The organism is Flavobacterium segetis (genome assembly GCF_900129575.1).
Lineage (GTDB): Bacteria > Bacteroidota > Bacteroidia > Flavobacteriales > Flavobacteriaceae > Flavobacterium > Flavobacterium segetis.
In genome coordinates this window covers 1-57,671 of sequence record NZ_FQWE01000001.1, presented here as the reverse complement: position 1 = coordinate 57,671, position 57,671 = coordinate 1, and the positions used below count along the sequence as shown (strand labels likewise).

52 protein-coding genes, 3 tRNA genes and 1 other RNA gene (1 of these 56 running past the window's edge) are annotated in these 57,671 nt (G+C 32.3%); 17 read left to right on the top strand and 39 right to left on the bottom strand.

Translation table 11 applies throughout. The features are described from left to right. Positions 1-888 carry the end of a PAS domain S-box protein gene (locus tag BUA99_RS14895; protein ID WP_072986695.1) on the top strand. The gene continues 5,151 nt to the left of window position 1, outside the view, so only the last 888 of its 6,039 coding nucleotides appear in the window; its start codon lies off the left edge, out of view; the stop codon is at positions 886-888. Between the two features lie 116 nt (positions 889-1,004). Here the strand turns inward: BUA99_RS14895 and BUA99_RS00265 are convergent, their stop codons facing one another. Next, entirely contained in the window at positions 1,005-2,207 is a 1,203-nt protein-coding gene (locus tag BUA99_RS00265) for an aminotransferase class I/II-fold pyridoxal phosphate-dependent enzyme (protein ID WP_072986693.1), read from the bottom strand. 277 nt (positions 2,208-2,484) lie between these two features. Here BUA99_RS00265 and BUA99_RS00260 point away from each other — a divergent pair, with 277 nt between their 5' ends. After that, positions 2,485-2,943, top strand: a complete 459-nt coding sequence (locus BUA99_RS00260; protein ID WP_072986690.1) for an Lrp/AsnC family transcriptional regulator — start codon at positions 2,485-2,487, stop codon at positions 2,941-2,943. Between the two features lie 153 nt (positions 2,944-3,096). Next, complete coding sequence (gene lpdA / locus BUA99_RS00255; RefSeq protein ID WP_072986687.1) at positions 3,097-4,500, top strand: dihydrolipoyl dehydrogenase; 1,404 nt, start codon at positions 3,097-3,099, stop codon at positions 4,498-4,500. 108 nt (positions 4,501-4,608) lie between these two features. On the opposite strand, the gene fumC is transcribed toward lpdA, so the two are convergent. Continuing rightward, positions 4,609-6,006 carry a class II fumarate hydratase gene (gene fumC, locus BUA99_RS00250; protein ID WP_072986684.1) on the bottom strand — a complete coding sequence of 466 codons (1,398 nt, stop codon included), beginning with the start codon at positions 6,004-6,006 and terminating at the stop codon, positions 4,609-4,611. A gap of 240 nt (positions 6,007-6,246) precedes the next feature. Between fumC and BUA99_RS14890 the strand changes: the two genes are divergently transcribed. Next, a complete protein-coding gene (locus BUA99_RS14890) occupies positions 6,247-6,420 on the top strand; it encodes a hypothetical protein (RefSeq protein WP_143151695.1) in 174 nt (57 codons plus the stop codon). Between the two features lie 118 nt (positions 6,421-6,538). Here BUA99_RS14890 and BUA99_RS00245 read toward each other — a convergent pair whose 3' ends face one another. Further along, positions 6,539-8,980 (bottom strand): TonB-dependent receptor, encoded by a 2,442-nt coding sequence (locus BUA99_RS00245; protein ID WP_317045022.1) that lies wholly within the window; start codon positions 8,978-8,980, stop codon positions 6,539-6,541. A 107-nt stretch (positions 8,981-9,087) separates the two neighbouring features. Next, a complete protein-coding gene (locus BUA99_RS00240) occupies positions 9,088-9,432 on the bottom strand; it encodes an ArsC/Spx/MgsR family protein (protein ID WP_072986678.1) in 345 nt (114 codons plus the stop codon). 98 nt (positions 9,433-9,530) lie between these two features. Between BUA99_RS00240 and BUA99_RS00235 the strand changes: the two genes are divergently transcribed. Together BUA99_RS00235 and BUA99_RS00230 are read left to right on the top strand one after the other, a co-directional pair. Further along, positions 9,531-10,451, top strand: a complete 921-nt coding sequence (locus tag BUA99_RS00235) for a CPBP family intramembrane glutamic endopeptidase (protein WP_072986675.1) — start codon at positions 9,531-9,533, stop codon at positions 10,449-10,451. Positions 10,452-10,469: 18 nt separating this feature from the next. Next, positions 10,470-11,522: an AMP-binding protein gene (locus BUA99_RS00230; RefSeq protein ID WP_072986673.1), complete on the top strand. Its 1,053-nt coding sequence runs from the start codon at positions 10,470-10,472 to the stop codon at positions 11,520-11,522. A 35-nt stretch (positions 11,523-11,557) separates the two neighbouring features. Here the strand turns inward: BUA99_RS00230 and trxA are convergent, their stop codons facing one another. The 6 genes from trxA to BUA99_RS00200 all read right to left on the bottom strand — a co-directional run bounded on the left by trxA (position 11,558) and on the right by BUA99_RS00200 (position 16,086). Next, positions 11,558-11,857, bottom strand: a complete 300-nt coding sequence (gene trxA, locus BUA99_RS00225) for a thioredoxin (RefSeq protein WP_072986670.1) — start codon at positions 11,855-11,857, stop codon at positions 11,558-11,560. After that, positions 11,854-12,057, bottom strand: coding sequence for a hypothetical protein (locus BUA99_RS00220; protein WP_072986668.1), 204 nt, complete (start codon positions 12,055-12,057; stop codon positions 11,854-11,856). The genes trxA and BUA99_RS00220 overlap by 4 nt, the downstream gene beginning before the upstream one ends. Before the next feature lie 55 nt (positions 12,058-12,112). Continuing rightward, positions 12,113-12,691 carry a methyltransferase domain-containing protein gene (locus BUA99_RS00215; RefSeq protein ID WP_072986665.1) on the bottom strand — a complete coding sequence of 193 codons (579 nt, stop codon included), beginning with the start codon at positions 12,689-12,691 and terminating at the stop codon, positions 12,113-12,115. Positions 12,692-12,956: 265 nt separating this feature from the next. After that, positions 12,957-14,372: an MBL fold metallo-hydrolase gene (locus BUA99_RS00210; RefSeq protein WP_072986662.1), complete on the bottom strand. Its 1,416-nt coding sequence runs from the start codon at positions 14,370-14,372 to the stop codon at positions 12,957-12,959. A gap of 240 nt (positions 14,373-14,612) precedes the next feature. Continuing rightward, positions 14,613-15,401, bottom strand: coding sequence for a sulfite exporter TauE/SafE family protein (locus BUA99_RS00205; protein WP_072986660.1), 789 nt, complete (start codon positions 15,399-15,401; stop codon positions 14,613-14,615). Positions 15,402-15,456: 55 nt separating this feature from the next. Continuing rightward, positions 15,457-16,086: a Crp/Fnr family transcriptional regulator gene (locus BUA99_RS00200; RefSeq protein ID WP_072986657.1), complete on the bottom strand. Its 630-nt coding sequence runs from the start codon at positions 16,084-16,086 to the stop codon at positions 15,457-15,459. A gap of 282 nt (positions 16,087-16,368) precedes the next feature. Here BUA99_RS00200 and BUA99_RS00195 point away from each other — a divergent pair, with 282 nt between their 5' ends. After that, on the top strand, positions 16,369-16,680 hold the full coding sequence (locus BUA99_RS00195; protein ID WP_072986654.1) for a rhodanese-like domain-containing protein: 312 nt from the start codon (positions 16,369-16,371) through the stop codon (positions 16,678-16,680). A 54-nt stretch (positions 16,681-16,734) separates the two neighbouring features. Beyond that, positions 16,735-18,315 carry an NADP-dependent glyceraldehyde-3-phosphate dehydrogenase gene (locus BUA99_RS00190; protein WP_072986651.1) on the top strand — a complete coding sequence of 527 codons (1,581 nt, stop codon included), beginning with the start codon at positions 16,735-16,737 and terminating at the stop codon, positions 18,313-18,315. Positions 18,316-18,706: 391 nt separating this feature from the next. Here BUA99_RS00190 and BUA99_RS00185 read toward each other — a convergent pair whose 3' ends face one another. From BUA99_RS00185 to BUA99_RS00120, 15 genes are all read right to left on the bottom strand, one after another. Further along, on the bottom strand, positions 18,707-19,279 hold the full coding sequence (locus tag BUA99_RS00185; protein WP_072986649.1) for a TlpA family protein disulfide reductase: 573 nt from the start codon (positions 19,277-19,279) through the stop codon (positions 18,707-18,709). Between the two features lie 85 nt (positions 19,280-19,364). Beyond that, the gene (locus BUA99_RS00180; RefSeq protein WP_072986647.1) at positions 19,365-19,673 is read right to left on the bottom strand and encodes a DUF202 domain-containing protein; all 309 of its coding nucleotides are present in this window, start codon (positions 19,671-19,673) and stop codon (positions 19,365-19,367) included. A gap of 42 nt (positions 19,674-19,715) precedes the next feature. Next, complete coding sequence (locus tag BUA99_RS00175) at positions 19,716-20,837, bottom strand: ABC transporter permease (protein ID WP_072986644.1); 1,122 nt, start codon at positions 20,835-20,837, stop codon at positions 19,716-19,718. 34 nt (positions 20,838-20,871) lie between these two features. After that, positions 20,872-21,978 (bottom strand): ABC transporter permease, encoded by a 1,107-nt coding sequence (locus tag BUA99_RS00170; protein ID WP_072987675.1) that lies wholly within the window; start codon positions 21,976-21,978, stop codon positions 20,872-20,874. A gap of 292 nt (positions 21,979-22,270) precedes the next feature. After that, positions 22,271-23,005: an ABC transporter ATP-binding protein gene (locus BUA99_RS00165; protein ID WP_072986641.1), complete on the bottom strand. Its 735-nt coding sequence runs from the start codon at positions 23,003-23,005 to the stop codon at positions 22,271-22,273. A gap of 66 nt (positions 23,006-23,071) precedes the next feature. Further along, entirely contained in the window at positions 23,072-23,968 is an 897-nt protein-coding gene (locus BUA99_RS00160; RefSeq protein ID WP_072986639.1) for an ABC transporter ATP-binding protein, read from the bottom strand. Beyond that, complete coding sequence (locus BUA99_RS00155) at positions 23,969-24,334, bottom strand: cupin domain-containing protein (protein WP_234972862.1); 366 nt, start codon at positions 24,332-24,334, stop codon at positions 23,969-23,971. A gap of 33 nt (positions 24,335-24,367) precedes the next feature. After that, a complete protein-coding gene (locus tag BUA99_RS00150; RefSeq protein ID WP_072986633.1) occupies positions 24,368-25,246 on the bottom strand; it encodes an HlyD family secretion protein in 879 nt (292 codons plus the stop codon). A 23-nt stretch (positions 25,247-25,269) separates the two neighbouring features. Continuing rightward, positions 25,270-26,517: a TolC family protein gene (locus tag BUA99_RS00145; RefSeq protein ID WP_072986631.1), complete on the bottom strand. Its 1,248-nt coding sequence runs from the start codon at positions 26,515-26,517 to the stop codon at positions 25,270-25,272. Positions 26,518-26,520: 3 nt separating this feature from the next. Continuing rightward, positions 26,521-27,132, bottom strand: a complete 612-nt coding sequence (locus tag BUA99_RS00140) for a TetR/AcrR family transcriptional regulator (RefSeq protein WP_072986628.1) — start codon at positions 27,130-27,132, stop codon at positions 26,521-26,523. 318 nt (positions 27,133-27,450) lie between these two features. Then, positions 27,451-27,894: a hypothetical protein gene (locus BUA99_RS00135; protein ID WP_072986625.1), complete on the bottom strand. Its 444-nt coding sequence runs from the start codon at positions 27,892-27,894 to the stop codon at positions 27,451-27,453. 215 nt (positions 27,895-28,109) lie between these two features. Next, entirely contained in the window at positions 28,110-29,195 is a 1,086-nt protein-coding gene (gene dnaX, locus BUA99_RS00130; protein ID WP_072986622.1) for a DNA polymerase III subunit gamma/tau, read from the bottom strand. A gap of 256 nt (positions 29,196-29,451) precedes the next feature. Further along, positions 29,452-29,628 carry a hypothetical protein gene (locus BUA99_RS15050; RefSeq protein ID WP_159430918.1) on the bottom strand — a complete coding sequence of 59 codons (177 nt, stop codon included), beginning with the start codon at positions 29,626-29,628 and terminating at the stop codon, positions 29,452-29,454. Then, positions 29,615-30,382: a glycerophosphodiester phosphodiesterase family protein gene (locus BUA99_RS00125; RefSeq protein ID WP_084673439.1), complete on the bottom strand. Its 768-nt coding sequence runs from the start codon at positions 30,380-30,382 to the stop codon at positions 29,615-29,617. Before BUA99_RS00125 ends, BUA99_RS15050 begins: the two co-directional genes overlap by 14 nt. Before the next feature lie 275 nt (positions 30,383-30,657). Next, positions 30,658-30,951 (bottom strand): hypothetical protein, encoded by a 294-nt coding sequence (locus tag BUA99_RS00120; protein ID WP_072986617.1) that lies wholly within the window; start codon positions 30,949-30,951, stop codon positions 30,658-30,660. 119 nt (positions 30,952-31,070) lie between these two features. On the opposite strand from BUA99_RS00120, the gene rnpB reads away from it, so the two are divergent. Further along, an RNA gene (rnpB, locus tag BUA99_RS00115) (RNase P RNA component class A) lies at positions 31,071-31,396 on the top strand. Between the two features lie 296 nt (positions 31,397-31,692). Here rnpB and BUA99_RS00110 read toward each other — a convergent pair. The 4 genes from BUA99_RS00110 to BUA99_RS00095 all read right to left on the bottom strand — a co-directional run bounded on the left by BUA99_RS00110 (position 31,693) and on the right by BUA99_RS00095 (position 37,607). Next, positions 31,693-33,477 carry a chloride channel protein gene (locus tag BUA99_RS00110; protein ID WP_072986615.1) on the bottom strand — a complete coding sequence of 595 codons (1,785 nt, stop codon included), beginning with the start codon at positions 33,475-33,477 and terminating at the stop codon, positions 31,693-31,695. Between the two features lie 166 nt (positions 33,478-33,643). Continuing rightward, positions 33,644-35,329, bottom strand: a complete 1,686-nt coding sequence (gene ggt / locus BUA99_RS00105; protein ID WP_072986613.1) for a gamma-glutamyltransferase — start codon at positions 35,327-35,329, stop codon at positions 33,644-33,646. Between the two features lie 11 nt (positions 35,330-35,340). Next, positions 35,341-37,026: a gamma-glutamyltransferase gene (gene ggt, locus BUA99_RS00100; protein WP_072986610.1), complete on the bottom strand. Its 1,686-nt coding sequence runs from the start codon at positions 37,024-37,026 to the stop codon at positions 35,341-35,343. Then, positions 37,023-37,607, bottom strand: coding sequence for an acyl carrier protein phosphodiesterase (locus tag BUA99_RS00095; protein WP_072986608.1), 585 nt, complete (start codon positions 37,605-37,607; stop codon positions 37,023-37,025). Before BUA99_RS00095 ends, ggt (BUA99_RS00100) begins: the two co-directional genes overlap by 4 nt. A 117-nt stretch (positions 37,608-37,724) precedes the next feature. Here BUA99_RS00095 and glmM point away from each other — a divergent pair, with 117 nt between their 5' ends. After that, positions 37,725-39,113 (top strand): phosphoglucosamine mutase, encoded by a 1,389-nt coding sequence (glmM, locus tag BUA99_RS00090; protein ID WP_072986606.1) that lies wholly within the window; start codon positions 37,725-37,727, stop codon positions 39,111-39,113. A 75-nt stretch (positions 39,114-39,188) separates the two neighbouring features. Here glmM and BUA99_RS00085 read toward each other — a convergent pair whose 3' ends face one another. The 3 genes from BUA99_RS00085 to BUA99_RS00075 all read right to left on the bottom strand — a co-directional run bounded on the left by BUA99_RS00085 (position 39,189) and on the right by BUA99_RS00075 (position 43,201). After that, positions 39,189-41,642: a TonB-dependent receptor plug domain-containing protein gene (locus BUA99_RS00085; protein ID WP_234972861.1), complete on the bottom strand. Its 2,454-nt coding sequence runs from the start codon at positions 41,640-41,642 to the stop codon at positions 39,189-39,191. 70 nt (positions 41,643-41,712) lie between these two features. Then, on the bottom strand, positions 41,713-42,615 hold the full coding sequence (locus BUA99_RS00080; RefSeq protein ID WP_072986601.1) for a FecR family protein: 903 nt from the start codon (positions 42,613-42,615) through the stop codon (positions 41,713-41,715). Positions 42,616-42,676: 61 nt separating this feature from the next. Continuing rightward, positions 42,677-43,201 (bottom strand): RNA polymerase sigma factor, encoded by a 525-nt coding sequence (locus BUA99_RS00075; protein ID WP_072986598.1) that lies wholly within the window; start codon positions 43,199-43,201, stop codon positions 42,677-42,679. Positions 43,202-43,461: 260 nt separating this feature from the next. Between BUA99_RS00075 and BUA99_RS00070 the strand changes: the two genes are divergently transcribed. The 3 genes from BUA99_RS00070 to BUA99_RS00060 all read left to right on the top strand — a co-directional run bounded on the left by BUA99_RS00070 (position 43,462) and on the right by BUA99_RS00060 (position 45,979). After that, positions 43,462-44,505 (top strand): hypothetical protein, encoded by a 1,044-nt coding sequence (locus tag BUA99_RS00070; RefSeq protein WP_072986595.1) that lies wholly within the window; start codon positions 43,462-43,464, stop codon positions 44,503-44,505. An 82-nt stretch (positions 44,506-44,587) separates the two neighbouring features. Further along, a complete protein-coding gene (locus BUA99_RS00065; protein WP_072986592.1) occupies positions 44,588-45,364 on the top strand; it encodes a membrane metalloprotease in 777 nt (258 codons plus the stop codon). A gap of 33 nt (positions 45,365-45,397) precedes the next feature. After that, positions 45,398-45,979: a porin family protein gene (locus BUA99_RS00060; protein WP_072986591.1), complete on the top strand. Its 582-nt coding sequence runs from the start codon at positions 45,398-45,400 to the stop codon at positions 45,977-45,979. Between the two features lie 543 nt (positions 45,980-46,522). Here BUA99_RS00060 and BUA99_RS00055 read toward each other — a convergent pair. Together BUA99_RS00055 and BUA99_RS00050 are read right to left on the bottom strand one after the other, a co-directional pair. Next, entirely contained in the window at positions 46,523-47,410 is an 888-nt protein-coding gene (locus BUA99_RS00055; protein WP_143151694.1) for an IS3 family transposase, read from the bottom strand. Between the two features lie 8 nt (positions 47,411-47,418). Next, a complete protein-coding gene (locus BUA99_RS00050) occupies positions 47,419-47,730 on the bottom strand; it encodes a transposase (protein ID WP_072986588.1) in 312 nt (103 codons plus the stop codon). 150 nt (positions 47,731-47,880) lie between these two features. Between BUA99_RS00050 and BUA99_RS00045 the strand changes: the two genes are divergently transcribed. Continuing rightward, positions 47,881-49,368, top strand: coding sequence for an aminotransferase class V-fold PLP-dependent enzyme (locus tag BUA99_RS00045; RefSeq protein ID WP_072986585.1), 1,488 nt, complete (start codon positions 47,881-47,883; stop codon positions 49,366-49,368). A gap of 291 nt (positions 49,369-49,659) precedes the next feature. Here the strand turns inward: BUA99_RS00045 and BUA99_RS00040 are convergent, their stop codons facing one another. Then, positions 49,660-50,421: a C40 family peptidase gene (locus tag BUA99_RS00040; RefSeq protein ID WP_072986583.1), complete on the bottom strand. Its 762-nt coding sequence runs from the start codon at positions 50,419-50,421 to the stop codon at positions 49,660-49,662. 68 nt (positions 50,422-50,489) lie between these two features. Next, a complete protein-coding gene (locus tag BUA99_RS00035; protein ID WP_072986579.1) occupies positions 50,490-51,668 on the bottom strand; it encodes an acetyl-CoA C-acyltransferase in 1,179 nt (392 codons plus the stop codon). A gap of 228 nt (positions 51,669-51,896) precedes the next feature. Here BUA99_RS00035 and BUA99_RS00030 point away from each other — a divergent pair. The 3 genes from BUA99_RS00030 (at position 51,897) to BUA99_RS00020 (ending at position 52,166) form a co-directional block, all read left to right on the top strand. Next, positions 51,897-51,980 (top strand) — tRNA-Ser (locus BUA99_RS00030). 18 nt (positions 51,981-51,998) lie between these two features. Continuing rightward, positions 51,999-52,073: transfer RNA gene (locus tag BUA99_RS00025), tRNA-Pro, on the top strand. 19 nt (positions 52,074-52,092) lie between these two features. After that, positions 52,093-52,166, top strand: a tRNA-Arg gene (locus BUA99_RS00020). 1,133 nt (positions 52,167-53,299) lie between these two features. On the opposite strand, the gene BUA99_RS00015 is transcribed toward BUA99_RS00020, so the two are convergent. From BUA99_RS00015 to BUA99_RS00005, 3 genes are all read right to left on the bottom strand, one after another. Continuing rightward, the gene (locus BUA99_RS00015; protein ID WP_072987669.1) at positions 53,300-55,237 is read right to left on the bottom strand and encodes an OmpA family protein; all 1,938 of its coding nucleotides are present in this window, start codon (positions 55,235-55,237) and stop codon (positions 53,300-53,302) included. A 10-nt stretch (positions 55,238-55,247) separates the two neighbouring features. Then, positions 55,248-56,165 (bottom strand): PorP/SprF family type IX secretion system membrane protein, encoded by a 918-nt coding sequence (locus BUA99_RS00010; protein ID WP_072986577.1) that lies wholly within the window; start codon positions 56,163-56,165, stop codon positions 55,248-55,250. A gap of 141 nt (positions 56,166-56,306) precedes the next feature. After that, positions 56,307-57,671, bottom strand: a 1,365-nt coding sequence (locus BUA99_RS00005) for a DUF7507 domain-containing protein (RefSeq protein ID WP_143151693.1), incomplete at its 5' end; no start/stop codon positions are given.

Below are 57,671 nucleotides of genomic sequence, written 5' to 3'. Positions count from 1 at the left end.
CTATTTAATTTTCAAGCAGATGAAAAAAATATTAAATTATATTTAAATATTGAGAAATCTATTCCACAATTTATTTTTGCTGATGCTATACGATTGAAACAAATTTTAGTCAATTTGCTGAGCAACGCTATAAAATTTACAAATGTCGGATCAATACATCTTGATGTTTCGAAAGTTTCTTCTGAAGAAAATAATTACTGTTCTATTAAATTTTCTGTTAAGGATACTGGAGTGGGAATTAAGGCGGGTAATAATGTGAAAATATTTAAATCATTCGTTCAGGAGGATAATTCGACAAATCGAAAATTTGGAGGCACAGGATTAGGATTAGCAATATCAAATCAATTACTTGCACTAATGGACAGTGAAGTTCAATTAATAAGTAAATATGGTGAAGGAAGTGATTTCTTTTTTGTCGTTAAATTTAAGACGGGCAAAAGTAAAAAAAATGATGAAATTTCAAAGGAGATTATAGATTCAAAAGGTGGTAATCTAAATACAGAGATATTAAGTAAAAGTAGAATTTTAATTGTTGAAGATAATAAAGTGAATATGTTGCTTGCAAAAACCTTGGTTAAAAGAACTATATCTGATTGCGTTATTTTAGAAGCACGAGATGGAAACGAGGCGATTGAAATTTACAGTAACGAAAAACCAGACTTGATTTTAATGGACATCCAAATGCCAGGTAAAAACGGCTACGAGGCAACTGACGAAATTAGGAAATTGAAAGGTGGCGAAAATATTCCTATTATAGCAATTACGGCAGGAATAATGAACGGAGATAAAGAAAAATGCCTTGAAGCAGGAATGAATGATTATCTACCCAAGCCTATCATTCAGCTCGATTTAGAAAATATACTATTCAAATGGCTAGCTAAAAAGTAAATTTTAGTCTATGTAGTCTAAAAATAATTTATTTTTAAAATTTTAAGAAAAATAGAAGCCTGCAAGATAAATGATCTTGCAGGCTTCTATATAAATGAGATAAATTTTTTATTTATTTATAATATTTGCAATTCTATCATGCACGATTTCATCATTTGATAGGTTCTCTCAATATTGTTATCTAACCCGATAGAAAATCGTATTAAACCGTCAGTTAGTCCCATTTCAATTTGCTCTTCCATCGGGATTTCGCTTGAAGTTGAAGTTCCTGGTGCACTAAATAAAGTCTTATAGAATCCTAAACTTACTGCTAAATATCCTAAGTTTTTAGACTGCATCAATTCCATGAGTGCATTAGCTTTGGCTAAAGTTCCAACATCTAAAGTCATCATTCCTCCAAAACCATATTCTGGATTGATCATAGTTTTATAGATTTTATGGCTTGGATGACTTTTTAAACCTGGATAAACGGTTTTTAATCCATCATTTTCAAAACGTTCAGCAAGATAATTGGCGTTGTAGCTGTGTTGCTTCATTCTAATATGTAGTGTACGAAGGTTTTTCATCACACTTGCTGATCGCATACTGTCCATTGTAGGACCTAGTAACATACTTGCACCACTATTCACATTTTTTAAGTTATCAATAAATTCTTGTGATGCACAAGTTACACCTCCTACAGTGTCACTACTTCCATTGATGTATTTTGTTAAACTGTGAATAACAATATCTGCTCCAAGTTTAGCTGGAGAAACTGAAAGAGGTGAAAATGTATTATCAACTACAAGTGTTAAGTTGTGACGTTTCGCAATTTTAGATAATCCTTCAATATCAGCTACCTCTAGTAATGGGTTACTAACTGTTTCACAGTAAAGAACTTTAGTAGCTGGAGTAATTGCAGCCTCTACAATATCTAGTTTTGTAATATCTATAAATGTCGTTTTAATCCCTAACCTTGGCGCAAAATTCTTCAGGAAAGCATAAGTTCCACCATAAATAGTTCTACTTGAAACTACATGATCTCCGGAACCGCATAATTGTAAAATAGTAGGTGTTATAGCTCCCATTCCTGATGCTGAAACATTAGCTGATTCCGTTCCTTCCATCGCCGCGAGTGCTTTGTCTAAATATAAGTTACTTGGGGAAGAGTGTCGGGAATACAAATAACATCCTTCCATATTTCCTTCAAAAGTGTCAAACATAGTTTTTGCAGAAAGAAACGTATAAGTTGATGAATCAGATATAGAGGGATTTACACCTCCAAATTCACCAAAATATTGTAAATCTTGAATCTTGTCTGCGGGATCAAAGTTTTTCATATCTATTTTTTTGAGAGCTTATTCCTGTCCCCCAAGCTTTGGTTCATTATCCTTTTATTCTCCAAAGTGAATAAAAGGATAATGCTACTATAAGGGCTAGGATTTTAATTTGTTAAAAGTCAATTCAAAATAACAAGATTTAAGATCAATAATCAACACTCAAACAAATTATTAGATTTTAAAACTAGTAATTTACTATTTAAAAGATTTATTTTCTATATTAGCTTGTTAAAAGCAAATTTTATAGATTTTACTATAAGTTAAATATTTTCCCTCTATGATATTAGACTCCACCGACAAAAAACTACTTCTATTACTACAATCAGATGCTAAACAAACTACAAAAGAACTTTCCTTAAAACTTAATCTTTCGGTTACAGCGGTTTATGAACGAATTAAAAAGTTGGAAAGAGAAAACATTATTGAGAAATACGTTGCGATCTTAAATAAAACGAAAATTGATAAAAGTTTTGTGGTATTTTGCCACATCAAGTTAATACAACATACAAAAGAGTTTATAGCAAAATTTGAAAGTCAAGTAATTCAACTAAATGAAGTTTTAGAATGTCATCATGTTAGTGGTGATTATGATTACATCTTAAAAATAATCGTAAAAGATATGGAAGCATATCGTGAATTTCTAGTTACTAAATTAACAACCTTAAACCATATAGGAAGTACACACAGCACATTCATGATTAGTGAAGTAAAAAATACTATCGTCATGGATATATAAATTTTCGTTCGTAATTTTATTAATTTTTGCTACATATTGGATACTAATTACTCAAATTTATTAATAAAAAACCTTGTCAAATAGACCTTAAACAAGACTTAATTCGTTAATTTTGTACAACATTTTATAAAAACATTTTAAATAAAATTTACTATGAATTCATTTGACGTAGTCATTATAGGTTCTGGACCAGGCGGATATGTAGCAGCAATACGTTGTGCACAGTTAGGTTTCAAGACAGCAATTATTGAGAAATATTCTACACTTGGAGGAACTTGCTTGAATGTAGGTTGTATTCCTTCTAAAGCTTTACTTGCTTCTTCTCATCACTACAGCGATATTTCGCATTTCGCTGAACATGGAATTGAGGTTACTGGAGAAGTAAAAGTAAATCTTGAAAAAATGATTGCACGTAAACAGGCAGTTGTTGATCAAACGTGCAGTGGAGTTAAATTTTTAATGGATAAAAATAAAATCACTGTTCTTGAAGGTTTGGGTTCGTTTGTTGATGCTACACATGTGGCTGTTGCCAAAGCTGATGGGACTTCTGAGACAATTGAAGGTAAAAACATAATTATTGCTACAGGTTCTAAACCGTCTAATCTACCTTTTATAAAATTAGATAAAGAGCGAATCATTACCTCTACCGAAGCTTTGAAATTGAAAGAAGTACCTAAACATTTAATCATTATTGGTGGTGGAGTTATAGGAATTGAATTGGGTCAAGTTTATTTACGTTTAGGTGCCCAAGTCTCTGTGGTGGAATATTTAGATAGAATTATTCCTGGAATGGATGCTTCATTGTCGAAGGAATTAACTAAAGTACTGAAGAAACAAGGAATGAAATTCTATGTTTCGCACAAGGTAAAATCAGTAGAAAGAACTGGAGATGGAGTAGTAGTACAAGCTGAAAATGCAAAAGGAGAAACAATCACTTTACAAGGCGATTATTCCTTAGTATCTGTTGGTCGTCGCCCTTACACAGACGGATTAAATGCTGATAAAGCCGGTATTAAAATTACAGACAGAGGAATGGTTGAGGTAAACGATCATTTACAGACAAGTGTGTCTAATATTTATGCAATAGGTGATGTCGTTCGTGGAGCGATGCTAGCGCATAAAGCGGAAGAAGAAGGAACTATGGTTGCTGAAATTTTAGCAGGTCAAAAACCGCATATTGATTATAATTTAATTCCAGGAGTAGTTTACACGTGGCCAGAAGTTGCTGCAGTTGGGCAAACAGAAGAGCAATTAAAAGCTGCAGGTGTTGAATACAAAGCGGGAAGTTTCCCCTTCAAGGCATTAGGACGTGCAAGAGCAGGAGGAGATTTAGACGGATTTGTAAAAATTCTTGCTGATGCAAAAACTGATGAGGTTCTGGGTGTTCACATGATTGGTGCGCGTTGTGCTGATTTAATTGCCGAAGCAGTTACTGCAATGGAATTTAAAGCATCTGCTGAAGATATTTCTAGAATTTCACATGCGCATCCTACTTTTGCAGAAGCGATAAAAGAAGCTGCACTAGCTGCTACAGATAATAGAGCATTACACGTGTAATTAAATAACAATATTTGAATTTTAAATTTCTTATTCAAATTATAAATCCCAAAGTCCACAGTTTTAAAGTGGAATTTGGGATTTTTTAAATTTGGGATTTAGAAAGTTTTATTTTAAACTTCCCACCATATCTTCTGGTTTAACCCACGCATCAAAATCTTCTGAAGTTACATAACCTAAGCGAACGGCTTCTTCTTTTAAAGTTGTTCCGTTTTTGTGTGCCGTTTGAGCAATTTCAGCTGATTTATAATATCCTATTTTAGTATTCAAAGCAGTAACTAACATTAAGGAATTATCAACTAATTCTTTAATTCTTTTGTAGTTTGGTTCAATTCCTTGAGCACAATGTTCGTCAAAAGAAAGACAAGCATCACCTAATAAACGTGCTGATTGCAAAAAGTTGGCAGCCATTAAAGGCTTAAAAACATTTAATTCATAATGACCTTGCATTCCTCCTACAGAAATTGCCACATCATTACCCATAACTTGAGCGCAAACCATCGTTAGTGCTTCGCATTGTGTTGGATTCACTTTTCCTGGCATAATTGAAGAACCTGGCTCATTTTCTGGAATTATAATTTCTCCAATTCCTGAGCGTGGACCTGAAGCTAACATACGAACGTCATTAGCAATTTTATTTAGTGAAACTGCTAATTGTTTTAAAGCACCATGGGATTCTACAATGGCATCATGTGCTGCTAAGGCTTCAAATTTATTTTCAGCAGTTACAAATGGATGTCCTGTAAATTCAGCTATGTATTGAGCCACTTTTACATCGTAACCTTCTGGTGTATTTAGTCCAGTTCCTACAGCTGTTCCACCTAAAGCCACTTCTGATAAGTGGGCTAGCGTATTTTTAACTGCCTTTAATCCATAATTCAATTGTGCAACATATCCCGAAATTTCTTGTCCTAAAGTTAGGGGCGTGGCATCCATTAAATGTGTGCGACCAATTTTAACAACATTATTAAATTCTATTGCTTTAGCATGAAGCGTATCTCTTAATTTTTCAACTCCAGGAATAGTAATTTCAACAATAGCTTTGTAGGCGGCAATATGCATTCCTGTTGGGAATGTATCATTAGAGGATTGTGATTTGTTCACATCATCGTTAGCCTTTATGAACTGTTCGCCTTCGCCAATATTAAATCCTTTTAAAACTTGAGCACGATTAGCAACGACTTCATTTACATTCATATTGCTCTGAGTACCAGAACCTGTTTGCCATATAACCAATGGAAATTCATCATCTAATTTTCCAGCTAGAATTTCATCGCACACAGCCGCAATCGCATCTCTTTTTTCAGCTGGTAAAACTCCCAAATCACAGTTGGCGTAAGCCGCTGCTTTTTTTAGATAAGCAAAACCCTCGATGATTTCTTTTGGCATAGAGGCAGATGCACCTATTTTAAAATTATTACGAGAACGTTCTGTTTGTGCACCCCAATATTTATCTGCTGGAACTTGCACTTCACCCATTGTGTCTTTTTCTATTCTGAATTTCATGTTGTTGTTATTTAAAAATATCTAGTTTAAAAGTATTAGTGTTGCGTTTGACTACCTTTGTCTTTAACCTTGAGATTATTATTAACAATCTCCCCTAAGTTAAAATATATCGTAGTTTTGTGCCCAAATTTACGGATAAATCTTTTTTTATAAAAATTCATTGATAGTTTTTACTACTTTTTATTGGTAAGAAAAGGAATTAAACATACATTTGTATTTACATTCAAAATTCCGGAAAACATGTTTGAATTTTCACAGTATTTAGGCTTTTTACTTTTCTTAACCATTCTTACAATAGGATTCTGGTTAATGTTTTTTCTAGTTGGTTTCGTATCCTATTGGGTTGGTGGAGCATCTTGGGAAGCATACAAAGAGAAAAGAGATAAAAAGAAGCAAGAACAACAATCAGTATAAACTGTTTGTTAAATAAAAAAAGGACTCGTTTTACGAGTCCTTTTTTTATGGAATTGTTTTTTTATCACCAATATTTATTGGTAAAGTGGGACTCTTGATAAAAAGTCCCACTATTGTTTTATCCTTGAAAATCGCCTTCGCGGTCATTTTGATTTTGTCTAGGTCTTTCTTTTTCGTTCTTCGGTTTGTTAAATCTATAAGTAAATGCTAAACTGAATTGTCTTACTCTCCACTGCATTTCACTATATGAATTAACAACACCAGGAAGATAATTTTCCATAATTCTCTTTCGAGAATTGAAAACATCACTAATATTAAATGATAGGGTACCCTTGTCTTTTAATACATCTTTACTAAAAGCTAAGTTAGCGCCAAAAACACCTAAACTTTTACCTTGCGCACTTTTTTGTGGCGCATTATAACTTGCGTTAGTTTGCCAATCAATTTTGTATGGCAATGTAATTTTAGAGGTAATTCTTGATGACCACGATGCGGCAGTGTTATCAAAATTCTGGATTATAACCTTATTTGTAAAATCAGTGTAAGTAAAATTTCCTTGTGTTTCATTTCTAAACACGTTGACATTACCATTTAATTTCCACCATTTATAAGGAGAATAATTCAACGTAAATTCGAATCCAGCTCTGTATTCTGTCGCTAAATTAATAGGTGAACTTATCAAAATTGGAGTGCCGTTTACAAATCCACCTGATTCTCTTCTTGCAAATTGGAAGGAATCATTCGTTTTGTTGACATAAAGCGATGTATTCAAAGTTAATTTACTCCATCTTTTAATGTAACCAAAATCAAGAGCATCTGTAAATGCAGGATCTAAATCTGGGTTCCCAACAAAAATATTGATATTGCTAGATAGATTACTAAACGGATTTAGAAATCTACCTCTAGGTCTTTGGATTCTTCTGCTGTAACTTACTGAAGCACTACTTCTATCCGAAATTTCATACGTAAAAAAAGCACTTGGGAAAAAGTTATTATACTTCTTATTATTAAAATCATTCGTTGCTAATTGATTGATTTCAATATTAGAATCCTCAAAACGCAATCCAAAAAGAACGGAAAATTTGTTTATTTTTTGACCATACTGTGTGTATAAGGCATTTACTTTTTCTTTATAGTCTAGAGTGTTTGTGAAATTTGCATTGGGTACTCCATCATTATCAACTTGAAAATCAGTTAATAATTTAGAAAAATCTCCGCGATATCCTGCTTCAAACTGGCTTCCTTTACCAAATGGTAAAACATAATCCACTTGCAAAAGATTTCTATTTTGAGATTGATCATTTCTGGTATCATCAAATTTTATCAAATTTGTATTTGTAGCTCTATCAGTGATTAGTGCATTATTTTTATCATCACTAGTAGAAAATGAACCATCAAAAGATAATTTGTGGCCATCTCTCTTGAATTTTTTAATGAAATTAGTTGCAAATTCTACATCCTCGCTATTACTATCCTCCGCATTGATTCGGTTACGAGTATAATCGAAATTAAATCCAGAGTCATAATAATCTTGAAAAACTCGATCCTCATTATTTCCGTTATTTTTGCGATAATTAAAAGAGTTAGTCCATGAAGCAGTCTCACTTATGTTAAGTTCAATTCCAAAGTTACCGTTATAACTTTTATTAAAACGATCATTTTCTCTATTTTCATAGATATAATTCTTAGTACTATTATCAGAGTTTAAATATCTTGAATTAGTAAATGATCTTCCCGGATTATTTCGGTTGTTATAACCTTGCGTGCTAAAAAGATTGAACAATTTAGATTTATAATTTATATTACCGCTCAAACCATACGTTTCAGGATAACCCGTTGAAGCAATAAAAGTTCCATTTAATCCCTGATTTTTACCTTTTTTCAATATTATATTCAATAAACCACCCCCGCCTTCTGCGTCATAACGTGCAGATGGATTTGTTATTACTTCTACTTTCTCGATCGCATCAGCAGGAATTAAACGCAAAGCTTCAGCAATATTTATAGCAGTTGTAGGTTTTCCATCTACGAGTATTCTAACATTATCATTTCCTCGTAGACTTACATTTCCTTCAACATCAACTGATACTGAAGGAATATTATCTAATACATCGCTTACAGTCCCGCCTTTTACCATCAGGTCGCTACCTACATTATATACTTTTTTATCTAATTTAATTTCAACGGTAGTTCTTTCAGTGCGAATCACCACTTCATTTAACTGATTGGCATCTTCCTGTAAACTAATCATTCCTAAAGTGGTACTACTTTTAAGATTTTTCTGTTTAATTTCAAATACTTTAAACGAAATAAATTCAATTTTGATATCATAAATGCCTGCACTTACTTCAATGTCAAATTCTCCTTTTGCATTTGTGATTCCACCTGCAACTGGTTTCGGGTTATCAGCAAGTAAGAATGTAACTGTAGCGTATTCTAGTGGTTGTTTAGTTGTTTTTTCAACTACTTTACCCGAAATTTTTATTTTTTTTGCTGGAGTTATCTGCGCAAAGCTAAACAGTGTATTAAAAAAGAGAACAAGAATTAATACAAATTTCATTTTTTTCATTTCTATTATCGTTGGTTAAAAAAAGTTAGACGTCAAAAGTTTATTTTTGTTTAATGGCGTCAGTCACAAATTAATGTTAAATTTATTTTTTGTTGTAATTAGGAAAGGAATTTTTTCAATTCATCACTATTTCTTCCAATTATTGCGAGATTATTTTTAATTACAATTAGTCTTTCAATCAAGATTGGAAATTCAATCATGATCATAATTAATTTATTATTATCATACTCGTTATCTTTAAAATTTTCGATCCAAATTTTTTCTTTTTTGCGAACTAAATCAATGGGATTTATATTCAGTTGTTTAATAACTTGTGACAGTTCATCAAGTGATGGAGGAGTTTTCAGATAGCTAATGACTTGAAATTCTTGATTTGAATTTTCAATTATTGCCAAACAATTTCTAGATTTGCCACATCGCGAATTATGGTATATTTGTATCACAGTTATTACTACAGGGAAAGGTTTTTAAGTGGTCTTCATAATTGGCCACGAAAGTAAGGTTTGTTTATCGAATTATGTATAATATTAGACAAAAATATATGTTTATAGAGCAGGGCATTAAATCAGAGAATAATTTTTCAAAGTATATAGTAGGCTCTATCATGCTTATTCTTGCCTCTTTTGTTGGTCAAATACCTTTTGTTGCGGCAATTAAATTTGATTCAATGTTTAATGGTAGATCTTATCCAACATCTGAGGCTGGTATTATGCAATATTTCGAGTCAAATGTTACTTTAATTTTAATCTTGATCAGTTTTGTTTTTGTGATTCTTGGATTACTATTAGTAGTGCGTAAACTCCACAATCAAACTTTGCATTCGATAACCACTTCTCGCAAAAAAGTAGACTGGAGTCGCATAATTTTTTCTTTTTCAATTTGGAGTTTATTAACTATCGGCACTACATTGATATCATTTTACGACAATCCTGCTCAATATGTTATTAATTTTAAACCAATCCCATTTTTAATTTTGGTTCTAATTGGTATTATACTTATTCCAATACAAACTAGCACCGAAGAATTTATTTTTAGAGGATATTTAATGCAAGGATTTGCAAATCTGGCAAGGAACAAATGGTTTCCTTTACTAATGACATCAATAATTTTTGGTGGACTTCATTATTTTAATCCAGAAGTTACTAAAATTGGTCCTGTAATCATGGTTTATTACGTAGGTACAGGGCTATTTTTAGGAATTGTTACGCTTATGGATGAAGGTATGGAGCTTGCCTTAGGCTTTCACGCTGCTAATAATTTGATAGGCGCCTTATTAATTACCTCGGATTGGTCTGCTTTTCAAACGCATTCCATATTTAAAGATATTTCTGAACCAAGTGCTGGAGCGGATATTATTGTTCCGGTGTTGATTATTTATCCAATACTTTTATTGATCTTTAGTAAAAAATATCAGTGGACAAACTGGAAAGAAAAATTAACAGGCAAAATTGATAAAATATAATTTTAAAATACAAAAATCATGACGAATAACATTACATATAAAAACGTTCATAATTTGTTTCAAATAAATGGTTTTCATTTTAAACGGAATGACTTATGCAGTCTTGCTTACAGCCTAATTAAAGAAGGTGAACCTTACGAGAAAGAAATGGGAGATTTTTTACTAGATTGGTTTGATACCAAATCTTATGTTGAATTAAATACATCAGGAACAACAGGAACTCCAAAATTAATTTATATCGATAAGCAAGCGATGATTAATTCAGCTATTGCCACTGGCGATTTTTTTGAGCTACGTCCAGGAGATAAGGCACTTCACTGTTTACCTATGAATTATATTGCTGGTAAAATGATGCTGGTGAGAGCTTTTATACTGGGGCTAAATATAGACTTTGTGGCTCCCACTTCAACGCCAGTGATAGATAGAAAAACGACTTATGATTTTGCAGCTATGGTGCCGTTACAAGCGCAACATTCATTGAAAAATTTAAATAACGTAAAAAAAATGATCGTGGGTGGTGCGAAAATGAATCATGATTTAGAATTGCAACTAGCGAATTTGAAAACCGATGTTTATGAAACCTATGGAATGACAGAAACGATAACACATATCGCTGCAAAAAAAATAGGCGAAGAGGCGTTTTCACTTTTGCCAAATGTAAAAATTAGCTTAGACGATAGAAATTGTCTTATTATTGAAGCTGTTAATATTTCTAATGAACCTATTGTTACTAATGATTTAGTATCATTAATTGATGAAGATCATTTTATTTACGTTGGTCGAATTGACAATGTAATTAACAGCGGTGGAGTTAAACTTAGTCCAGAAAATATAGAACATAAATTAGCAAAAAAAATAAATGCTAGATTTTTTGTAGCAGGATTGAAAGACGATGATTTAGGAGAAAAATTAATTTTAATAATTGAAGGTGATAAACAAGATCTTGAAGATTCTATTTTTAAAAAATTAGATAAATTCGAGCGGCCAAAAGAAATTTTCTTTGTTAAAAAATTCGTAGAAACGGAAAATGGAAAGATTAAAAGGAAAGAAATCATCGAAGGTTTGTACTAAAAATTATAATATTACAGCAATTAAACTTAAAAATGTTAATTGCTGTTTTCTATAATTACTTTGATGACTTCTTCTTTGCTCAACACCCCAGATTGTCTCCATAATTGTTTTCCATTTTGAAATAAAATCATAGTTGGTACTCCACGTACTTGAAATTTGGAAGCAATTTGTTGGTTTTTATCCACATCAATTTTAATGATAGAAATACGTTCCCCCATACTATCTTTTACCTCTTTTAAAATGGGACCTAACATTTTGCATGGTCCACACCAAGTTGCAAAAAAGTCAATTAAAACAGGTTTGTCAGAATTTATTATTGTGTCAAAATTACTCATCTTTTGCTGTATTTATTATTAGGAACCGCGCAACCATTAGGCCCACAGCCAAAGTTAAAAATTACTTGAATTAGGAAAAAAGAGCCAATTCCAACGAATATCCAGTTTTTAGTCACATAAGCTTGGCTGAATAAAAATAGCGCTATTGCAAGGCGAATAAATCGCATCACATTCCAATTATTTAATAATAGATTTTTCATTTTATTTAATTGTCAGAGGTTAAATTTGCATAGATAAATATGAATCTGCTTTTGATCATGAATTTATTTTTTTCAACTCAATAAGCAACTCGGTATTTGCTCTCGGCGTAACTGAATTTAAGCATGATTCCATCCTTACAATATCAAATTTATATTTGAAAAGCGATTCGTATTCCTTTTGACTTCCACCAAAAGGCGGACCTTTATCAAATTCTCGATCGAATAAAAGTCCAATCAAAAGCCCATTAGTTGTTAGAAGTTCATTCATTTTTTGTGCATAATTTTGGCGTAATGCTGGATTAAGCGCACAAAAAAAAGTTTGTTCAATTATAAAATCATAGGATCCTTGATGTTCAAAAAAATCACCTAAAATAATAGTTATATAGTCATTTTCACTGAATTTTTGTTCTAAACTAGTGACAAGAGTTGTCGAAATATCAATAACAGTAATATTCGTAAAACCTTGTTCAAGTAAATATTCTGCTTCATAAGTGTTACCACAACCAGGAATTAAGATAGCACTGTTTTTATCTTTTATGGAATCAAAGTACAATTTTATGGCAGGAGAAATTACTCCTAAATCCCAACCAGTATTTTTATTTTGATATTGAGTCTCCCAATAATTTGCATCCATTAATTTTTTATTCTGATTAGCTTAATTTACATCGTCTTTCTACACTTTATCTCTTTTCGAAAAGTCTAATTAATGACAAAAAGGAAAGAAAGTAAAAAAACTATCTATTGTTGATAAAAGCGCAATTGCTTCTAAGGTAATGTCAGTTTTAATAGGAACTATATTTGTATATTATTACGCCAAAGGCAATAATGCCGCAAACCCGTTTCTAATGTAATGTTTCGAACTTAAGTTTTTTGTCATGGCAATGATGTCAGATATAAAATTATTTTAAAACTTTGCTTTGGCAAACGAAATCAGTTTTTGGCAAGGATGTTTTCGAAATTGCATTGAAACCACCTTCGATTTCAGTAAAATTTCTAAAACCACGCGCTTCTAATATAGACGCTGCAATCATACTACGATATCCACCAGCACAATGCAGAAAAAAATGTTCTTTTGGATTAACATCTATAATCCATTGATTGATATTGGCTAATGGTTTGCTATAGGAATCTTCGACATGCTCCGCGCTATACTCACTTTCTTTGCGAATGTCAATGATTTTACTCTCTCCAATTTTCACTTGTGTAGCGAACTCTTCAGCCGTGATTCTATGAACAGTATCAGTTTCTTTTCCTAATTTCGACCAAGCTTCAAATCCACCTTCAAGATGTCCAATTAAGTTGTCAAAACCTACTCGACTTAATCTTGTAACGGTCTCCTCTTCTTGACCTATTTCGCAAATTATCAATATAGGCTGATTTACATCAGCAACTAAGGCACCTACCCATGGAGCAAAATCACCATCGATTCCTATATTTATTGATTGAGGAATAAAGCCTTTTGCAAAGTCACCATTTTTTCGAGTATCCAATAATAAAGCTCCGGTGTCTTCGGCTGCAGCTTCAAATGCTGCAGGAGTTAAAGAACGCATTCCTAAATTTAAAACATTTTCAAAGCTGTTATATCCCTTTTTATTCATTGCTACGTTCATCCCAAAGTAAGCGGGTGGTGGTAATAAACCATCAGTTACTTCTGTAATAAATTCAGCTTCAGTCATATCTGCTCTCAGTGCGTAATTTGTAGCTTTCTGTTCACCTAAAGTTGAAACTGTTTCTTTACTCATGTTTTTTCCGCACGCACTGCCCGCCCCGTGAGCTGGATAAACAATTACATCATCTGGCAAAGTCATTATCTTATTTCTAAGTGAGTGAAATAACATAGCTGCTAATTCTTCCTGAGTCATTGAAGCTGATTTTTGAGCTAGATCAGGTCTACCCACATCGCCTATGAATAAAGTATCACCTGAGAAAACAGCATGTTCTTTTCCCTTTTCATCAATAAGTAAATAGGTCGCACTTTCCATTGTATGACCAGGAGTATGTAAAACTTTTATTTTTATGTCCCCAAGCTCAAATATTTGACCATCTGTTGCAGAAATACAATCGAATTCACAAGTCGCATTAGGTCCGTAAATGATGGGAGCACTAGTTTGTTTACTTAAATCTACATGTCCAGATACAAAGTCAGCGTGAAAATGAGTCTCAAAAATATATTTGAGCTTCACGTTATCGCGTTCCAGTCGGTCTAAATAAGGTTGCGTTTCACGAAGTGGATCAATTATCGCTCCCTCACCATTAGATGTTATGTAATAAGCTCCTTGTGCGAGACACCCAGTATATATTTGCTCTATTTGCATGATGTGTTTTTTATTTTGTTTTACAAATTTACCGCTGTTTTTCAGATAATACAGTGATAAAAGTTACATTCTTGTTTTAATTTATGATCAACAAATTTTCAATTAAACGTCAAAGTTAAACTGCTAGGTTGTTTTAAATTATCGGCACTACTTATTTAGAATCTGTTAGCCAGAAATTTTATCGATTAAATTTGTGCCGTTCCAACTTCAAACACTTTAATGAAAAAAGTTTTTAATTGTCTATTTGAAGAAGAATTCTTTAATAATTATATAAATCCCCATCACTAATACAAACCATCCAAACGCAGGTTTTAACTTTGCGCCCTCAATCTTCTTAGACAATCGAGCTCCAATAAACATCCCAACAAGCGCTATAGCGGATATGGTAAAAAGTAGTTTATAATTAATTTCAGATCCATTTATTACATCACCACTAAAACCAATTAATGAATTAATAAAGATAATCAATAATGATGTACCAATAGCCTGTTTCATTGGTAAATTTCCAAAAAATAGCAGCGCTGGTATTATTAAAAATCCGCCACCTGCCCCAAGGAATCCAGTTATAAAACCAACTAAAAGCCCAATAAAAGCTATTCTTATAGTCCCATCCCGGTTCACAAATGCTTTTGTAGGGGACTCACGTATCATAGAAAGGGATGCTGCTATCATTAAAAAAGCAAATACCACCATTATTAGTAAGTTTTTTGAAATCTCAAATTCATTAACGGTTATGATGATTGCTGGAATTTTTGGCATGATAAAGTCTCGCACAAAAAGTAATGAAAGTACCGATGGTACTGCGAAAATGAGAGCCTCTTTTATTTTTAAATTCCCTAATTTGTAGTGGCTGTAACTTCCAAACATTGCTGTTATTCCAACTATAAATAAAGAATAACTTGTGGCTTGTTCAGGATGAATTTTAAAAAGATAAACCAAAATAGGAACAGCAAGAATTGATCCTCCTCCGCCAATTAATCCCAATGAAAGTCCAATAATTATTGAAAGAAAATAGCCTAAATACTCCATTTATTAATTTTTTGAAACAACTTATATTTTAGTATAATCTATAAGCTTTGTTAAACTATTTTATTAACAATTCAATATTGTTTCGATACAAATTCACTAAGCCACGTTGTTCCATTTTTTTTAGTAATCGGGAGATTACTTCTCTTGACGTGTTTAATTCTGTTGCTATTTCTTGATGTGATAATTTCAATTCATTACAGCGACAAACCTCAGCGTGACGCTTTAGATAAAACTCAAGGCGCTCATCCATTGCTCGGAAAGCTATGCTATCAATTACTTCGAGCACTTCTTCAAAACGACTACGATAGGTGTCAATTACAAATTCATACCAGCTTCGATGTTGCATCATCCATTTATCCATAAGTGGTAGAGGTACCATCACAAGTTCTACATCTTCAACTACTTTTGCCATAATTTGACTTTTTTCATTTTTCGTAGCGCAAATCATAGATATAGCGCAGGCTTGACCGGGCTGTAGGTAATACATAAAAAACTCACCACCATTTTCATCCTGTCTGTAGATTTTAATTTTACCGCTAATTACTAAAACAGTGTTTTTTATGTATTGCCCCGTTCTAATAATTACGGTATCAGCATCAAAGGAATTGATTGTGGCATTAGATTCTATTTCTTGTATTAATTCAGAGGAAAACGTAGGAAATATTTTTTTTATTGGATCAAGCATTTTTGAATTTATCTTTGGTATTTACTGTAAATATAGTATAAATAAACCTTTTAAACGTGAAGTTGAATTGTAAAATTACGATATAAGTAGTTGATTAGCTATTGTTTAAATAAAATTGTCTATCGGTTAAGTAGGTTACTTTATTTCTTCTTTGATCTAATTATTTATAGTCAGTTGATACTTAATGTCTTTCGCAAACGATTTCTTAGATTAATGCTGTTATTAACAACTGTTACATAAATTGTTTGTTAAAAACATTGTATTTTTACAAAAAAGATAATCATGAATTTAACACAAGAGGAGTGGGTATCACAATTAAATACGGACCCAAATGCAGTTATTTTAGACGTTCGAACTGAAGGTGAATTTAGCGAAGGAATGATTGCTCATTCATTAAACGTAGATATTCAAAGCGGACAAGAATTTGTAAATACAATTGATGCGTTAGACAAAACTAAAAACTACTATGTTTATTGTCGCTCTGGAATGCGAAGTGCCAAAGCTTGCGAAATCATGAATCAACTAGGGTTTAAAAATGCGTATAACTTATCCGGCGGAATAGTAGGCTGGCAGGGAGAAGTAGTGGTGCCATAAGACTTAAAGAAAAACTTCATCATAACTAAATTAAAAAAAAAACGAACCTAAATTATGAATTTAATTCCAGAAGAATATCAAATTAAAAATTTATTAAATCAAGATACTTATCTAGTTGATGGTGAATTAAAAAAATGGGAAGGCCAAACCACTGCCGTTTTTTCAACTATTTCATCAACTGAAAAATATGCAACAACAATTCTTGGATCCATTCCCTCAATGGGAGAAGCAGAAGCATTAGAAGCAGTTAATGCAGCTAGTAATGCCTACAATAAAGGTCAAGGCTTGTGGCCAACTATGAAAGTAGCAGACAGAATTAAATGTATGACTAACTTCGTTACTCAAATGAAGACAACTCGAACTGAAGTTGTAAAGTATTTGATGTGGGAAATAGGTAAATCATTACCAGATTCTGAAAAAGAATTTGATAGAACTGTAGAGTACATATATGATACAATCAACAGTCTTAAAGAATTAAATAGTCGAAGTGCTCACTTTTCTAAAGTTCAAGGGATAAATGCCATGGTTCGTCGTGGACCTCTAGGAGTTGTTTTGTGCCTTGGACCTTACAACTATCCGTTGAATGAAACGTTTTCATTACTTATTCCCGCCCTAATTATGGGAAACCCTGTGATTTTTAAACCTGCTAAACACGGTGTTTTAGTAATTTCGCCATTGTTAGAAGCGTTTAGAAATAGTTTTCCAAAAGGCGTGATCAATATTGTTTATGGACGTGGACGCGAAGTCGCTGCTCCAATAATGAAATCTGGAAAGGTTGATATATTAGCTTTAATTGGAAACAGCACCTCTGCAATTGCGTTACAAGACCAACATCCTAATAAAAACAGATTGCGTTTAATTCTTGGATTAGAAGCTAAAAATCCCGCAATAATATTACCAGATGCTGATTTAGATTTAGCTATACAAGAATGTATTTCGGGAAGTTTATCTTTTAATGGTCAACGCTGTACAGCCTTAAAAGTTTTGTACGTGCACGAGACAATTGCTGATGAATTTAATAGACGCTTTGCTGCAAAAGTAGACTCTCTTGTTTTTGGAAATCCATGGGACAAAGCAGTGATGTTGACTCCATTACCTGAAAAAGATAAACCAGAATACATTCAAGGATTAATTGATGACGCTATAAGCAAAGGAGCATCTATTATTAATGAAAAAGGTGGTGTAAGAACTGATAATTATATATTTCCTGCTGTATTATATCCAGTAAATAAGGAAATGCGTGTGTATCATGAAGAGCAATTTGGACCAGTAGTGCCTATTATTTCATTTAAAGATATTCAAGAGCCACTGGATGATATGGCTGATTCAAATTACGGTCAACAAGTGAGTTTGTTCGGTAATAGCATAAAAACTATCGCTCCACTGATAGATACATTAATAAATTTAGTGTGTAGAGTAAATTTAAATAGTTCTTGTCAAAGAGGGCCTGATGTACTGCCGTTTACAGGAAGGAAGGATTCTGCCGTGGGCACATTAAGTATTCATGACGCCTTGCGATCATTTTCGATAAGAACTTTTGTAGCTTCTAAGGATAATAATTATAATAACGAAATTCTACAAGCGTTATTAGATAGTAAAGAATCAAACTTTATCAATACGGATTATATATTGTAATGTTATTTTCAATGTTTAAAAGCCGACTCAGATGTTTTTGAGTCGGCTTTTTTGCTGATTTATTTTTAACAAATTAGCCAGTTTTTACTCTAAAATATTGTGTACTTTAGTGTATTGAAAAGGCAAATGTTTTTCAAAATTTTGATGGTAGTAAAAATCTTTGTAAAATAGATAAGGTATCAAGAAGCAAATTAAAATATTAAAGGATAATCTTCATAAAAGACTGCATCGCGAACCAGTTCTTACGCATCGTCATTTGCGATTTATACCAAATGCAATACTGAATTTAATTAGCTGTGCATTCACTTTAATATTAATTGGAGTTGTTTTATTTCTGATTATACGATACTTAACAACATCTTTTTATCACTTATAATAGTGAATTTAACAATTATTTTTTGAGATAATAATCTAATTTATCTCTAAAAGAATCACTATTCCAATTTGCAGTACCGATTTTAGCAACTATTATATTTCCTTGTTTATCTATAACATAAGTTGCAGGTATTGTTGATGATTCCATTTCTAGCGGTGGCTTTGTGATCGCTTGGTAAATTGGTAAATCCAATTCTTCTTTTTTTAAAAAAGCATTTGATTTTTTGAATGAATCAGAGGTAACGAATAAAAATACAATTTTATCTTGGTAATCGTTATATAGTTTTTGAAGGCTTGGCATTTCTGCAATACAAGGAGGACACCAAGTTGCCCAGAAGTTAATAAAGATTACTTTACCCCTGTAATTTTTTAGAGAAACTTGTTTTCCATTAGCATCTAATAACTGCCACTGATAAGACGAAAGCATTTTTTGATCTTGTACTTGTATGGTTTTAGGTGAAAAGACTATAAGTCGGTTTATCTGAACTTTGATAAAAGTACCTAGAGGGCTAAATAGCAATAACCCCAGAAATATAATAAATATAATATTTTGAATAGTTTTTTTCTTTGAGGATTTAGTAGGTGTCATTGTGATGTAGATAATTATAAATTATGTGTAATTGTTATTAATTTAGTTATTTCCTTGCATATAGGTAAATAACAAAAAAGAGCTTTTACTCTTTATAGTATTCCATTTGATAATTTCCGATATGCTTTTCATCTTCAGAAATTGATTTTTTATTTTTTACAAAACTAAAAATTCCGAAAAAGAATAGTAAAGCAGCTGTTAGAAAAAAGACAATTTCTATATATAGACTATTTTCCACGTTCATCAAATTTCTAATACTCAAGCCGGCAACCATAAAGTATAATGCTGTTCTCAAAAAAGAAAGAAAAGTAGTTTGATTAGCTAAATTTGTTCTTTGTAACGCTAATTTTTCGCGTAAAATTAAGTCTTTGTTAATTTTATTATTTAATTCCATATCGCAGTTAATAATCTCATTTGATGTAAAAATAAGTAAATTTTAATTTGTTTTCTTATAGCTCCACACTGCTAATCCATTCATCAAGATAGCGTAGCCGCTGATGATGGCGAACTGTGGCACAATGTCAAAAAACCCAGAGCCTTTAAGCATTACCATACGCATAACTTCCACAAAATAGCGAATAGGATTAATTAATGTTACATTTTGTGCCCATATTGGCATACTTTCAATGGGAGTAAATAAGCCGCTCATCAAGATAAAAATAACCATAAAAAACCAAGCTATAAACATAGCTTGCTGCTGAGTATTGGTATGGTTAGATATGAAAAGACCTATTCCTAACACTAAAAGCAAGTAAACCGCCGTAAAAAGATATACCACCAAAATATTACCCAACATAGGAACATCAAATACTAATTTTGCAATTAGTAAACCAACAGTTAATATAACTAATCCTAAGATCCAAAACGGAAAAAGTTTTCCAATGATAAACTGATGTTTTTTTATTGGTGTAACATTAATTTGTTCTAATGTTCCTAGTTCTTTCTCCTTTACGATGTTCATCGAGGATAGAAATAAGGTGAGCATTGTCACTAATAATACTAAAATTCCAGGTACCATAAATGTTTTGTAATTTAAAGTTTTATTGTACCAAAAAGAGGGGATAACAAGTATGTTTTCAGCAATTTCTGTAGTATTTGAGAAAGACTTCGACTGGGTTTGAATATTTTTGTTGTAGTTATTTATTATTTGTGAAACATAAACATTCTCAACCCCCGCAGTTGCTGCATCGATCGCATTTATAATAACTGAAATATTTGTTTTTTGTTCCTTTTGCATATCACGATTAAAATGTACTGGAATATTTATAATTATACTTGTATTTCCTTTTTGCATTTCTTCAATTGCCTCTTTTTCAGAGAAAAAGGGAGCAGTCATTTTAAAGTAGGTGGATGCTCTAAATGATTGAATTAATTCCCGTGATCTTGGGCTTTGATCATTGTCAACGATCGTAATATTGATGTTTTTAACATCGAAAGTCGCTGCATTTGATAATATTAACAATTGCAAAATAGGTAATATGAATATAAGTCGGAGCATATTTTTATCCCTAAAAATTTGCTTAAATTCTTTTTGTATGATGAAAATAATTGTTTTCATTTAGAAGTTTTTTATTGTAAATATTGGGACAATACTATTCAAGTCTAATCTTATATTTCTTTATACTTAGCGCAATAAAAAATACAGTCATTCCGATTAATACTAAGGTTTCTTTCCAAATATATTGTATGCCAACTCCTTTTAGCATAATAGCTTTTACTATGATTATGAACCATTTTGCAGGAATAATATTGCTAATAATCTGCATTGGCATTGGCATGCTATTTATTGGAAATATAAAGCCTGATAAAATAATTACTGGTAACATTAAACCCATAAGTGATAGCATCATAGCAGTTTGTTGCGAATCAGATATTGTAGAAATTAATATTCCTAAAGAAAGTGCCGAGATGATAAAAAGAATACTTTCAAACATCAAAAGAAAAAGACTTCCATTGATAGGCATTTTAAAAACAAAATATCCCAGCAGTAATATTACTATAGCATTAATAATAGAGAGAAAAATATACGGAAAAACCTTGCCAACAATTACTTGAAATGGTTTTAACGGCGAAACGAGAAGTATTTCCATAGTTCCTAACTCCTTTTCTCGTGTGATGGAAATAGAGGTCATCATCGCTGAAACAAGCATTAAAATAACAGTCATTACACCGGGAACAAAATTAAAAACACTTTTTAGTTCTGGATTGTAAAACATTCTCGATTGTACATCGACTTTTACTTGACTTATAGTTGCTTGTTTTTTTTGTAATTGATAATTCTGGATCACTGCTGCAGTATAATTTGCTATTGTATTAGCAACGTTAGGTTCCGTAGCGTCAGTAACAGCTTGTATTACTGCAACCTTTTTAGTAACTAAATTTTTACTAAAATCGGGTTCAAAAATAAGAACTGCTTTTACTTTTCCTTTTTTAAACTCGGATTCTATTTCTCTTTCCGATTGAATTTGATTTTCAACATTAAAATAAGGAGATGACTTTATTTTATTTATTATTTTTTGAGTTTCTACGTCATTAGAATGATCTAAAATGGCAATATCAACATTGTTAATTTCGTTTGTTATAGCAAAACCAAAAAGTAAAATTTGGGCAATTGGCATACCAAAAAGGATAAACAAGGATCGTTTGTCACGAAAAATGTGATAGAATTCTTTTTTTATAAAACCGATGAATCTTTTCATAATATTTTTTATAACCACGAGGGCACTAAGTTTTTTACTATTTTTTCAAACACAGATTATTAAAAATTTACCATGACCGCAGATTCGCAGATTTTTTTAAAGTGATTTTAACCACTGAGCTACCGAGGTCCAAATTTTTATACTTTTTAAACACAGTAACACAGATTTTACAGATTATATAGTCCTTGATGTTATCGTGAATTTTAAAATAGTGTATTATAAGTTTTTATTATTATTATTATTCATTCTGATAAAGTCTTAATCCTTCATACTTAATCCTTCATACGCGACACTATTCAATATTTCTAGCTAATTTTAAAAATACATCATTCATAGAATCTACTTTAAATTGTTCTTTTAGCTTTTTTGGAGTGTCTAAAGCTTCTATTTTACCTGCAACCATGATCGAAACTCGATCACAATATTCGGCTTCGTCCATGTAGTGAGTTGTTACAAAAATAGTTGTCCCTTTAAAAGCTTGAGTGTAGATCATTTCCCAAAATTGTCTTCTGGTTATAGGGTCAACACCACCCGTAGGTTCATCGAGAAAAACAATTTGAGGGTCATGCAATAAAGCGACAGAAAAAGATAGTTTTTGTTTCCAGCCTAATGGCAATGAGCCTACTAAGCTGTTAATGATGTCTTCTATTTGCAATTCTTTGACAAGTGAGGCTATTTTTGTTTTTATTTTGGCTCTTGACAAACCATATATCCCTCCAAAAAAAATGATATTTTCTTTTACTGTTAAATCATCGTACATTGAGAACTTTTGACTCATGTAGCCTATGTTTTTTTTAACCATTTCTGATTGACTATGTAAATCAAATCCAGCTACAGTTGCATCGCCCGTTGTTGGACTAGAAATTCCTATCAGCATTTTCATTGCAGTTGTTTTTCCTGCACCGTTAGCACCTAAAAAACCAAATATTTCTCCCTTATAAACGTCAAAAGATATGTCATCTACAGCAGCAAAGTCGCCGAATTTTTTAGTTAAATTTTTTACAGCTATTATTTTTTCTTTTTCCATTTTTAGTTTAAAAGTATTCTTGTTTAAATTAATCCACTTGGCTTATTTTAATTTCAGTATTGTAAATTATAAATCCATGAATACATCTTCGATAGTAATTTGTGCCTGTTTAATTTCTATATTGATATGCTTTTTATTTTGAAGGTATTTTTGTAATTCCTTAGTATTGAAATCGCTTTCTTTATCAATATAATGAATGTATTCCCCAAAAGCGTTAACACTATACTGACTTGGATAATTTTTTAAATCATGAATTAAGGCGTGCGTATCTTTTGTAGCAACATCATAAATTATTTTATTATAATTTTTAATAATATTTTCAGGAGAATCTATTTTTAGGACTTGACCATCTTGTATCAATGCAATTCGATCACATAAGGAGGCCTCATCCATGTAGGGTGTCGAAACTAAAATGGTAATGTCTTTTTGCTGCAAGCGTTTCAGCATCTCCCAAAATTCTTTTCTAGAAATAGGATCAACACCAGTGGTAGGCTCGTCTAAAAATAAAACTTTTGGAGCATGAATTAGTGCGCAACACAAGGCTAATTTCTGCTTCATCCCGCCTGATAATGCGCCAGCGCGACGGTTTTTAAAAGGTGCTATTTGAATGTAAATATCCTTTATTAAATCGTAGTTTTCTTGGATTGTGGTGCCAAATATAGTTGCAAAAAAAGTAAGGTTTTCCTCTACAGTTAAATCCTGGTATAACGAAAATTTTCCAGGCATATATCCCACAGAATTCCTTATGGCTTTATAATCCTTTACAACATCAAAGCCCATCACAGAGGCCCTACCTTCGTTAGCAATTAACAAAGTTGTTAATATTCGAAAAAGAGTTGTTTTTCCGGCACCATCAGGTCCTATTAGGCCAAAAAGTTCGCCTCTATTCACTTCAAATGAAACATTTTTAACCGCTTTTGCCGTCTTATAGGATTTTGATATGTTTTGGACTTTAATACTCATTTATTTAATCAATAAGAAATTACTATTTTCAAATGCATTTACCCAATGCTTTATGTTGGGTTCAATTTTCACATAATCGCCTGATTTTAGATCTAATTTTCTTCCTCTTTCATCTCCGTAACTTCCAGTTCCAGATACACAAACTAATAAAGCAGGCACTTTAGTAATATGTTCTGATAATTGTTTTCCTTTAGCAATTTGCAGTGATACTACTTTGTTTTCAGATGGAGCAAATAAAAGGGCTGTTTGAACCTCTTTTTGTTCCGTGTGCAAGTCTTTCAAATTCATTGTTTTTATAGCTTGCAATGGAACCGATTTACAGCTTATTAAAGTTAAAACGGTAAGGAATAAGATTATCTTTTTCATAATAATAGATTTTAGTTTTAGATTTATTGCGTTTTACTTGATCCACATTTCTGCTGGCATTCCTATTTTCAAACTACCGTCATTTTTTACTTTTACTTTTACAGCATAAACGAGATTAACTCTTTCTTCTTTGGTTTGGATAATTTTTGGAGTGAATTCGGCTTGCGTTGCAATTGCTGATATCTTTCCTTTATAGGATTTCATTTGCTCTACATCGTCAATTTTTACCGTTACTTCTTGACCAATTTTTAGCTGTGGCAGCTGGATTTCGCTCACAAAAACCCTTAAAGTCATTTCTGAAATATTAGCGATTTTATATAATGGTTTGCCAAAAGCCGTTATTTCTCCTGGCTCTGCATACTTCGTAAGGATTGTTCCTGTGATAGGATTTACGATTTTACTTTTTTCAATTTGATCGTTTATTTTATCAATTTGCGCATCGACAGCTTTCAAATCGCCTAGAATAGGAGCGTTTTGCGTACCTACACTTTTTATTTGTGCTTCAATAACTTTGACTTTTCCATCAATTTCATCGACTTGTCTCTTAGTTGCTGCATTTTCGGCATACATACTTCGGATTCTGTTTTTTTCTAACTGAATTGTTTTTAATTGTTCTGCTAAAACACTTTTTTGAGATAAAACATTTGCCGACTTAGATGAAATAGTGCTTTTTGAAGCTATCAATTGCTGTTTTGTCAAATACAATTGGAGCGTATCAACTAAACCAACTTGGGTTTGTGATTCTAATAAATCGCCTTCCTCTACTTTTAGGAAGTCAATTTTACCATTAGATTCAGCGGAAATTGTAATTTCTGTTGCCTCAAAATTTCCGTAACCGTCTGCTTTCTCATTATTTTTACTACAGGAAATTATTCCCATAAGTGCTAAAATTGCTATGTTTATTTTTTTCATTTTATGATTTTTCTGGATGCTGATTATCTTCCTTTTATTAATTCCACATTTGCTTTGGCTGCAGCCATTTGAACTTGATGTGTTTTTAGACTGTTTTTTGCTTCGAATAAGTTAGTAACTTCTACAAGGTATTCAGAAGTTGTAATGACTCCATTTTTCATTTGAGCATTAGCTGAGGCAAGAATTTTCTCTCTAATAACGATTACTTCGTCATCAGTTTGTAAAAGTTGTTTCATTTTATTCATATCGCTTTCCATTTCCTGTAACTGCATCTTATTGTTCAATTCAAATGTTTCTTTCTCCGTACCAATAATAGCTTTTGAAATTTCTAAAACTTTTTGATCAGTTTTATTTTTACCCCAATCAAGTATATTCCAATTGGCTTTTACACCAATTACAAAAAAGGGCTGAAAAGAATTATCTAACATATTTAATCCAGGATTTCCGTATCCTCCTTGGCCAAAAGCATTTATTTTAGGACGTGTAGATTTAACTAATGTATTTTTAGTCAAATCTATCTGTTGATTTTGTAAATCGTAAAAAATAATTTCGGGTCGTACAACAACGCTTTGATGAATAAATTGAGGCTGAGCAAGTACTATATCTAATTCGAACTGTGTAAATGTGAGTTCCGATAAGTTTTGAATCATTTTTGTATTTTCGAATTGTATTTCGGTGATTTGCTGTTTAATTTTTAATATTTCAGCTTCTAAAATTAATTCAGAAGCGGGAAGGATAGCACCAAATTTCACTCCTGATTGTACTTCTTTTACCTTAGATAAAAGCAATTTATTTTTTGAAATCAATAAGGATTTCTTTTCTTGTAATAATAAAATCCCAAAATAATATTGATTGATCCTGCTTTTTAATTGATATAGAGAAACTTCCACCTGCTGTTGCTGTGTTTTGGTTTGTGCTTGCTTTAATGTGGCATTAGCCTCAATCATTCCGCCATTATAAATAAGCTGATTAACATCTACGGTTGCTCTATACTGATCTTTGTTTATAGGGGAAATTCCCGGAATGGCTATAGGAAATCCGATTACGTCTGACTGATAAGTTGCTTGTGCGTTAAGATCAATTTTAGGTAATTTACTTATATTAAGTGACTCAATTTCATGGTCTGATTTTAATTGTAGTAATTGTGTTTGTTTAGCTAATGGATAGTTTTTTACAACTAAATTGTAACACTCTTCTAATGTCAAATTTTGTTGTGCATATGAAATTATGGGAATGAAGATTAGATACAATAAGAGGAGTTTATTTTTCATTTTCTACATTTTAATACTATTGATAATAAAAGAGGAAACTTCAGTTTTGCGATTTTGTAGTAATTGATTGTAGTTTTCTTTATCTGTGTTTGTTAGAGCCATTAGTAGTGGTTCAGCGATGAAAGGGAATACATTCAAAGACATAATATTGATAAATAATTGTTCGGTTTCAATAGGCTTAATGATTCCTTTTTCGATGGCGATTGAAACTTGAATTTTGAATTTATCTATGGTTGGAAAATTTTCTTTTACGCGTAGTTTGTTACTAAATTCCGGATTTCTGTTGAGTTCCTGAATTACAAAATTGGGTAAATAAGGATGTTCAATTACAAATGAAATGTAGTTATTTGTAAACTTTATGATTTTTTCAAATAGGTCACTTTCATCGTTTAAAATAGTGTTCAGTTGCGGTGCAAGAAGAGAAAATGCACTCGAAAATACTGCCTCAAATAGCAGTTGTTTACTTCGGAAATAATAATGAAGCAAGGCTTTGTTTATTTTAGCCTTATCTGCAATTTCCTGCATTCTAGTACCATCCATTCCTTTCTGCTGAAAAACTGCTTTTGCCGCATTTAGTATTTCAATTTCTGTATTTTCTGATTTTAAATTATCCATTTGATTTAATTAAATAGTTTAACCATTCAGTTAACAAAGATAAGTGAAATAATTATTTCAAACTTGAATTACACAGTTTATTTAAATTTCGGTCGAAAAATTAGTAGCGTAAACTTTTGAATGAATGAATAAGGAAGGAGAATTACAATCGTCAATCTTGTCAAATTTTGATTGTATCAGGAGTTGAATATAGCATTAATTAACTCTTTTTTAAAAGAAATTAATTCTAATATAAATTGATAATAAGCAATTTAACTAATTTGTTTGACTATAGAGGATTGCTTTAAAATAATTTAGGTAAAATAAGCGATTTATCTGTTAAGTATCTAAATCCAAACCAAATGTTGATCTTAAAAGTTCAATATTTGGATTTAATTGGTGTAATCTATTGTAACGATCTTGATCGTTGAAACTTCTTTTAGTTTCTATACTTTCATTGACAATTATTTCAATCGTAATATCGTGATTGTGCAAATGTCCTTTCAAGTGTCCTAAAAGTCCATTTAATTCTTTTTCAAAATCAAGTTTAGAACCTTCATTTGGTAATTCAAGAGTAATTGCAGTTCCGTTTAGCTTTGGATCATTTATTAATAACAACGACTCCATAATTTTATAGCCTTTGTCCCCTAAACACTGCGCATATTTATTCCATTGCAACAGCATCTCAGTTTCTCCAAAAGCTTCCGTAGGCAAGTGAGTAATTTCTTTGACAATTCCTTTATTGCTTTCTTCTAATGCTTTCTTAGCACGAATACTTGACAATGAAAACGCTGAAATTTTTGGTTCATTAGAGTCGGCAACCTTATGTTGAATTGTAGGAATTGGAGCTGGAATGTCCTTAATTGTAGTTGAATTTTGTTCTACTTTCTCAATTAGGGAGATCTTAGTAGTCGTATTAATAGTTTTATCCTCAGGGGTTAAAACCGAATTGGTCTTAACAATTGAGTAATCATTTTTTTTAAAATAAGTAGGCGGAATTATAAATTGCTCAGCTTTTTTTTTTCTCCATCAAATGTGATAGAGGCTAATTGCATTAAACAAAGTTCAACAAGTAGTCGTTGATTTTGACTTAATTTGTATTTCAAATCACAATCATTAGCTATTTCAATTCCTTTAAGTAAAAATTCTGGATTGCATTTTTGAGCTTGAACACCATACATTTTTTGAGCTTGTTCGCCCACTTCTAGCAACGTTAAGGTTGCGGGAGTTTTACAAACTAACAAATCTCTAAAATGCGAGGCTAGACCTGATACGAAGTGATGTGCATCAAATCCTTTTGCAAGAATCTCATTGAATGCAAGTAGTAATTCTGGAATTTTGTTTTCTAAAATTAATTCTGTAACATTGATGTAGGTTTCGTAATCCAAAACATTCAAGTTTTCAGTTACGGCTTGACGAGTTAAATCTTTACCACAGAACGAAACGACTCTGTCAAAAATCGATAAAGCATCGCGCATTGCGCCATCCGCTTTTTGAGCTATAATATGCAAAGCGTCATCTTCAAAATTTATTCCTTGGCTTGTAGCAACTTCAGCAAGATGTTCTTTGGCATCTTTTACAGTAATTCTTTTGAAATCGAATATTTGACAACGTGATAAAATTGTTGGAATAATTTTATGCTTTTCAGTAGTTGCCAAAATAAAGATAGCATGTTTTGGCGGTTCTTCTAATGTTTTTAAAAATGCATTAAAAGCTGCCGAAGATAACATGTGTACCTCATCAATAATATAAACTTTGTATTGACCGGTTTGCGGCGGAATTCTAACTTGGTCAATTAAACTTCTAATATCATCAACTGAGTTGTTAGAAGCAGCATCTAACTCAAAAACATTAAAAGCAAAATCTTCAGTTGGATCGTCATATCCGGGCTGATTTATTTTACGAGCTAGAATACGTGCACAAGTTGTTTTTCCAACTCCACGAGGTCCAGTGAATAATAGGGCAGAGGCAAGGTGATTGCTTTCTATAGCATTCAATAAAGTATTGGTAATTGCTTTTTGTCCCACAACATCTTTAAAAGTTTGAGGACGATATTTACGTGCCGATACTACAAATTGTTCCATAGAATTTTAATTCGAAAGCAAATATAGTTTATAAATTGGGTATTGTAAAATTTATGGAAGTAAGTTTTTTAAGGAAAAATTTAATCTGTAATCTGAGATAATTTTTTATTCCTTGTGAAATTCAACGAGCTTTATAATTAGTTTTAAAATCCATTTTATACGATATTTTTTTTAGTAAAGCACTTTTGATTACTTAGCCTTTAATATTTCAACTGAAGTCTTGCTGAAATGATAAAAAATATTAAAATATGTAAATTTAATTCTGCGATAAATTAATATATTTCGATTTTATCTTTTTGTCTAAAATATATTTTGCTAATTGTTGTCCGGCTTCGATAGGTCGATCTGATGACAGTACTGTCGCGCCGTTTTGAATTAATTTATAATAGATATCGTTTCCTTTTGCAACAGCACTTTTGTCAATATTTCCCATCGTTCCTAAAATAGAAGAAATTTTTTCTACTGGATAAATAGTCGTAAGTTTCTTTTTTAGGTTCAGCTGTTCCTACAAATGCAACCATTCTTTCTGCTTTTACGCCAAGTGTTTCCATACGTTCTACATCTTCTTTTCCTCGTGCTGAAACTGAAATTAACAAGTTAGGAGCTAGTTTTGAAACTTCTGCTGCTTGATTAGCATTGTACGTAATGATTATGGTATTTCGCTCTGCTTTATTTTTTCTTACGGCATCAACAATCATTTTCATGGGAACACCTCTTTTAATATCTAAGGTATAAATGACCTTGTTTTTACCCCATTGCAAAACTTGGTCTAATGTTTCAATTTTGAATTCAGTTACAGTTCCTTCATTATCTCTCAAAAACAGCTGTTTTAACTCATTATAAGTGTAATCTCCAATTTTTCCTGTCCCGGTGGTAGTTCTATTCAATGTATTGTCGTGCATCATGACAAGAACTGAGTCTTTACTCATAGCAATGTCAGTCTCGATAATGGCGGGAATATATTTTATGGTATTAGCAAAAGTTGCCGTACAGTTTTCAGGAAATCCTCTCGTTGGTCCACCCCGGTGCGCACTCACCAATGGATAACTTTGCTGAGAATAGCTGAAGAATTTATGGAATTGCTTTGTATTGGGAAATGAAATATGATAGCTCGTAGTCTGGCTAAAAGTAAAATTGCAACACAAGACAACTATAAACGATAAGCAGATTTTAATATTTAATTTCATATCATTTTTTGCGCAAATAAAGAAAATTAAAAGATATAATTTGGTTGCAAAATGTTAAATTGTAAAATATCTGTTATCTATTTTAAAATTAGTGAATTATATTTCGAAATTATTCGATTTTGTTGTAACGCTAACAACCGTTTTATTTTGTTAAAAAAATAGTTAATCTGTATAAATAATGAAAAATAAAATTGATGTGAAAGTCAGATCAGCAATAGTCTTTACATTTCTGGATGTGTTCGTAGTAGTTGATTTTTTTCGCAGAAAGTATCAGTTTATCGGCCCTTGATGCTGATGTCTATTAAAATTTGAGACGCGTCGGTTTGTGAATTAGCTGAAAAACCAGTTACAAACACGCCACATAAACCATCGATTGACTTAATGCCGTAAACTATTGCTTCATCATCAGGATTACTATCTCCTTCGTATCGATAAATATGCTGAATTTCAAAATGAGTTGGATTCGCTATAATTTCCTTATCGTGAATATTAAAATCATAGGTATATCCATTCTTAGTTAATTCTTCTAAAGCTTTAGAGACACTACAATAATGGTACATATAGGACATAATTTCTTTATTTTTAGATTATCTATAAAGATAACTATTTTGAAATGAAAAGGATAGTAAAGAGACTTAAACTAAGAACTCAAAATTAGTTTCTAGAAAAAAAATTAATGTAAATTTGCACAACAGACCGCCTTATCGACTCATTTTAAAGATGAGTAGGAAAGTCCGGACACCATAGGGAAGCATAGCGGGTAACACCCGTCGGTTTGTTTTGAATTTTTCAAAATAGATTAGGACAAGTGCAACAGAAAGTATGTACAGGTAATGCTGTAGTGAAACCAGGTAAACTCTATGCGGTGAAATATCAAGTATATCAGCATTTAAGAGCGTCTCGTTCGTTGCTGAAGGGTAGATAGCTTGAGTCATACAGTAATGTATGATCTAGATAAATGATAAGGCTTCAATTTATTGGAGACAGAATCCGGCTTATAGGTCTGTATTTTTTTTACTTTTGATCTTTACGATTAAAAAAATATATCACTTGTTTCTTTTAGTAATCTAAACTTTTATTTTTCGAGTAACGTTTCGAGCAAAAAGTTGTAATTTTTTTATTTTTGCTTTTTTGAAAGATCAATATTATTTTGTTGTTGCAGCTATTTTTATTAAAAAGCGCTCATAAATAATAGTTTAGAAAACGTAATGTTAGGTAAAATTCATGCTTATCAATCAGTAGAAAAATAATGTAATTTTTACAGAGCAGCTTTTTAGACACTTTTTCTTGTATATTTTTTTCTTGTTTTTTTAATCGATTGTCATGGCTTTCAATTTTGTTCTGTAGGCCTCGAGCGCATTAGATTTAGAAATAAAGCCATAATACTTACCTTCCTTAAGCACTGGTAAAAATGTAACTTTAGAACTTTCAAACTTATTCATAACTGTTTCCATACTTTCGCTTGGTGTAACCACTTCGCTAATAGGTAGCATTATGTCCTGAACTATTGTATATTTAACTCTATATGTGTTAAAAATAATTTCTCTGATTGTATTAAAATGAACAATGCCTAGCAGATATTTATCCTTATCCACGACAGCAAAAATAACTTGATTGGAATGTGAAATTAAATCAACAAGCTTTTCTAGATTTTCACCTGCTGAGACCGTTAAAAAATCAGTTTGAATAATTGAGTTTGTTTCTAGAGTTGCAAGTACATTAGTATCTTTATTACTTGTAAAAGCATGTCCTTTTTGCACTAATGTTTTTACGTCCATAGAATGTTTTTCAAAACGACGCGAAATAGCAAAACTTATTGAAGATACAATCATCAAAGGAATCATCAAGCTATAGCCACCTGTTATTTCGGCAATTAAGAAAATTGCAGTCAACGGAGCATGAAATAATCCACTTAAAATTCCTGCCATTCCTACTAATGAAAAATTACTCACAGGTAATTTTGAAAGACCAGTAAGGTTAAGAAAACTAGCATAAAAGTAGCCCAAATAAGAACCTAAAAATAAGGATGGGGCAAAGTTACCACCATTACCACCACTACCGAGAGTAATCCCTGTTGCAAAAACTTTTATCATCATTGTACAACCTACAAAAAGCAAAAGTGCCCAGCTGTTATCCCGAAAACTGCTAAATAAAGTGTTTTCTAATAATAAGCCAGGATCTCCGTTAGACAAAGTCTTTATGCTTTCATATCCTTCTCCAAAAAGAGTTGGGAAAATAAAAATAAGAACTGCTAAAATAGATGATCCAATTAATGCTTTTTTGAACGGTGAAATTTTTAATTCATTAAAATAATGCTCTACTCTCTGGAAATTTCGCGAATAATAAACAGATATTAAGCCGGTTATCACACCAAGCATTAAATAATACGCTATGTTGTGATAATCAAAACTTTGCTGTTGTCTAAAAGAGAGTAAAATGGTTTCGTCTAATGCAATCACAGACACTAAAGCGCCGGTTGCAGCAGCAATCATGATTGGTGTAAATGCCGCAATGCTTACGTCAACTAAAAGAACTTCGACGGCAAACAAAACACCAGCAATTGGTGCATTAAATGCGGCCGCTATTCCTGCAGATACCCCACAACCAATGAGTAAAGTTCGGTCTTTGTAGCTTAATTTATATTTTTGTGCATAGTTTGAACCAAATGCAGCTCCAGTTACAACAATTGGACTCTCTAAGCCTGCTGACCCTCCTAATCCTACAGTTAACGAGCTCGTAAGTATTTGCGCATACATTTGTTTCTGAGGTATAATACTTGCTTTTTTTGCAACAGCATACAAGATCTGAGACGTACCTTTTTGTATAGTTCCTCCTAAGAGTCGCTGAACAACAAAAACAGTCAAAACTATTCCTATTATTGGTAAAATACTATTTAAAAAGCCAAATTTTAGAATTCCGCTTACGTAGGTGGCAAATGAAAAAACCCAGTGAGCAAATGTTTTCAATACTATTACAGCTAATGCGGATGAAATACCAACTAAAACCGCCGACAAATAAATAAATTGTTTCGGACTTAACAGCGATTGCGCAATAGCAATAATTATTTGGAATTTGGATATATATTTTTTTAGCATTTTAATTTTTTAGCCGGGGTGCAAAATTACCATATTTTATGCCCATAATAAATTTTTAAGGATTTCTTTTTATACCTCTGTCGCTAGATAAAATTACTAGTGGTTCGTTAAAACTGGTCCTATTTCGATCAATTTTTTAGCAGTTAATAAAAATTCGCTTTTCTATTTAAAAACCAACAGCCTTATCGTCACCTCTAAAATCAGCTCCTCCTTCTAGGGTTTTATTTGGTAAAACTAAAATAGCGTCTACTTTTCCAATCACTGGAGTCGTTTTCTCATTTATGATGTAGCCTTTAAATTTTAAATTCTCAAAAGTTGTACTGTCAAATGTTTTTGGTTCAAAAGTAATTAAGTCCGGCAACCATTGATGATGAAATCGAGGTACATTTACCGCTTCTTGCATGCTTAAATTATGCTCATAAACATTTAAAATTGTTTGCAAAACTGATGTTATGATCGTGGAGCCGCCCGGTGAACCTACTACCATATACAGTTTTCCATTTTTTTCGACGATGGTTGGCGTCATGGAACTCAACATTCTTTTTTGAGGTGCTATGCTGTTGGCTTCATTTCCAACTAAACCAAACATATTAGGCTCGCCCGGTTTGGCACTAAAATCATCCATTTCATTATTTAGAAAAAAACCTAATTCATCACAATAATATTTGGAACCATAGCCATCATTTAAAGTCGTCGTTGCAGAAACTGCATTACCAAATTGATCCACTATAGAATAATGTGTAGTTTCAGTGCTTTCGTTTAGATTTACTTTTCCTTCTTTGATTGTGGATGACAAGGTTGCTTTGTCAAAGGTAAAATTTGACATTCTTTGTTTTAAATAAGTAGGTGACATTAAAGTTTCTAAAGGAATTTTTATAAAATCAGGATCTCCAAGGAAGTAACTTCTGTCGGCGTAGGCTCTTCGTTCGGCCTCTACAATCACTTGAATTGAATTTGTAGAATTGTGCCCCATTGTAGCTAAGTCAAAAGGTTCTATCATTTTAAATATTTGAGCCATGCATATTCCACCGCTGCTGGGCGGTGCCATTGATATAATATGTAAATCTTTATAATCAAAAGTTAATGGCTTCCTCCATTTAGCCTCATATTTAGCTAAATCTTTCATTGTAATTATTGCTCCTTTTTCACGGAGGAATTTTACCAGAATTTCGGCAGTTTTTCCTTTGTAAAATTCATCTCTACCATTTTTTGAAATCCGTTTTAAGGTAGCTGCAAGCGCAGGATATTTTATAATATCATTTTCTTTATAAACCGTTGCAAATAATGTTTTGTCTCCATTTACTTTTATAATTTTCGAACGGTAGTCATTTAAACGCGATTCTTGTCTTTTAGTAACAATAATTCCTGTTTCTGCAAGTGCAATCACAGGTTTCAGAATTTCTGCAATTGGCAAAGAGCCTAATTTTTTATGAACGGCAAATATACCCGCTATTGTGCCAGGAATTCCTATAGCCAGGGCCGTTTCTGTACTTTTTCCTTTAATCACATTTCCTTTTTCATCAAGAAACATATCTTTGGTAGCGGCTAATGGTGCTTTCTCTCTATAATCTAAAGAGCCTATTTCTCCACTGGCTTTTCTATACACCATAAAACCACCTCCACCAAGATTTCCTGCATAAGGATAAGCAACTGCCAAAGCTAGTTCAGTGGCAATCATAGCATCAAAAGCATTTCCTCCTTTTTTCAAGATTTCGATACCAATTTTTGATGCTTCCTCACGAGCAGAAACTACCATCGCTTTGCTTGCAACTAATCCCGTTGGCCTTGCAGGAGTCTTTTGACTATAGCATCCAAAAGAAATAAAAATAAAAATTATAATTACTTTGTTCATTTGATTGTTTTTTAAAAACCAACGGCTTTATTATCTCCTCTTTTATCAGCACCGCCCTCTAATTGTCCATTTGGTAAAACGAGTACGGCATCCACTTGACCTATTATTTCTTTATTTTTTTCATTAACGAAATATGATTTTTTCTTCAAATTTGCCATCAGCTCTTTAGAAAATGAATTGGGTTCTACCGTAATTTCGTCCGGTAGCCATTGATGATGAAAACGGGGTGCATCAACTGCTTGTTGCATGGTCATACCAAATTCGTAAACATTTAATATGGTTTGCAAAACGGAAGTAATTATTGTAGAACCGCCAGGAGTGCCAACTACCATAAAAAGTTTACCATTTTTTTCTACAATTGTAGGCGTCATAGAACTCAGCATTCTTTTTTCGGGAGCAATACTGTTTGCCTCACTACCAGTTAATCCATAAAGATTAGGTGCGCCAGCTTTAGCGCTAAAATCATCCATTTGATTGTTCAAAAAGAAACCTAATTCATCACAATATATTTTTGAACCATAATTATCATTTAAAGTTGTCGTGGCTGATATTGCGTTTCCCTCTGCATCTACAATAGAGTAATGTGTTGTTTGATTGCTTTCATAACCTTTTATTTCGCCACGGGAAATAGCTGATGATTTAGTAGCTTCATCAAATGAAAAATCTTTCATCCTTTTTTCCAAATAGGAGGGACTTAATAATTCTTGAACGGGTATTTGTACAAAATCAGGATCTCCCAAATAATAATTTCGGTCTGCATACGCTCTGCGTTCAGCTTCTGTTATCACCTGAATTACTTTGAGGCTATTGTGTCCCATTTTAGAGAGATTATAAGGCTCAATCATTTTCATGATTTGATTCAAACAAATACCACCGCTACTGGGTGGCGACATTGATGTAATTTTTAATTTTTTATATTTAAATGTGATTGGTTTTCGCCACTTCGCTTCGTATTTCTTAAAATCTTCAATTGTTGCGTTGCCTCCTTTTTTAGACAAAAAAGAAACTAACTTTTGAGCTGTTTCACCACTGTAAAATTCTTCTTTTCCGTTATTTGCAATTCGTTGCAAAGTTGAAGCAAGTGCAGCATATTTAATAGTATCATTTTCTTTATATAATTTGGAAAACAAGCTATTAGCGCCGTTTCGTTTGATAAATGTTTTTCTATTACTATTCAAACTTTCCGCTTGAAATTTTGTCACGACAACTCCTTTTGTTGCAAGTGCAATGACTGGTTTTAATATTTCGCTCATTGGCATTGAACCAAATTTTTTATGTACTTCAAAAATACCAGCGATCGTTCCAGGGATTCCTGAAGCTAATGCTGTTTCAGTACTTTTTCCAGTTATCACATTTCCTTTCTTGTCCAAAAACATATCTTTAGTAGCATTCATAGGTGCCTTTTCTCTGTAATCAATTGCACCAGTTTCCCCATTTGCTTTTCGGTACACCATAAAACCACCACCACCTATGTTTCCTGCCTGTGGATGTGCAACAGCTAAAGCCAACTCTGTTGCGATCATCGCATCAAATGCGTTTCCACCTTGCTTCATGATTTCAATTCCTATTTGAGATGCTTCCTCACGAGCAGAAACCACCATTGCTTTTGTAGTGACTAAACCGGTGGTTTCAATTACTTTATCGTTTGATTTACAGCTCAAAAATCCTAAGGCAATCAAAAGAATAATTTTATTCATAAAGTTTTAATTTTTTCGTTTGAAAATAAAATGATGTCGGTAAAAAACAGGGAGAATTCCTCTTCAAATTCGGAGTAGAATTCTACAAGTTCATTAGTTGCAAAGCGCATTTTAGATTGATTTTTTGTGCGTCGATCCATTTGAGTTAAAATATGATTGATTCCTTCAATCGAATGATAAACATACAACCAATTTTCCTTCATCATGACTGGCATAATAACAATAGTACGATCTGATAATAAATTCTTGTTCTCATGAAGAGAATTATAAAATTGATTAACAAAATCCTCTAATTTGACATTTGAATAGTTACCCCAGTTTTTAGCTAAAAAATGATCGTATAAAATATCTACAATTACTCCTGCATAATGGTGATAATTTTCGTGAAGTCGTTTTGTGCTTTTTCTAAAAATAGGATGTGAATCAGTAAAAGTGTCAATGGCACGATGTAAAATAATTCCTTTTTGAATTTCTGTGGGATAACTTTCAAATTGTTTCCCTCGAATTCCATCGGCCATAAAATTGCCAATTTTAAGTAAATCATTGTCACCAGAAAGATAAATATGCGCTAAAAAATTCATTCGTCTAAAATAAGAATTTTAATTCTACTTTTTTAATTTTCGAGACTTTTATAAACCACCAAGTCTTATATTTGTCGATAGAGACAAAATCAACTGTAGAAATTTAAAAACATACAAATGACATTAATAAAATCAATATCAGGAATTCGCGGAACAATAGGAGGGAAAGTGGGTGATAACTTGACACCGGTTGATGCCGTAAAATTTGCTAGCGCTTATGGAACTTGGTTAAAAGCGTATAGCGGAAAAGAAAAATTAACAGTAGTTGTAGGCAGAGATGCTCGTATTTCTGGGCCTATGATTCACAATTTGGTAGTGAACACTTTAATTGGTTTAGGGATTGATGTTATTGATTTAGGATTATCTACAACGCCAACAGTTGAGGTTGCAGTACCACTTGAAAAAGCTGATGGTGGAATAATTCTCACGGCGTCGCACAACCCCAAACAATGGAACGCGTTGAAATTATTAAATGAAAAAGGAGAGTTTTTAAATGGTGCAGAAGGTGAAAAAATCCTTGCCATTGCAGAAGTGGAAGCTTTTGATTTCTCTAATGTAGATGATTTAGGGGAAATAATGATAAATGATGCTTACATGGATATTCATATTGATGAAGTATTGAACTTGGCTCTGGTAGATGTTGATGCTGTAAAAGCAGCTAAATTTAAGGTTGTTGTTGATGGTGTAAATTCTTCGGGTGGAATTATTATTCCACGATTATTGGAATTAATGGGTGTTGAGGTAGTTGAATTATATTGTGAACCAAACGGACATTTTCCACACAATCCAGAACCGTTAAAAGAACATTTAACAGATATTTCCGAATTAGTTGTCAGAGAAAAAGCTGATTTAGGAATTGTGGTAGATCCTGATGTAGATCGTTTGGCTTTCATTTGTGAAGACGGTGAAATGTTTGGTGAAGAATATACATTAGTGGCTTGCGCCGATTATGTATTGAGCAAAACGCCAGGAAATACGGTATCAAATATGTCCTCGTCTCGCGCATTGCGTGATGTGACTAATTTACATAAGGGAAGCTATGAAGCCAGTGCCGTAGGCGAAGTGAATGTAGTGGAATTAATGAAAAAGAACAATGCTATAATAGGTGGCGAGGGAAACGGCGGTATTATTTATCCTGAGTTGCATTACGGTCGTGACAGTTTGGTGGGAGTAGCGTTGTTTTTAACGCACTTAGCCTACAAAAAAATGACGGTTTCAGCTTTGCGTGCCTCGTATCCAGAATATTATATGAGTAAAAACAAAATTGAATTGACACCTCAAATCGATGTTGATGCGATCCTTTTTGCGATGACAGAAAAATATAAAAATGAAGATATTACAACCATTGATGGTGTGAAAATTGACTTTTCCGAAAACTGGGTTCATCTTAGAAAATCAAATACAGAACCTATTATTCGCATTTATACTGAAGCTTCTTCTCAAGAAAAAGCTGATGCATTAGCAGAAAGAATCATTGACGAAATAAAGGCAATTGCTGGTATTTAATACCTTTTTTTGTAAATACTAATACCCTTTCAATACTAGGTTTGAAAGGGTATTTTATTTAAAAGAAAATAATCCTTAAAAATTCACTCTGAAGCTTAGATTAGGCGTTAAACCCAATGATTTATTATCCACCTGAATGGCATCTTTAGAGTTGGTGGGATTAACTTTGTAATACCTGTTGATCACATTATCCTGATTTGTAGCATTTATGACTCCGGCTGTAAAGGAAGCTTTTACTGCAGCTGACAAATTGAAGTTATAATTTAACGACGCGTCTAAGCGCATAAAATTATCTAAGGTTGTACTGTTTGGCGAGCCATAATTTACCATGGTGTTATTTCCGCTTTGAGTGGTTTCATTATCTTGAATTGGAGTAGTATATGGAGTGCCATTTCTCCAAATGCCACCAACGGCTATTTTGAGATTTTTTAGAAGGAGATAGTAAAAACCAAATGATGCGGAATGCCTTATGTCTGCATTGTTGGGGAAAGAGACCGGTGTAAATGTATCAAATTCATAATTATTAGTACTAAAAGTATAACTAGCCCATATGCTATATTGACGTGCTGTCTTATTGGCTAAAAATTCGATGCCTTTCACAATGTAGTTTCCGTGAGCATTTTTATATTGAAAACTATTGTAAAATCCTTGGTTAGAAGCTGTAATTCCATCTACAAGTTTATAAAAAGTAGTTGCCTCTAAATTGAATTTTTTGGTATTAAATTCAACACCTAAAGAAGCTTGTTTGCTTGTGGCAATAGGAATGTCTTTGTTATTTACTAAAATCCAGCGTCTTTTTTCGACACCTAAAAAATCATCTTCAAAGTCTACTATTTGCGTCGTAGATTGATTCTTGAACTCTCCCTCTAATTTTAAGGCAAAGTGATCTGATACTTGTTGTCGAATGTTTATTCTTGGCTCAACTAAAAACTTTTTAAATTTCTGAAAATAATTCAATCGCACACCAACTCGTAAATACGTTTTATTTTTGTTATATTCCACTTCTGAAAATAACGCATGATTCAATAAAACCTCCTTTTTAGTGCTGGAATAGATGGGATTGCTCACCGTGGTTTGATTGAGCATTCCTGTTTCATTAAATTGGTACCCCAATAATAAATTTGAGTGATTGTTCGTTTTATAATTAGCATTTACTTTAATACCAGTTTCTTGAACTTCATTGGCTTCGGTTAAGCGCTGATCTGTTTCCACTCTGTAATCATTAGCGTCGATGTTGTATTTAGAGAAATAAGTTATGAAGTCTGTACTCAACTTTGAAGTCCATTGCGCTTTCCAATTTCCACCGTAACCACTATTTTTTTGAGATAAATTACTGGTTTTAGATTCAGTTTTATTTGCATTTGTAAAAAAACGTTCTGAATAATCCAAAGCGTTGTTTATTCCAATAATATTGGCTCTAAATTGGTGTTTTTCACTCAAATCGAAAAGAACTTTAGCCGTATAATCATAGAAATAGAAATCCGAAGTCGTTTCACGCTGGTCACTATCGGCATTGATTTCAGTATCTTGGAAACTACGATTAAAGTATTTAGTATAGGTAGGAGTTGAAAACAAATCAGTAATGGCGCGACGTCCTGAAATGTGAAATTCTACTTTTTTAGTTATCGGTATTTCGAGAAAAGCATCAGTACTAATGGAGTTAATTCCTGCTCCACCAGAAAAGGTATTGGTGACTAAGTCTTTTGTGTACATGTTGATTGTGCTGGAAACACCATCACTGTATTGGGCACTTGTACCGTTCTTACTAACGACAACTTTGTTAGTTAGATTGGGATTGTAAGCGGATATCAGCCCAAAAAAATGACCTGAATGGTACATTTTTATATTATCCCAGAGGACTAAATTTTGATCGTTTGTTCCTCCGCGAACATTAATATTAGCGATACTTTCATTCGTGCTTTCTACCCCTGGAAGTGCTTGTATAGATTGTAAAATATCAGGATCTATCAAGCCAGGTAGAATAGCAAATTTTTTAGTGTTTAATACTGTGCTTCCGTCTAAGTATTTCTGTAATCCTGGCGTTAAATAAACGGGTATTAAAACCTGATTTAACTCTTCGTTTCTTGTGGTAAGCACAATCTCTTTGCAGTTGTTTTGTGCAAAAAATAATTCTTGCGCAGTAAAATTTCTGGATTCAAATCCTATATACGAAATAGTTAGCGTAGCGGTTATTGAAATATTCTTTAGACTAAATTTTCCATTTTCATTGGTGATAGTGCTTCTTTTAATGTTGTTTATAAATACCGATGCGCCAATTAATGGTAATTTATTTGCATCAGCTAACACTATTCCACAAACAGATACTGTTTTGTTTAGTACAGAAACGGTAATATAACGATCGTCTAAGGCTTTAAAATTTAAAAGCGTTTTAGAATTAAGATAATCAATAGTTTCTAGTAAAGTCAATGAAGGTTTTGGTTTGTCAATTGTAATAGTGGCCACATCTTCAACAGCGTAAGAAAACTTGATGTTGAATTGCTTTTCTAGGGTAATTATGACCTCGCTCAAAGGGATTTTTTTACTTGTTTCTTGTCCCTGACAAATACAACTTATGCTGAGCAGCAAAAAAAAAAGCCATTTAATTAGCACCATAATTGTAAAATATAATGGTTTTACCTTCAATTTTATAGCTTAATTGAAGCGGAATTGTAACTGCTTGAAGCGCTATTTCTTTATTAGTATGCGTAAAGCTGCCGGTAAATAGTTTTGAAGTATCAACGCCATCAACTTTAATTTTTAGATCATATTGTCTTTCTAATTCTGCAATAACCTGATCTAATGGAATTTTAATAAAACTCGATTCTTGTAAAATCCATGAAGGGTTTTTAGAATAAAAATCTTCAACATTTTCAACTTTTTTATTGATAACTCGGAGGATCTTCCCGGGAGGTAGTTTAGTCGTTTTATTATTGTGCGTAACACTCACTAAACCTTCATAGCAATGCACTTCGAAATAGTTTTTTCGTGCCTTTACATTAAACTGCGTTCCTAATACGGTAACGATGCCATCCGTTGTTTTTACACTGAAAGTTTGCCCTTTCTTTACTTTAAAAAAAGCTTCACCCTCTAAGGTTAAACTTCTTTTTTTAGCCCACTTTTTTTCGTCGAAACTGATTTTTGATTCTGCATTCAAAACTACTTCAGAATTGTCTGGAAGTGTAAATGTCTTTCTTTGTGCTATTTGAGTTTCAATAGAGGTATTAATGTTATAAAAGAAAAAATAGCCAGAAGTTAGTGCTAGTACTAAAACTGCCGCAACGCTATAGAATGTTTTAAAGTTTAAGGTTCTTACTTTTGGTTTCTTTTTAAATTGTAATTTTTCCAATGCAGCTTGCGAATCTACTTTTGGAACTTCTAATTGTGACGCGTAGTGAGCAATCTTTTCAAGTGTCTGTAAATCTTCAGATTGTTTTAAATCCTCCATTTCTTTACTTGAAAGGTCATTGTTCAACCATTTTAATATCTGTTTTTCCTTTTTCATTATATATCTCTATGTTTATAAGACAACTAACTTTAAAGTTACCCTACAGCTAAATGATTAATTATATATTTTCGATTTGTGCTTTTAAAATTTGTAGCGCAGCGGACATTCTTTTTTCTACAGTTTTTTGCGAAACACCCAGTAAATCAGCTATTTCTCTATACTTTTTACCGTCTATTCGATTTAATAAAAAAACTTCGCGTTGCGTTTCGCTTAAAGATGCAATGGCTCTAGTAAGCTTTTGTTTAAATTCCTCTTCCTCTAATATATATTCGGGACTTTGATTATTGGTATCTAAATTAGGAGCATCTTGAGCATCTTGAGCATATTGAAACACAACCTTTTGATGCTTTATTGTATTTAGGAATAAATTAGTAATGCTTGTAAATAAATAGGTTTTGGCTTTGTTAAAGTCAATTTTAGAACAATTTTCCCAAATTTTAGTAAAGGCATCTTGTACTAGATCTAATGCAGCCTCACTATCACCACATTTGTAGTAAGCAAAATTACTTGCGGATTGCACGTGCTTTAGGTAAAAGTCTCTAAAGTACTTTTCATCACAAAGTGTAGTTTCATTGTTGGTCATGGATTGTTATTTCATCTTTTAGTAGATTGTAAATGTAAATTAATTTTTTAAAACGTAATTCGGATATTTAATAATGCTTTTTTTTTGAAATATAATTAAAATTTAAAAAACCTGATAATGAGTGATTTATGGTTGTGTTCTAAAATTTAATTATTTTTTTAATTTATTTTGTAGGGTAAAAGTAAAGACAGTTGTCTTACTTACAGAACGGCGTTATAGAGATCGTCAATAAGTAAAAAATTATCTTAAATTTGAAAATTATGAAAAAGTTAAAAACAGTTACCGGATTTGCATTAATAGCGATCTTAGGTTTTTCTTCGTGTCAAAATGAATTGGATGATGTACAAGGAGAAAATCCAAATACAAATTCAGCTAATTCAACTACAACTAATAATCTAAAACGAACTTCAATGTATGATGGTTCATTTGATGATTTCTTAGATGGAGCTTCTTGTTCATCTATTCTGTTACCCGTTTCTGCTAAAGTAAATGGAGTTCAAATTTCTATTTTTAGTCAATTAGATTACCAGCAAGTGCTTTCTATTTTTGGACAGTCAAATAGCGATCAAGACACCGCTGTCTTACAATTTCCTTTTAAAGTGAAATTAAGTAATTACACGGAAGCTACTGTTACAAATCAGACTGAGTATAACACTATTGTAAATGCTTGTTCATCTGCCCAAGCTAGTGGTCAAGATGCTATTTCTTCTGTAAATATTAGTTTCCCAATTACGATATTAACGTATGACCTGAACATGCAACAAACTGGACGTGTTGCAATAACATCTGAGCAGCAATTATTTATTTATATGTCTAATGTAAGTAGTTCAGAACTTTATTCAGTGAAGTACCCTATATCAGCGACGATTGCCGATGGCTCAAAAATGATTATTTACAGCGATGCTGAATTACAAGCTACTATTAATGCCTCTTTAAAAACCGAAGCGACAAAGAAAGAAGCAGCGCAAAATTCAAAAAAAATAGAAACAATTTTAGTAAATGGAAAGTTTAAAGTTGATTCGTTCGTAAACGCTGGTGCGAACTCCGCGAGTAATTATAAAGATTTTACAATCGATTTTGCAAGTAACTTGTCAGTTACCGCAGTTAATTTGTTAAGCACCACTGTAAATGGTACATACGCCGTGAGTTCAGAATTAAGTGTTTTTCTAAAACTGAATTTTTCTGGTAATGGTACGTTTAATTTATTAAATAATACATGGAACGTAACCAGCTTTACTAACTCAACGATTACTTTACAAAGTTCAACTAATGCAGCTGTAACGTTAGTACTAAAACAAATATAGATCGACTTTGTTATTTATAGAGAAAAGCTACTTGCTATGAAGTAGCTTTTCTTTATAAATAATCTTAAAAATTATAAAAATAATGAAAAAATTAATTTTAGTTCTTGCAAGTGGCTTGTTACTTTTAGTTGTGTCTTGCTCCAAAGCGGATAATCCCCTAGAAAATACAATTAGTGTAAACCCTAACACTAATAAGCAATTAACAGGAAGTTCTGCAAACGATCTCCTATCTGATAAAAAGTTTAAGAGGATGGTTGTTGAAGTGGTTTACGTTGCTGGCTTTGAACCTAGTTCTCAAACGATTACTAATTTTGTTGAATTTTTAAACGCACGAACATTCAAGCCGGGCGGAATCAATATTATTAAGCGTTCTATACCTTCAACGGGTAATTCATCCTACACAAATGAGGAGATTATTAATCTTGAAAATGATAATAGAACACGTTATAACACTCCTGATGAAATTGCAATTTGGGCGTTTTTTGCAGACGGGAATTCCGATAAAGACTCAGATAAATCTATAGTTCTTGGAACGGCGTATAGAAATACTTCCTTTGTTATTTTTGAAAAAACAATACATGGTTTAAGTGATAGCCCATTTGAGCCCAACAGAAGTTTACTAGAAACAACAGTGTTAACGCATGAGTTTGGACATTTGCTAGGATTAACAAATCTAGGCACTAATTTACAAAGCGATCATGAGGATGCAGCCCACCCCAAACATTGTATTAATAAAACCTGTTTAATGTATTGGTCATCAGAAATAGGAGGAGGAATTGGAAACATGGTTTCTTCAGGTTCAGCACCGAAATTGGATAGTCAATGTATTACTGATCTTCGAGCTAATGGGGGAAGATAAATGTAATATTAAACCAGTATTAAAAGAAAAAATATGAAAACAAAGCATATAATAACAGCATTATTTCTAGGCACATTAGTGTCAATAAATGCTCAAGTTCAAGGAATTTCCAAATCAAATGTTGGAGTGAAAGTAGGCTATAATTTAGCTGCGGTTAGTTATAATGGAGCTGGAGAAACAGGCCAAAGACATGGTTTTCATGTAGGATTATATAGTGAGTCATTTATTAGCGAAAGTTTTTCTATCCAGCCAGAAATACAATATTCTCAACAAGGATATAAGATAACAAATAGTAGCGGTACTTTTACTCAAAAGCTAGATTACATAAACGTACCGATACTGATCAAAGCCTATCCCTCTAAAAATTTATTTTTTGAAGTAGGACCTCAAATTGGTTTAGCAATTTCTCATAAAGAAGAATATAGCGGTATTTTTAATAACTCAAAATCGTATAATCCTAATAATTTTGATTGGGGATTAAATTTTGGAGGAGGATTAAAAACTAATGCTGGTATCAGTTTAGGAGTTCGCTATCATTTAGGTTTGGGAGATGTATATGATAAAGAGAAAGCGCAGAATCGCGTACTACAATTCTCGATTGGTTTTGATTTCTAAATCGAAATACTAATTTAAAAAATATTTGTTTTAGAGCCTGAACTTTCGCAAGTATTTACTTACTATTCTGCTTGCGTTAAGTTTATGTCGACATCTCTAATAAATTAAATATTCTTATTGTTTAGTGAAACACTATATTTTTTTAATAAAAAAAGCAAAATATAATTAATGTCGCAAATTAATGATAATATATTGCTTTTTGTAATGACGTAAAAATTTAGATATTTCGCTTATTATAGGTATAAAAATTGATTTTATCGAATATTAGATGCCTTTTGTAAAATTAAATAAACGATTAAACGTACTGATATCATTATATGTAAGAAGTATCTAAATTAAGAAAAAGCCAATGCTCAAGCACAATAATTATAGCTCAGATAAAGTAGAGTGCCGGTAGGTACATTAGTAATCAATTAAAAAAATAATTCTTTTAAACTTTTTTTGAAAGCATTATTTTGAAACTTCTTATTATTGATTCGTTTTACATCCTTAGTGTTTTGACCCCTATAAAACAAGAGTATTATTCTAAATTTCGATTATTAATTATGCGGTTAATTTTTTCATTAAAATTAGATATTTATCCTGGTTCCATTTTTCCATTGGAGTAATACGTCCTAATAGCCCGTGTAACCTATTATTGTTATAGAAAATCACATAACTTTTTAATATTTGTTCAATTTCTCCAAAAGTTCTATAATCAACCCTTTGGAACACTTCTTTTTTTAGGATTCCATGATAAGCTTCAATATGTGCATTTTCTTCAGGTGTGGCTACATGTGTAAATTCTTGCTGAACACCTATGATGCCTAGGTATTCACGAACACTTTTGGCAATAAACTGACTTCCATTATCACTTCTAATAACAACGCTTTCAGGATATTGATATTCTGCAAATAAGTCAGAAAGAAATGGTATTACTTTGTTCTGTTTTATTGAAAAAGAAAAGTAATCTTTTAAAATTCTACGGGTATGAACGTCTATGATTGATAGTAAATACGCATTTTTACCTACACTAGGAATCCAAACCATCTTAATATCCATTTCTATACACTGAAACGGCCTAAGAGTAATAACCTTTCTATATTTTATAAACTTACGCCCAGAACCACTCCTGTTTATCCTATTTTCGAGTTTTAATAAGCCTTCTTCTTTCATAATTCGGTAAAGCTTTTTATGATTAATCTTATATCCATCTCGATGTAAGTAAGAAGTCATTAAGCGGTATCCGCAGTCTATAAACTCATGGCTCAAAATCTCTTTAACTGATGCAATAACAGCGTCTTGACTCACCATTCCTTTGGACTTATTATAAGTAAAGACACTAGGCTTATTGCCTTTTTTGCCAAGACTTGGTCTTCGGTAATAGCTGCTTTGATTCATACCTAACATACAAATGACTTTGCTTTTACTGATTTTATGTTTGCTACAAATACTATCAACTAAATCTTTTTTGGATCGGATGTCCCAAACTTTTTTTTTAATAGTTCACGTCCAATTTCTAGTTCAATTTCTTTATTAGCTAATAATTTGCGTAGAATTCTGTTCTCTTCCTCAGCTTGCTTTAACTCTTTGCTACGATCGTCATAAGTCACTTTTAAGCCTGCTTCTCCTTGTTTCTCATGCTTCTTCTTCCAACTGTACAAACTTCCTGTACTAACACTGTATTTACGACAGGTTTCTACAACACCGAATTCTTCGCAAGAAGATAAAATTTCCAACTTCTCTTCTAAACTCCATTTCTTGTATTTCATATCTCAAATGTACTATTTGAAATTTAAAATATCACTCCGAACTTATAAGGGGCTAAAATACTTAGTTATCGCCACTTCTTCAACATTAACAAAAGTTCAAAATGGCTATTCGATTAAAATTAATATCTTTGACTACTAATTAGATATAAAATGATTACTAAAACAGCATCCACAGAATTAGAACTTTACTTTCAACAGTTTCGCAAAAATATAATAGGGATAGATCAAGAGTTTGAATCGCCTTATGGCAAAAAAAAAATTATTTATACTGATTGGACTGCAAGTGGTCGTTTATATCGTCCAATTGAAGAAAAACTAATGAATGAATTTGGTCCTTTTGTGGCTAATACGCATACTGAAACTACCATTTCTGGTACAGCGATGACTAAAGCATATCATCAAGCTCGAAAAATTATAAAAAATCATGTCAATGCAAGTTCTGACGATATTTTAATTACGGATGGAACTGGAATGACTGGAGTAGTCAATAAATTTCAAAGAATTTTAGGTTTAAAAGTTCCTGAAAATCTTAAAAGTTTTATCAACATACCTGCCGAAAAAAAACCAGTTGTTTTTATATCGCATATGGAACATCACTCCAATCAGACATCATGGCTAGAAACAATTGCTGATGTTAAGGTAATCCCTTCGGATGAGGATGGATTGTTTTGCCTTAAAAATCTGGAATTATTGTTAGATCAATACAAAGAAAGACCTTTTAAAATTGCATCGATTACTTCTTGCTCTAATGTAACTGGAATTTTTACTCCTTATCATGAGGTGGCAAAAATAATGCATCAGCATAACGGACTTTGTTTTGTAGATTTTGCTTGTTCAGGCCCTTATGTAAAAATTGATATGCATCCGGAAGAGACTGAAAGTTACTTAGATGCTATTTTCTTTTCGCCTCACAAATTTCTTGGTGGTCCGGGGACGTCTGGAATTTTAGTTTTTAATAAAAAATTATATCAAAATTTAGTTCCTGATAATCCGGGCGGTGGAACAGTAAGTTGGACAAATCCATGGGGAGAACATAAGTATATTGATAATATCGAAGATAGGGAAGATGGCGGTACTCCAGGATTCTTACAGGTGATTAAAACTGCTTTATCAGTGCAGTTAAAAGACCAGATGGGAATTGACAATATATTAAATAGAGAACATGAAATTGTAGAATACATTTTTTCTCAATTAGAATATGTTCCAAATATTAAGATTTTAGCGGCCCAACACCAAGAAAGGTTAGGAGTGATTTCGTTTTTTATTGACGATTTACATTTTAATTTAGGTGTAAAATTATTGAATGATAAATTTGGAATTCAAACACGTGGAGGATGCAGTTGCGCTGGAACTTATGGTCACTTTTTATTGCATGTGGATCAAGAAACTTCAAATAACCTAATCGACGAGATTACTCTTGGAGATTTAATTAGAAAACCGGGCTGGATTAGAATGTCTATTCATCCTACTACTACTAATGAAGAAGTTGAATTTGTGTGTGATAGCATAAAAGATTTAGCAGTAAATCATAAAGAATGGGCAAAAGATTATGATTATAACGGAATCACAAATGAATTTATCAATAAAAAAGCAAAGCCTCTTGAAGATGAGTTAGTAAAAAACTGGTTTTCTCTCTAAAATAAAAGAAATCGAAGAAATCACTTTAGTAATAATATTTTGCGAAAGTGATTTTTTATTATAAAAATCATTATTTCCACAAAAAATTTCCCAATAAATGTCTAGGTTTTCGGGGTCGATTAAAGAATAAAACATTTTTTTTAGATTAAAAAAATTAAATCTCTCAATTAGGTAATTTAAAAGTCAACTTTACACACAAGGAGGTAAAAAATATTTAGTGTTAAAAAGATACTTAGATTGTGTTCAATTTTAATAATCAATAATTTTTAATTGTATTTATTTCTCAATAGATTAAATTATTTTTTTTATAACCCGTAATTTATGAGTGTGTTTATTGGTTTCTGCATTAAAGATACCCAAATGATCTAAACGATCAATTCTAATTTTTCCACTGGCATGAATGATGTAGTTGTCATTCATTATGATCCCGACGTGAATAATATTTCCTTCATCATTATCAAAAAATGCTAAATCGCCTGCTTCACTTTCTTCAATAAAACTTAACGCTTCTCCTTGAGTGGATTGTTGTGAGGCATCACGCAATAATTTATATCCATTTAATTTGTACACCATTTGAGTAAATCCTGAGCAGTCTATACCAAAAGGAGTTTTTCCACCCCAGAGATACGGTGCATTCAAATACATAAACGCGGTATTAATCAGTTTTGACTTTTCTTTTATCCCGCTTGCTTTAGTTCCCTCAAACATAAAATTAGAAATATTTATTTCTGAATCGTCGAGAAATGACAAAGAAGAACCTAAAGAAATCGGAATTAAAATGTTGGATGGAGTGGTAATATAATCGATTAAATCGTTATTAAGAATTATTTCTTGAGATGATAATTTTAGATAACTTTCTGCTGATATAATTTGGAGCTGTTTGAAATCAATCCACCCCTCATAATCATCATAGTTCATTTTGATGTAAGTCCATTGCTTACGTTGTTCCAAGATCTCAAAATGCTCTCCAAATAAAACTTGAGAAACGATTTCACTTCTATCACTTGGCTCAAAACGCAAAGGTATCATCGCTAGATTACAAATTCCAAACATTTATAGGAAATTAGGGTTTAATAAATTTAGGTTGAAAGTGGCTAATCTTTCAACCTAAATATTATATTTTAAATTCTTTCAATCACAATTGCCGAAGCGCCACCACCACCATTACAAATAGCTGCAGCACCAATTTTGCCATTATTTTGCTCTAATACATTTAGTAAAGTAACAATGATCCTTACTCCAGAACAACCAAGAGGATGGCCTAAAGAAACAGCACCACCATTTACATTTACTTTATTATTGTCTAGATCTAAAATTTTAGTATTAGCTAATCCCACTACTGCAAACGCTTCATTGAACTCAAAGTAATCGACGTCAGAAATAGTAAGGCCTGCCTTGCTCAATGCTTTTGGTAAAGCTTTTGACGGACTTGTTGTAAACCATTTTGGTTCTTGAGCGGCATCAGCATAACCGCTAATGTATGCAAGAGGTTTTAAACCTAGAGCCATAGCTCTTTCCTCAGTCATTAAAATTACAGCAGCAGCACCATCATTAATCGTTGAAGCATTAGCGGCTGTAACTGTTCCATCTTTAGTGAAAACTGGATTTAGGGAAGGGATTTTTTCTAACTTAACATTAGTAAATTCTTCATCCTTAGTGACTATGATGGGATCACCTTTTCTTTGCGGAACAGCAACTGGAACTACTTCATTATCAAATTTACCAGTACTCCAAGCTTTTGCACTACGCTCATAAGATTGAATTGCATAGTTGTCTTGCTCTTCACGACTAAATTTATATTCGGTTGCGCATAGATCAGCACAAACTCCCATTGCACTGTTATCATACGCATCACTTAAACCATCTTTTTGCATACCATCAATCATCGTGGTGGGACCAAATTTAGTTCCGTTTCTTAAATTGAGGTAATGAGGAATCAAACTCATATTTTCCATTCCACCTGCAACTACTATTTCAGCATCGCCGCATTGTATTGCTTGTGCGCCTAGCATAACAGCTTTCATTCCTGAAGCGCAAACTTTATTTATTGTGGTACAAGCCACTGACGTATTTAATCCTGCAAATATAGCCGCTTGACGAGCAGGTGCTTGCCCTGTTCCTGCTTGAACCACATTACCCATAAATACTTCATCTATTAAATTTGGATCTAGATTAATTTTATCTAAAGCACCTTTAATTGCTGCTGCTCCTAATTTTGGTGCAGTTACTGTGGATAATCCCCCCATAAAACTTCCTATAGGTGTTCTAACGGCAGATACGATAACAACTCTTTTGTTCATAACTATGATACTGTTGGTTTATCTAGCAAATTTAATCTTTTTTAGCCAAATTCATATTTTGAGAGTTATATAATCACTTTTAAATTAAAATTGATTCTATATGTTTGATTGTGAAGTGTTTTTATATCCTTGTTAAAAAAGAATAAAAAAAAGGGCATAAATAGTTGTGTGTAACGTAAAGAAGTCCTAAGTTTGCAACCGCAAAACAAGACATGTTTCTTTGAGCTTGGAGGGGTGCCAGAGTGGTAATGGAGCAGTTTGCTAAACTGTCACCGAGCAATCGGTGCCAGGGTTCGAGTCCCTGTCCCTCCGCTTTATAATTTTGTTTTTCGGGGTGTAGCGTAGCTCGGTTATCGCGCCTGCTTTGGGAGCAGGAGGCCGCAGGTTCGAATCCTGCCACCCCGACTTTTTCTATAGGAGCAATGGAGGCATAGCTCAGCTGGATAGAGCACCTGCCTTCTAAGCAGGCGGTCGAAGGTTCGAATCCTTCTGCCTTCACTTTGAAAATCAAGCCTTTACAGAAATGTAAGGGCTTTTTTTATGTCTTAAAACGAACATCCATTAAAACTCATCATGTATTTACTTTTTTTTAAGAGAAAAAATCTTGGTTATAATAGTCCGTTTTTATCTATGTTAAAGGATTTTATAGAACAAAACGCTAGCAAGTGCATTGGCTGATCAAATTGAATTTTAGGTTAAAAGACGCAAATTCAAGTGAAATATCGAAGAGATATTAAAAGCATCAAATAATTAGTATTGTGATTTAGTATCTATTTTGGTAATCGAGTCTTACAAAACATCTAATACCTTTAATTAAAAAGCTATTAATTATATTAATTGATTTTTGTACGTTCATTTTGCGTTCTGAAATTATCATCACAATTACAAGTCATAAATTCTTCTAACGGTAAATATAGATGATTTTTAACATTCTAGAAGGCAATATTGAACTTAGAAAAAAGTAATGGTATTTTTAAATTTTTTTGATGATAGCATCCTATTATTAAAGTAGGGAAAGAGATTTAACTAGATTTTAAAAAATATTAGTATTAACAAAAAGACTTATAAATAGAATAATTAAAAATGAATTATTTATAAAAAGCGCAGTTCAAAACTTTACTAAATTTATTTTCAGCGGTCTAGAAAGTTTAAAAATGGATGTTTTTCCTTCCTTTTATAGTGAAGCATGAATTGTGAAAACGATTGTGCAAAGAAACCAATTTTTTGATGAAATGAATGAATTATTTATGGTGTTTAAAACGGTAATGCGTAATGATAGCAGTAATTGTTATTTGACAATCAAAATAATTTAAAATAATATTCTTTAAAAAATGAGTAATAATTCTTTACATCGATAATAAAGTTTAAATAGATAATTTCTAATTTATTCTCTTTCGTTTTACTATTATTTTATATAATTTTTCAAAAAAACAGTTTTTAGAAGTCACAATTATAGTGTGTTAAGTGTTATTTATTTTACTTTAATTATGGATTATACTTAATTCTAATTTAGAAAGATAGTACTGTAACTTCTACTACATGGTGACAGATAAATAAAATTATAATTACTTGCAGTAAACATAAAAGGCTGCTTATTGAAGACAGCCTTTTATATTTTTATTATAAAATAATTATAGTGCGGTTATTATGAACTCACTTCTCCTGTTTAACTGGTGTTCTTCTTCTGTGCATGGAACATTATCCGAACATTTATTTACAAGTTGAGTTTCTCCATATCCTTTACCGGTAAGTCTGTTTGCATTTATACCGTTTGTAATTAACCAATTGATCGTTGATTTTGCTCTTCTACTGGATAGAGCTTCATTATATTTAAGAGTTTGTCTACTATCGGTATGTGAACGAATGTCTAATTTCATACTTGGATTGTTCGTCAAAACATCTAGTATCTTCTCTAAATCTAATGCTGCTTCTGGTCGTATATTTGATTTATCTAAATCAAAATAAATCATTTTTATATTAAAACATTTACCTAAATCATCGCCAATAGTTACAGCACATTTACTATTTTCTAGTGTTATTGGTAAATATGTTTTACCTGCATTATCATCTATTAAAACTTTATTTTCTTTGATAGTATATTCAACTTTCTTAGCTCTTACAAAATAAGTTTTACCACACTCGATCTTAAAAGTATAAGTACCTTGATTGTCAGAAATTGTTGAACTAATTATGTTAAATTGATCATCAAATAAAGTTAAATTCGTGTTTGGCAGTCTTATACTTGTTTTGACATCAGAGATTTCACCGTACAATAATTGCTCACAAACAATTTTTCTTGTTTCTAAAAATTTATATATGTCGTCATATCCCATTCCTCCTTCTCTATTTGAAGTAAAAAATCCACGTCTCGATTTTGTATCGATATAATAGGCAAAATCGTCGTTTGATGAGTTTACTCCAGCTCCTAAATTTTGTACTTCATCGTATGAATTATCACTCTTTATTGTAGTAACAAAAACATCTAACCCTCCTAAACCAGGATGCCCTGAGGAAGCAAAGTAAAGTTCATTATCATTGTTAATGAATGGAAATGTTTCTCGCCCTTCGGTATTGATGGTTTTCCCCAGATTTTCCGGTATTCCATAAGTTCCATCTTTATTAATTTTTACTTTAAATAGATCTGATTGACCTAAAGTGCCTGGCATATCAGAAGCAAAATAGAGGGTGTTTTCATCTGGACTTAGTGCAGGATGAGCGGTACTGTAATTATCACTGTTAAACGGTAATTCAATTATATTTGTCCATTTATTATCGGTTAAGGTAGCCTTGTAAATTTTGATTAATGTAGTTTTTTTATCGTCTTTACCTTTTTTTCCATCTAAATAATTATTTCTTGTAAAGTAGATTGTTTTTCCATCTTTGGTAAAAACGGGAGTAGACTCGTTAAATTTAGAGTTAATAGTAGTGTCAAATTTTTGCGGTTTGGATGGCGTCATAGTCCCATCTAAGGTAGATGCATATAAATTTGTAAAATGTTGATTAGTCCACTTATGTATTCTTTGCCCGATACTACCAGTGTCTCTTGCTGAACTAAATATTATTTGATCCTCATAAATAGCAGTTCCGTAATCAGAATATATCGAATTTACGCCTGCATCTTCAATTGTATAACGATTAGAATTTCGTTTTATGGCATCGAGATAATTTACATCTTTCATGAATAATTTTACACGACTGTCATTTCCTAATTTTTTATTATATTGTTCTAAAAATTCATTTGCTTTTTCATTTTTCCCAATAGATCTTAGTGAGTGAGCATAGCGGAAATAATACTCTGGATCTAAGTCCTTTGTATTTAGTGCAAATAATTCTTCATACCATTTACATGCCTTGTCTAATTCAGAATTAAAGTAATAAGAATTACCTAGTTTTTGAAATAAGTCTACTGACTTGTATCCCTTTTCAGCTATCTTTTCGTAAGTTTTAATAGCGTCAATATACGCATATTGTTCGTATAATTTGTCTGCGGACTTGATTTGTGCTTTCTGAGAATATATATTTGCTGAAAAAGCAATTAAAAACAGACTTAAATTGATATATTTTTTCATACTATTAAATTTAGAAGAATCTTGGCGTCGTAATTTTGTTATTATTTTTGAAGATTTCGTATCGTAGAAATATTTCATGAGAACCAGAGTTATAATTATTTAATCTCGTAGTTTCTCTATCGTATCCGTACCCGATATACATTCCATCAGATACTTGAAATCCAACCATCGCACTCAAAGCTGCGCTCCATCTATAGGCTAGACCGACAGTGAATTTTTCACTAAACATAAAATTTCCTGAGATATCAACTTGAAGTGGCGCACCTTCAACAAATTTTGTCAAAATAGCGGGTTTAAATTTTAGTTCTGGATTTAAATCAAATACGTAACCAGCGATAAGATAATAGTTGATTTTTTCTGTCGCTATTTTATATTCGTTGTCGTCATAACGATTAGATTCAATAAAATTAGGAATGGATATTCCTACATATGCTTTGTCAGAATGCAAATAAATGCCGGATCCAATATTTGGAGTAAATTCATTATCAATATTTTGCATGCTAGGATCTAACGGAAATGCAATTTCTGGATTTAATTTACTCATGTCTAAATTGAAAATATTGGCGGTAGCTTTTATTCCAAATGATAATTTATAAGAGTTAGATATCTGAACAGAGTAAGATAAATCTGCTGATATAGTATTTTCATTCGTTGGTCCTATTCTATCATTAATAAACGAAACTCCAAGTCCTAAGTTACTATTGTTCAGTGGTGTATTTATAGATGCGGTATTTGTAACGGGAGCACCATCCAATCCAACCCATTGGGTTCTATGCATAGCAAAAACACTCATTGCACCTCTTGACCCAGCATAAGCCGGATTAATATTAATTGTGTTGTACATATACTGCGTGTATTGAGCATCTTGCTGCGCAAAACTTATAACAGTTGCCAGCATCAAAATACTTAAAAATATATTTGTTCTCATAGTAGATTTTTATTTTGGTTAAACTCTTATTTAAAAGAATAATTCTGTTAGTAGAATAATATTGATACTTTTTTTAAAGTAACTTCACTTTTATAAATTTTGCGAAACCCAATATTCCTCAAAACTGAAATTTAGTCATTTTTACTTTGTGATATATAAGTATCCATCTTTTTTATTACTTTGAAGGTTACCATTACCATCTACAGACAAATAATTTAAAATATAGAAATAGGTTCCCGCAGGTAAGCCTGAGGATTGATTTATGGTTGTTCTTCCGCGAGATAGACCTTCAAAATTATTATTTTGATTGTCATAATTTTTCGTCTCAAAAACTAAGATACCCCAACGATTATATATCTCAACAGTATTTTCAGGATAACAACTAGTGTCGCCAATATTATCAATTACAAATACGTCATTGATACCATCACCATTTGGCGAGAATGCATTGCGAACTAAAATAGAACCACAACCCAAGACAAATGATTTTTCAACAACTAAGGTATCAGAATCACTTATTTCGATTCTATCAGCGGTTAATACTTTTGCGAAAGCTGTATTGGTAACACTATTATTAACCAAATCAACTTTAGTAACAGTATAGGTCTCGTTAAATTCCTGAGATTTTCCTGGAGCTAAACTTGTAATGGTGGAACTTAAGCCTGTTAATGGATCAGTAACTACTATTTGAAATAGTGTTACATTACCAGTGTTTTTTACAGTTATATTGTAGTTAATCAAATCACCTACCAAGCTGTATCCCGTTGAGACGGAAGTTTTGACTACATCTATTTTAGGATTTTTTGTTAAAATTGTTATTGTGCAACTTGTACACTCAGGTTTAGGGATGCATGCATTGCATGGAGTTGGATCAGTAGATGTGGCTGTTACTTTGTTTTCAGAGGGTAAAGTGCCAGTTACTGTTGCTAAATTGTAAACGACACCCGCATCAATATCAGCTTGAGTAATTGAGTAAGTTCCTATAAATGCAGTTGAATTTGAACTTCCAATATTTAAAATTATAGGCGATCCAGACATTATTAATCCGGGTAATGGATCGGTAACAATAACGTTAGTTAAAGTCAAACTTCCAGTATTTGTTACAGTAAAAGAATATATTATTTTATCACCAATATTGGCTACTCCATCGTTATTACTATCTGTATAAATGCCGTCCTTGGTTATCGAGATGCTGCCTCTACTTGTAAGAGATGTTTCAGTAGGCGTATTGTTATCAACAGCTGTTCCAGAAGTATCCGTTACCTCATTTCCTTTCGGATCTTTAGCAATTACTAGCGCAGTATTGATCACTTTCCCAGCATCTACATCTGCTTGAGTAAGCGTGTAAATTCCTGTCAAGGTTGCAGATTGACCCACGTTAAGCGAAGCAATAGTGTTAGTTGTAATTACCAAACCAGTAGCAGTCATTGCATCAGTTAGTGCAACGGTAGTTAAGGTTACATTTCCAGTATTAGTTACCGTAAAGTTATAGTTAATTTTCTCACC

Bases quoted from the DNA above. Each gene is read 5' to 3' on its own strand.
- BUA99_RS00265 (WP_072986693.1), bottom strand. From the start codon at position 2,207: ATGAAAAACTTTGATCCCGCAGACAAGATTCAAGATTTACAATATTTT.
- BUA99_RS00260 (WP_072986690.1), top strand. From the start codon at position 2,485: ATGATATTAGACTCCACCGACAAAAAACTACTTCTATTACTACAATCA.
- lpdA (WP_072986687.1), top strand. From the start codon at position 3,097: ATGAATTCATTTGACGTAGTCATTATAGGTTCTGGACCAGGCGGATAT.
- fumC (WP_072986684.1), bottom strand. From the start codon at position 6,006: ATGAAATTCAGAATAGAAAAAGACACAATGGGTGAAGTGCAAGTTCCA.
- BUA99_RS14890 (WP_143151695.1), top strand. From the start codon at position 6,247: ATGTTTGAATTTTCACAGTATTTAGGCTTTTTACTTTTCTTAACCATT.
- BUA99_RS00245 (WP_317045022.1), bottom strand. From the start codon at position 8,980: ATGAAATTTGTATTAATTCTTGTTCTCTTTTTTAATACACTGTTTAGC.
- BUA99_RS00235 (WP_072986675.1), top strand. From the start codon at position 9,531: ATGTTTATAGAGCAGGGCATTAAATCAGAGAATAATTTTTCAAAGTAT.
- BUA99_RS00230 (WP_072986673.1), top strand. From the start codon at position 10,470: ATGACGAATAACATTACATATAAAAACGTTCATAATTTGTTTCAAATA.
- trxA (WP_072986670.1), bottom strand. From the start codon at position 11,857: ATGAGTAATTTTGACACAATAATAAATTCTGACAAACCTGTTTTAATT.
- BUA99_RS00220 (WP_072986668.1), bottom strand. From the start codon at position 12,057: ATGAAAAATCTATTATTAAATAATTGGAATGTGATGCGATTTATTCGC.
- BUA99_RS00215 (WP_072986665.1), bottom strand. From the start codon at position 12,691: ATGGATGCAAATTATTGGGAGACTCAATATCAAAATAAAAATACTGGT.
- BUA99_RS00210 (WP_072986662.1), bottom strand. From the start codon at position 14,372: ATGCAAATAGAGCAAATATATACTGGGTGTCTCGCACAAGGAGCTTAT.
- BUA99_RS00205 (WP_072986660.1), bottom strand. From the start codon at position 15,401: ATGGAGTATTTAGGCTATTTTCTTTCAATAATTATTGGACTTTCATTG.
- BUA99_RS00200 (WP_072986657.1), bottom strand. From the start codon at position 16,086: ATGCTTGATCCAATAAAAAAAATATTTCCTACGTTTTCCTCTGAATTA.
- BUA99_RS00195 (WP_072986654.1), top strand. From the start codon at position 16,369: ATGAATTTAACACAAGAGGAGTGGGTATCACAATTAAATACGGACCCA.
- BUA99_RS00190 (WP_072986651.1), top strand. From the start codon at position 16,735: ATGAATTTAATTCCAGAAGAATATCAAATTAAAAATTTATTAAATCAA.
- BUA99_RS00185 (WP_072986649.1), bottom strand. From the start codon at position 19,279: ATGACACCTACTAAATCCTCAAAGAAAAAAACTATTCAAAATATTATA.
- BUA99_RS00180 (WP_072986647.1), bottom strand. From the start codon at position 19,673: ATGGAATTAAATAATAAAATTAACAAAGACTTAATTTTACGCGAAAAA.
- BUA99_RS00175 (WP_072986644.1), bottom strand. From the start codon at position 20,837: ATGAAAACAATTATTTTCATCATACAAAAAGAATTTAAGCAAATTTTT.
- BUA99_RS00170 (WP_072987675.1), bottom strand. From the start codon at position 21,978: ATGAAAAGATTCATCGGTTTTATAAAAAAAGAATTCTATCACATTTTT.
- BUA99_RS00165 (WP_072986641.1), bottom strand. From the start codon at position 23,005: ATGGAAAAAGAAAAAATAATAGCTGTAAAAAATTTAACTAAAAAATTC.
- BUA99_RS00160 (WP_072986639.1), bottom strand. From the start codon at position 23,968: ATGAGTATTAAAGTCCAAAACATATCAAAATCCTATAAGACGGCAAAA.
- BUA99_RS00155 (WP_234972862.1), bottom strand. From the start codon at position 24,334: ATGAAAAAGATAATCTTATTCCTTACCGTTTTAACTTTAATAAGCTGT.
- BUA99_RS00150 (WP_072986633.1), bottom strand. From the start codon at position 25,246: ATGAAAAAAATAAACATAGCAATTTTAGCACTTATGGGAATAATTTCC.
- BUA99_RS00145 (WP_072986631.1), bottom strand. From the start codon at position 26,517: ATGAAAAATAAACTCCTCTTATTGTATCTAATCTTCATTCCCATAATT.
- BUA99_RS00140 (WP_072986628.1), bottom strand. From the start codon at position 27,132: ATGGATAATTTAAAATCAGAAAATACAGAAATTGAAATACTAAATGCG.
- dnaX (WP_072986622.1), bottom strand. From the start codon at position 29,195: ATGGAACAATTTGTAGTATCGGCACGTAAATATCGTCCTCAAACTTTT.
- BUA99_RS15050 (WP_159430918.1), bottom strand. From the start codon at position 29,628: ATGGGAAATATTGACAAAAGTGCTGTTGCAAAAGGAAACGATATCTAT.
- BUA99_RS00125 (WP_084673439.1), bottom strand. From the start codon at position 30,382: ATGAAATTAAATATTAAAATCTGCTTATCGTTTATAGTTGTCTTGTGT.
- BUA99_RS00120 (WP_072986617.1), bottom strand. From the start codon at position 30,951: ATGTCCTATATGTACCATTATTGTAGTGTCTCTAAAGCTTTAGAAGAA.
- BUA99_RS00110 (WP_072986615.1), bottom strand. From the start codon at position 33,477: ATGCTAAAAAAATATATATCCAAATTCCAAATAATTATTGCTATTGCG.
- ggt (WP_072986613.1), bottom strand. From the start codon at position 35,329: ATGAACAAAGTAATTATAATTTTTATTTTTATTTCTTTTGGATGCTAT.
- ggt (WP_072986610.1), bottom strand. From the start codon at position 37,026: ATGAATAAAATTATTCTTTTGATTGCCTTAGGATTTTTGAGCTGTAAA.
- BUA99_RS00095 (WP_072986608.1), bottom strand. From the start codon at position 37,607: ATGAATTTTTTAGCGCATATTTATCTTTCTGGTGACAATGATTTACTT.
- glmM (WP_072986606.1), top strand. From the start codon at position 37,725: ATGACATTAATAAAATCAATATCAGGAATTCGCGGAACAATAGGAGGG.
- BUA99_RS00080 (WP_072986601.1), bottom strand. From the start codon at position 42,615: ATGAAAAAGGAAAAACAGATATTAAAATGGTTGAACAATGACCTTTCA.
- BUA99_RS00075 (WP_072986598.1), bottom strand. From the start codon at position 43,201: ATGACCAACAATGAAACTACACTTTGTGATGAAAAGTACTTTAGAGAC.
- BUA99_RS00070 (WP_072986595.1), top strand. From the start codon at position 43,462: ATGAAAAAGTTAAAAACAGTTACCGGATTTGCATTAATAGCGATCTTA.
- BUA99_RS00065 (WP_072986592.1), top strand. From the start codon at position 44,588: ATGAAAAAATTAATTTTAGTTCTTGCAAGTGGCTTGTTACTTTTAGTT.
- BUA99_RS00060 (WP_072986591.1), top strand. From the start codon at position 45,398: ATGAAAACAAAGCATATAATAACAGCATTATTTCTAGGCACATTAGTG.
- BUA99_RS00050 (WP_072986588.1), bottom strand. From the start codon at position 47,730: ATGAAATACAAGAAATGGAGTTTAGAAGAGAAGTTGGAAATTTTATCT.
- BUA99_RS00045 (WP_072986585.1), top strand. From the start codon at position 47,881: ATGATTACTAAAACAGCATCCACAGAATTAGAACTTTACTTTCAACAG.
- BUA99_RS00040 (WP_072986583.1), bottom strand. From the start codon at position 50,421: ATGTTTGGAATTTGTAATCTAGCGATGATACCTTTGCGTTTTGAGCCA.
- BUA99_RS00035 (WP_072986579.1), bottom strand. From the start codon at position 51,668: ATGAACAAAAGAGTTGTTATCGTATCTGCCGTTAGAACACCTATAGGA.
- BUA99_RS00015 (WP_072987669.1), bottom strand. From the start codon at position 55,237: ATGAAAAAATATATCAATTTAAGTCTGTTTTTAATTGCTTTTTCAGCA.
- BUA99_RS00010 (WP_072986577.1), bottom strand. From the start codon at position 56,165: ATGAGAACAAATATATTTTTAAGTATTTTGATGCTGGCAACTGTTATA.